Source organism: Rhizobacter sp. Root1221 (assembly GCF_001425785.1).
GTDB lineage: Bacteria > Pseudomonadota > Gammaproteobacteria > Burkholderiales > Burkholderiaceae_C > Rhizobacter.
Genome location: NZ_LMDI01000016.1, coordinates 1 through 57,671 on the forward strand (window position 1 = coordinate 1; position 57,671 = coordinate 57,671).

Consider the following 57,671-nt stretch of genomic DNA (forward strand, 5'->3'; position numbering starts at 1 on the left):
TTGAGTTGGCGCTCTGGGATTTATCCCAAACAGCGAGTGCTCGCAACAACTTACGTGACCTCGGTCCAATTTATTCCGGACAGTAGTGGGCGAAAGCCGGGACCCACTGAAGGCAGGCGCGCCACGGCCCCGGTGGGCCCCGACTTTCGTCGGGGTGACCCGAGATTTTCCCCGGACAGCAGTGGGCGTTCGCCGGGGTGACCTGCGCAGCTGTCAGCCCTTCGGCTCGAACCGAATGCTCGCCAGCGTCACGTGGTTGCCCCCGCGGCGCTGGGCTTCCAGCAGCGCGGCGTCGGCCGCCGACAGCAGTTCGTCCTGGCTGTGGGCGGTGTGCGGGAAACTTGCCACACCCATCGACACCGTGAACCCGAGATCGTGCCCGTTGAGCATGACGATCTGGGTGGCGCACTGGCGGCGCAGGCCTTCCATGCGCGAATGGGCCGTGGCCAGGCCCACGCCGGAGAGCAGCACCGCGAAGCGGTCTTCGCTCAGCCGGCAGGACGCATCCATGGCGCGGGTGTTGCTGCGGAGCAGCCGGCCCAGGGCCTCGAGCACACGCAAGCGGGCCTCGGAACCCAGCGCGAGTGCCTCCTCGCTGAGTGGGTCGAGTGCCACCGACACCATCGCGAACTCGCGGTGTTCGCGGGAAGACAGGTCCACCTCGCGGCGCAACTGGTCGTCGAAGTGACCACGCTGGTAGAGCCCCGTGGCGCGGTCGCGCAGCGACTGGTCCTGGGCCTCGCGGCGCTGGGCCTCGGCCGCCTGCTGCTGGGCCTCGAGCTGGGACAGCGCGAGTTGCAACTGGCTCTCTTGCTGCCGCTGCGACGTCAGGTCGAGCCACAACACCGCGAGGAACCGGGGCGTGCCGCCATCGCGGGCAGCCAGCGGCAAGCGGGTGACGCTGTACTCGCGCTTGACATCGCCGTCGTCGATGCGGTGCTCGCTCACCTGGGGCACGGTCTGCACCATGGCGGACTGGTCGGCGGTACGGAGCGCCGTCACGAGGTCGGGCGGTACCCAGTCGTCGTCGGTGAGGCCCACCAGCGGGCGGCCGGCCAGCGCGTCCATGCGGGCGTTGACATTCACATAGCGGCCGGAGGCCGCTTCCTTGATCGCGAACAGCGCATCGGCGCGCTCGATGAGCGTCAGCAGCACCACCCCCCAGGCTTCGGGTGCCAGGCCGAGGGCAAGCGCCAGCCCACCGGCGTGTTCGGCACGCGCAGACAGGGCCAGCTGATTGGAATCCGTCATTCGTTCTTTCGTCGATGCCCGCAGACCTGTCGGGACACGGGCCCAGGCCCGGTTGCCGCATTTGTCGGATGAATTGTCAGGGTGGCCATTAATGCACCGCCCGACCGATCTGGGAACCCCTACCTTTGATCATAGCGGCGAGGGGCGGGCGGCGGTCCGCCTCCTCCCCAAACCATGGGGGTGAAAAAGTCTCAACTCGTAGCATCGGTTGATGATGGGCCCAGGGTGCCCGCCCCAAAACCGGACAGCGTTGGCAACCCCGCCCCTTCTTGGAACCTCGGATGCCCCGAAGGCTGGCATGGCTTTCGCATCGGACATGGGACAACAACGATCGACGCCCGAGTTTGGGGCGCGAGACATCACCTGAGGATCACCGTGTCTGGTTTCAAAGCCTTCCTGAAGACGGGGCACAGCCCCACCCTGTTCGCTTCGTTCCTTTACTTCAGCTTCTCGTGCTGCATCTGGGTTCTGAACGGCGCCATGGCACCGTTCATCAGCGAGACCTACCAGCTGACACCGGGCCAGAAGGGCCTGATGCTCTCCATCCCGATCATCGCGGGCGCCCTGATGCGCTTCCCGCTCGGGGTGCTGGCCCAGTACATCGGCCGCAAGAACGCCACCCTCGTCGAGATGGGCCTGATCGCCGTCGCGATGCTGTTCGGCTTCTTCTACGTCAGCTCGTTCAACGACCTGCTGGCCATGGGCGTGCTGCTCGGCATCGCCGGGGCCAGCTTCGGCGTCGCGCTGTCACTGGGTTCAGGCTCGTTCCCGCCGCGCCACAAGGGCCTCGCGATGGGCCTGGTGGGTGCCGGCAACATCGGCACGGCGGTGTCCGTGCTGGTGGCCCCCCCTCTGGCACAGGCCTTCGGCTGGCAGGCGGTCTACGGCTTCGCCGCTGGCGCCATCGCGATCCCGATGGTTGTCATGATCATCTTCGCCCAGGAACCGCCCGACGTCGACACCCACGCCAGCTTCCGCGAACACATCGCGTGCCTGTTCGAAAAAGATGGCTGGGCGTTCAGCGTGATCTACGGCATCACCTTCGGCGGGTTCATCGGCCTCACCACCTTCTTGCCCACCTACTACTTCGACCAGTTCGGCGTCAGCAAGGTGGAAGCCGGTCAGTTGACGATGCTGGCCGCCTTCATGGGCGCCACCGTGCGCGTGTTCGGTGGCTGGATCTCCGACCGCCTGGGCGGCATCAACACGCTGACCGCCGTGCTGGTGACGGTGTGCGTGACCCTCGTGGCCTGCGGCTTCGCGGGCCATTCGCTCGCCCTCTCGACGCTGTTGTTCATGGTGTGTTTCGCCGCCCTCGGCGCGGGCAACGGCGCGCTGTTCCAGCTGGTGCCGCTGCGCTGGCCGCTGAGCACGGCCGTGGCGGGCTCGATGATCGGCGAGATCGGCGCGCTCGGCGGCGGCCTGGTGCCCAACGCCATGGGCCAGTCGAAGCAGCAGACCGGCACCTACCTGTGGGGCTTCCTGTTGTTCGCCGCACTCGCCTTCATCGTGCTGATCATGATGCGCCGCATGCAGCTGCGCTGGACGCGCACCTGGGCCGAAAAGGGCGGCCGCGCCCGCGCGCACTGACCCGCGCCCGGGGCGGCACCCGCCGCCCCGGCGGTGTTCAGTTCTTCGGCAGGAAGAGCAGCCAGTACATCAGCATCAGGTTGAAGAGCACCGACACGGCGAACGCCACCTGCCACAGCACCACCGGGTCACGCACTGCAATGGGGGTGCCGCCCTGCGCCAAAAGAGGGCGCGACGCCCCGCGTTCGAGCGCCAGCCCGAACTCCTCCGCCGTCTCGAAGCGCTGGCGCTTGTCCAGCGAGATCGCCTTCAGCACCACGTGATCGAGCCAGATGGGCACGTCCGGACGCAGCCGCGACGGTGGCTTCGGGTCGCGCCGGTAGCGCAGCTTCTGGTACGGCTCGATGTCACCGAACGGCAGGTTGCCTGTCAGCAACTGGTACAGCGAGACACCGAGCGCGAAGAGGTCGGTCTGCGGGTCGACGGGCTCGTCGTCCCACAGCTCCGGGTTCATGTAGCTCGGCGTGCCGCCGTGCAGGCTGCGGTGTTCCGCGGGCTCGTTGCCCGACACCGCCACCCCCAGGTCGAGCAGGCGCAGTTCGCCGTCGTCGCCCAGGTGCAGGTTGGCCGGCTTGATGTCGCGGTGGATCACGCCCAGCCGGTGCAGCCGGCCGATGGACCGGGCCGCACTCTGCGCCCACGACACCACCTCGGCCACGCCAAACCCGCCAGGGCCCCGCTTCGCCGCCAGTTGGTCGAGCGTCTGGCCCGTGTGCCAGTCGAACAGCAGGTAGAACGCCGTGGCATCCACCACGTCGTGCAGGCGCACGAACCCCGCCCCGGTGCCGGCCCGCTCGCCCACCCGCGCGCCGAGCCAGGCCTCGTGGGCCAGCATGGCCCGCTCCTGCGGGTCGCTCGCACGCGACGGGTGCAGCGTCTTCAGGGCCCGCAGCCCGCCGTCGGCCTTCGAGCGCACCTGATAGAGCAGGTGCACGTCGGTGTCGGCAATCAATGAGGTGACGGTCAGGCCGTCGAGCGTGTCCCCCACCTTCAGCCGGGGCGGCACCGGCAGCAGCCGGCTTTGCACCAGGGCATCTTCCAGCCGGGACCGCGCCAGCCCGCGCACCCGCAGCACGAGTGCGGTGACGTTGTCGCTCGCCCCACCCGCGAGGGCCGCGGCCACGATCGCCTCGCTGCCCTCGGCCGCCGTGCCGGTGGCCACGAGGGCCCGCAACCGCGCCGGGGGCAGCCGGCCGTGGGCACCGTCGGACAAGAGCACGAAGGTGTCGCCCAGCTGCAGTTCACCCTGGAGGTAGTCGACCCGCACCGCGTCGTCCTGCCCCATCGCACGGGTCAGCTGGCTGCGCAGGTCGGGGTGGTCGATGACGTGGTCCTGGGTGAGCTGCTGGCAGTCGTCACCGCGCACCAGATAGGCCCGTGTGTCACCCACGTGAGCCACCGTCCAGGTGTGCCCCCGCAGCGCCAGCGCCGTGAGCGTGCTCATGGCCGCACCGACGTGGCGCCGGTTGTGCGCCGCGAGCCACGCGTTCTGGGCCGCGATGATGCGGTCGAGCACCACGGTGGTGTCCCACGTGGGCGGTGCCCCGAAATAGTCCTGCACCAGCGTCATCACGCTGGTCTGGGCGGCCATGCGCCCCTCGCCGCCGGCCGACACCCCGTCGGCGATGGCGGCAATGAACCCGAGCGCCTCCTCGTGGGGCGCCGGCGGCACGGCGGCGCAGAAATCCTCGTTGCGGTCACGCGGGCCCGGATCGCTGCGGTAGCCGATGTCGATGTCGAAGCTCATGGGTGGGTGTCAAAGGCACTGTTTCGGTGCCGAGCGGGAAAGTGAACAGGGGCAAGCAAGATGTCTGCCCGTAAACAGTGCGCCAGGCACCAGATTGCGCCCCAAGCGTGCGCCACGAACTGGCATCGTGTTTGCTTCTGAGAGGTGACTGAGGACACCCGTCAGAGGAAGATCGGCATGAAAAAGATGAAGTTGGTGATGGTGGGCAACGGCATGGCCGGCGTTCGCACGCTGGAAGAACTGCTGAAGATCGCCCCCGATCTGTACGACATCACGGTGTTCGGCGCCGAACCTCACCCCAATTACAACCGCATCCTGCTGTCCCCGGTGCTCGCCGGCGAACAGACCCTCGACGAGATCGTGCTGAACCCCCTCAGCTGGTACGAAGAGAACCACATCACGCTGCACCTCGGCAAGAAGGTGGTCGACATCGACCGCCGCAAGCGCATCGTGCGCGCCGACGACGGCACCGAAGCCTCCTACGACCGCCTGCTGATCACCACCGGCTCCAACCCCTTCATCCTGCCCGTTCCCGGCAAGGACCTCGACGGTGTCATCGCCTACCGCGACATCGCCGACACCAACACGATGATCGAGGCCGCCACGAAGTACAAGCACGCCGTGGTCATCGGCGGCGGCCTGCTGGGCCTCGAGGCCGCCAACGGCCTGATGCTGCGTGGCATGCAGGTCACGGTGGTGCACGTGGCCCCCTGGCTGATGGAGCGCCAGCTCGACGAAACCTCCGGCGGCCTGCTGCGCAAGTCGCTCGAATCGCGCGGCCTCAAGTTCCTGATGGGCGCCAACACGCAGGCCCTGATCGGCGACCCCACCGGCCGCGTGATGGCCGTGCAGTTCAAGGACGGCACCGAGGTGCCGGCCGACCTGGTGGTGATGGCCGCCGGCATCCGCCCCAACACCGAACTCGCCGAGAAGATCGGGCTGCACTGCAACCGCGGCATCGTGGTCACCGACACGATGCAGACCATCACCGACCCGCGCATCTACTCGGTGGGCGAATGCGCGGCCCACCGCGGCATCGCCTACGGCCTCGTGGCCCCGCTGTTCGAACAGGGCAAGGTGTGCGCCACGCACCTCGCCGAGTTCGGCATCGGCCGCTACCTCGGCTCGCAGACGTCCACCAAGCTGAAGGTCACTGGCATCGACCTGTTCTCCGCCGGCAACTTCATGGGGGGCGAAGGCTGCGAAGAGATCCTGATGAGCGACCCGTACGGCGGCGTCTACAAGAAGCTCGTCATCAAGGATGACCAGCTCGTTGGCGCGTGCATGTACGGCGACACCGTGGACGGCAGCTGGTACTTCAAGCTGCTTCGGGAAGGCCGCAAGGTCAGCGACATCCGCGACAAGCTGATGTTCGGCGAATCCAACATCGGCGACACCGGCCACCAGGGCCAGAGCAAGGCCACCGCCATGGCCGACACCGACGAGGTGTGCGGCTGCAACGGTGTCACGAAGGGGGCCGTCTGCAAGGCCATCCAGGAGAAGGGCCTGTTCACGCTGGAGGACGTTCGCAAGCACACGAAGGCCAGCGCCTCGTGCGGCTCCTGCACGGGCCTCGTCGAGCAGCTGCTGATGTTCACCGCCGGCGGTGACTACTCGGCCACGCCGAAGAAGAAGGCCATGTGCGGCTGCACCGACCACAGCCACGAGGAAGTGCGCCAGGCCATCCGCGACCAGAAGCTGCTCACCATCGACGACGTGTACCAGTCCATGGCCTGGCGCACCCCGAACGGCTGCTCGAGCTGCCGCCCGGCCGTCAACTACTACCTGATCAGCACCTGGCCCAAGGAGGCCAAGGACGACCCGCAATCGCGCTACATCAACGAACGCAGCCACGCCAACATCCAGAAGGACGGCACGTACTCCGTCATCCCGCGCATGTGGGGCGGGGTCACCACGGCCGACGAACTGCGCCGCATCGCCGACGCCGCCGACAAGTACAAGGTGCCCACCATCAAGGTCACCGGCGGCCAGCGCATCGACCTGCTGGGCGTGAAGAAGGAAGACCTGGTCGACATCTGGCACGACATCGGCATGCCCAGCGGCCACGCCTACGCCAAGGCGCTGCGCACGGTGAAGACCTGCGTGGGGTCCGAATGGTGCCGCTTCGGCACCCAGGACAGCACCCAGCTCGGCATGGACCTGGAACGCGCGATGTGGAAGATGTACGCGCCGCACAAGGTCAAGTTCGCGGTGAGCGGCTGCCCGCGCAACTGCGCCGAGTCCGGCATCAAGGACGTCGGCATCATCGGTGTCGATTCCGGCTGGGAAATGTATGTGGCCGGCAACGGCGGCATCAAGACCGAAGTGGCCCACTTCCTCGTCAAGCTCAAGACGGCCGAAGAGGTCATGGAATACACCGGGGCGTTCTGCCAGCTCTACCGCGAGGAAGGCTGGTACCTCGAGCGCACCGTGCACTACGTGAACCGCGTGGGCCTCGACCACGTGAAGAAGAAGATCCTCGACGACGCCGAGGGGCGCAAGGCGCTGTGGGAACGCCTGCAGTTCTCGCTCGACGGCGAACCCGATCCCTGGTTCGAGTTCGACAAGGCGGCCGTGGACACGCGGCAGTTCGCGCCCGTGGCCGCCATCTCCTGACCCGCCCGGCGTCCGTCCGTTTACGATCCGCCGGCCGGCCCGCACCGCGGGCTGCCGGTTCAACACGTTGGAAGCACCATGAGTGACTGGAAGACCATCTGCAAGGTCGACGACATCCCCGTGCTGGGGTCGCGCCGCGTGGCGCGCCAGGGCCACACCGACGTCGCCGTGTTCCGCAACGCCGAGAACAAGGTGTTCGCCCTCCTCGACCGCTGTCCGCACAAGGGCGGTCCGCTGAGCCAGGGCATCGTGTTCGGCGAGTCCGTCGCCTGCCCGCTGCACAACTGGACCATCGGCCTCGCCGACGGCTGCGCCCGGGCCCCCGACGTGGGCTGCACGCAGGCGTTCACCGTCCACCTCGACGGCGACCAGGTGCAGCTTTCGCTGAACGAACTGCGCACCCTCGGCCTGGGTGCCCACCTCGACGCCCCCGCCAATGCGGGGGCCGCTTGACCTTTTCCGGACTTCCCGTTCCCATGCTCCCTTTCACTGAGGCCCTCGATGGCTGAGACCCGTTCCACCTGCCCGTACTGCGGCGTCGGTTGCGGCGTGATCATCGAGTCACAAGGCGCACAGATCACCGGTGTGCGCGGCGATCCGGACCACCCCGCCAACTTCGGGCGCCTGTGCACGAAGGGCAGCACGCTGCACCAGACGGCGGCCGCCCCCATCACACTGCAGGCCCGCCTGCTGCAGCCGTCGCACCGCGCGAACCGCGACGCGGCCCCCCGCGCCGTGTCGTGGGACACCGCGCTCGAACTGGCCTCGGGCCAATTCGCCCGGGTCGTCCGAGACCACGGCCCCGACGCCGTGGGCTTCTACGTGTCCGGCCAACTGCTGACGGAGGACTACTACGTCTTCAACAAGCTCGCGAAGGGCTTGATTGGCACCAACAACATCGACACCAACTCGCGCCTGTGCATGAGCAGCGCGGTAGCGGGCTACAAGGCCACGCTCGGCGCCGATGCCCCGCCCGCCTGCTACGACGACCTGAAGGACACCACCACGCTGTTCATCACGGGGTCGAACACCGCCTGGGCGCACCCCATCCTGTACCGCCGCATCGAAGATGCGCGCGCGGCCAACCCGGCCATGAAGGTCATCGTGGCCGACCCGCGGCGCACCGACACGGCCGGCGCCGCCGACCTGCACCTGCCCATCCTGCCCGGCACCGACGTGGCCCTGTACCACGGCATGCTGCACGTGATGCTGTGGGAAGGCCTGGCCGACATGGCCTACATCGCCGCCCACACCCACGGCTTCGAAGCGCTGCGCAACCGCGTGCGCGACTACGCGCCGAAGGACGCCGCCAAGCTGTGCGGCATCCGCGAGGAAGACCTGATCCAGGCCGCACGCTGGTTCGGCGCCGCGGGCGGCCGCACGCTGTCGATGTACTGCCAGGGCCTGAACCAGAGCAGCAGCGGCACCGCGAAGAATGCCGCGCTGATCAACCTGCACCTGGCCACCGGCCAGATCGGCAAACCCGGGGCCGGCCCGTTCTCGCTCACCGGCCAGCCCAATGCGATGGGCGGCCGCGAGGTGGGCGGCATGGCCAACCTGCTGAGCGCCCACCGCGACCTCGCCAACCCGGCGCACCGCGAAGAAGTGGCGCGCCTGTGGGGTGTGGACAGCGTGCCGGCCACCCCGGGCAAGACGGCCGTGGACATGTTCCAGGCCGCGGCCGACGGCCAGATCAAGGCCCTGTGGATCAGCTGCACGAACCCGGCGCAATCCATGCCTGACCAGACCGTCGTGCGCCGCGCGCTGGAACGGGCCGAGTTCGTCGTGGTGCAGGAAGCCTTCGGCACCACCACCACGTGCGACTACGCCGACCTGCTGCTGCCGGCCACCACCTGGGGCGAAAAGGACGGCACGGTCACCAACAGCGAACGGCGCATTTCGCGCGTGCGCCCCGCCATCTCGGCCCCAGGCGCCACGCGCCACGACTGGGCCACGGTGTGCGACTTCGCGCGCCGGCTCGAGGCACGCCTGCGTCCTGGCAAACCCACGCTGTTCCCGTACGACACGCCCGAGCAGATCTGGAACGAACACCGCGAGACCACCCGCGGCCGCGACCTCGACATCACCGGGCTCAGCTACGCCCTGATCGAGGCACGCCCCGAGCAGTGGCCCTTCCCGGAAGGCGCCACCACCGGCCGCGCCCGGCTGTACGAGGACGGGGTGTTCCCCACCGCCGACGGTCGAGCGAAGTTCCACGATGCCCCCTACGACAAGGTGGCCGAACCGCGCGATGCCCGCTACCCCTTCTCGCTCAACACCGGCCGCCTGCGCGACCAGTGGCACGGCATGAGCCGCACCGGCACGCTCGGCCGCCTCTTCGGGCACGTGCCGGAACCGTCCATCGAGATGAACGTGCAGGACATGACCCGCCTGCGCCTCGTCAATGGCGACCTGGTGCACGTCACCTCCCGCCGCGGCTCGCTCGTGGCCCCGGTCGTGGCCAGCGAACAGGTGGCCGTGACGCAGGCCTTCATGGCCATGCACTGGGGCGAGGAAGCGCTGTCCGGCAGCACCTCGAACGGCTCCGCGGTGCACGGCGTGAACACGCTGACCACCCCGGCGTACTGCCCTACGTCCAAGCAGCCCGAGCTGAAACACGCGGCGGTCAAGGTGCTGAAGGCCGAACTGCCCTGGCGCCTGCTCGGCATGGCCTGGCTGCCCGAGGACAAGGCCTTGCTGGCGCGCGAACACCTCAAGCCGCTGATGGGCGCGTTTTCGTTCGCGAGCTGCGTGCCCTTCGGGCGCGAGCGCACCGGCGTGCTGTTCCGCGCGGCCGCGTACGAGGCCCCGCCCGACGAACTGCTGCAGAAGATCGAGGGCATCCTCGGCCTGGGCGGCAAGGACGTGCTGCACTACGTCGACAAGCGGCGCGGCCAGCGCCGCACGATGCGCCTCGCCGAGGTCAACGACCAGACGCAGCTCGAAGGGTTCGTGCTGGGCGGAGACATCAGCGCCGAGGTGTGGGTCAAGCCGCTGCTGCAGGAGCAGCTGCCGGCGCAGGCCTACGGCCGCATGCTGCTCATCCCGGGTGCAAAAGCGCCCGTCGCGGTGCAGTCCCGCGGCCGCCAGGTGTGCACGTGTTTCAACGTCACCGAGCCCGACATCATGGCCACGCTGCAGACCTGCAACGGCACCGCCGACCAGCAGTTCGCGCAATTGCAGGGGGCGCTGAAGTGCGGCACGAACTGCGGTTCGTGCATTCCCGAGTTGAAGCGCATGGTCCAACATCAACTGACGGCAGCGTGAGATGTCATCCCGGCGAAGGCCCACTACTGTCCGGGGAAAATCAACCTGAATGGCAGCGTTGCCAGCAGGCATCGATGGTGCAGCCGATTCACCGATGGGTCGACTCAATCGCAGCGTTGTCATCCCGGCGATCAGCCGGGACCCACTGGACGCGTGGGCATGAGCGTGTGATGCAGATCGGGTGTTGCCTGTAGCGGGCCCAAACGGTCCACGCTGTCGAGAGAAGCGTTGAGGCGGGGGTATCAGGCCAGATGTGACCGGAACGTCGCCGCGCCCGGACGCAGTGGGTCCCGGCGTTCGCCGGGATGACCCGAGATTTTCCCCGGACAGCAATGGGCGAAGGCCGGGATCCCCACCGTCTCGCTGGACGACGACTTTCCCGTCCGCCGCTTGAGATCCCGGCCTGCGCCGGGATGACGGCGCAATTTCAGGCCGTCTTGCCCTGTTTCGGGTGATCGCGCTTCATCGCCGCCAAGGCCTGCATGAGACACGCCACCTGCTGCACCAACGGCGCAGGCGCCGGCTTCTCCCCACTGATCACCGACTGGATGTACAGCGCTGTGGTGGGTGCGTCGCAAGTGCGCGGCAGCACCGGCAGCTCGCGCAACACCCCGTCGTGGGCCGTCACGGACAGGTCGGCGCGGGGCTCGCCGCCGATGAACACGTCGAGCTTCGGCAGGCGGCGCGGGTCGGCGACGGGTTCGCCCTCGGTGCCGCGCATCAGCACCGCGTTGGCACCGATGTGCTGCAGGAACGCCGTGTGCATCTGCGCGTACTCGGGGTGCGTGTAGTTGACGATGCGCACGGCCGAGTGCGCCGGGAACGGGTCGAGCAGCTTGGCCACCGTGTGGGCGGAGTTGCGCAGACCGATCGTCCACCGGGCATCGAGCAGCCGCGTGAGCGGCGGGCACAGGCGGTCGGTGCGCATGTAGACGGGTTCGCGGCGCTGCCACGCCTGCGTGGCCTCTTCGGCAGTGGTGGCCTCGGTCAACCCGAGGTCGTGGAAGATGGTGGCGGTGGTGACCCGCGTGGGGTCCTCGGGCATGCCGTGCACGAGCACCGGAACACCCTCCTGCGCCAGCATCAGCGCGAGCAGCGGGGTCAGGTTGGGCAGCTTGCGGGCGCCGTTGTATGACGGCAAGACCACGGCCGCACCGGGGGCGTTCAGCCGCACGCAGCGCTCGGTGACCGCCTGCAGGAACCCGGCGAGCTCCTCGGTGGACTCGCCCTTGATGCGCATCGCGATCGCGAACGCACCCAGTTCGAGGTCGGTCACCTGGCCGTCGAGCACCTGGCTCATCAGGTCGTGCGCCTGGGCGTGTTGCAGGGGTCGTGCGCCTTCCTTGCCCCGGCCGATTTCCTTGATGTATGCGCTGATGCTCATGTCTGAAGTTCCTGGTCCCATTCAGCAAGAGCCGGGCCAGTGAACGCCCGCGTTCGCTGAAACCGTTGATTCTAGGGGGACGGCTTCCCGCGGATAATCACAGGCTTTGCCCCCGCAGGATTCCATTCGATGTTGCCCTACGACGCCGTCGTCATCGGCGCCGGCGCCGCCGGCCTGTTCTGTGCCGGCATCGCCGGCCAGCGCGGCGCCCGCGTGCTGCTGATCGACCATGCCCCCAAGGTGGCCGAGAAGATCCGCATCTCCGGCGGCGGCCGCTGCAACTTCACGAACCGCGACGCCGGGCCGGCCAACTTCCTGTCCGACAACCCGCACTTCTGCCGCTCCGCGCTGGCCCGGTACACCCCGCAGGACTTCATCGCCCTGGTGCAGCGCCACCGCATCGCATGGCACGAGAAGCACAAGGGCCAGCTCTTCTGCGACGAGTCCGCCGAGGACCTGATCGCGATGCTGCTGCGCGAGTGCGAGCAGGGGAACGTCACGCACTGGCAACCCTGCGCCGTGCAGGCGGTGCGCCAGGCCGGCACGGGCTTCGAGCTGGACACCGACCGCGGCCTGGTGCGCACCGCCCGCGTGGTGGTGGCCACCGGCGGCCTGCCGGTGCCAAAGATCGGTGCCACCGACTTCGGCCTGCGGCTCGCGCGCCAGTTCGGCCTGCGCACCACCGACACCCGCCCTGCCCTCGTGCCACTCACGTTCGATGCGGCCGCCTGGGCGCCGTTCGTGCCCCTGGCCGGGCTGTCGCTGCCGGTGGGCATCCGCAGCGGCGACGGCGAGTTCCTGGAAGACCTGCTGTTCACCCACCGCGGCCTGAGCGGCCCGGCCGTGTTGCAGGTCTCGAGCTTCTGGCACCCCGGCCAACCCATCGACGTGGACCTCGCCCCGGGCGCCGACCTCGGGGCCACGCTGAAGGCCGCCAAGGGCAGCTCGCGCCGCAAGGTCGCCAACGAGTTGCCCCAGCACCTGCCCGCGCGGCTGGCCGAGGCCTGGCTCACCCGCCACCCCGAGCTGGCCGAACGCCCCATCGCCGACACCCGGGACAAGGACCTGCTGCAGCTCGCCGCGAGCCTGCAGGCCTGGTCCCTCACGCCCAGTGGCACCGAGGGTTACAAGAAGGCCGAAGTGATGGCCGGTGGCGTGGACACCCGCGAACTCAGCTCGCAGACGATGGAAAGCCGCAAGGTGCCGGGCCTGTATTTCATCGGCGAGGTGGTGGACGTGACCGGCTGGCTCGGCGGCTACAACTTCCAGTGGGCCTGGGCCAGCGCCGCGGCCTGCGGCCGGGCGCTGGGCACCGCCCCGGACGCCTGATCGGCGGGATTTTCCCCGCCCCACCCCAAATTTGCCCGACAATGCCGGGTTGGCGCGTGGGCGCCCTCGTTTTCACGGTTTCGGGCTCTATTCACACCATGGCAACCATTCTTCAGCAACTGCCGTCCGGCCAGAAGGTCGGCATCGCGTTCTCCGGCGGTCTCGACACCAGCGCCGCGCTCCACTGGATGCGCAACAAGGGCGCCATTCCGTACGCCTACACGGCCAACCTCGGCCAGCCCGATGAGCCCGACTACGACGACATCCCGCGCCGCGCGATGCAGTACGGCGCCGAGAAGGCCCGCCTGATCGACTGCCGCACGCAGCTCGTGGCCGAAGGCATCGCCGCGCTGCAGGCCGGTGCGTTCCACATCTCCACCGCCGGCGTCACCTACTTCAACACCACGCCCATCGGCCGCGCCGTCACCGGCACCATGCTCGTGGCCGCCATGAAGGAAGACGACGTCAACATCTGGGGCGACGGCAGCACCTACAAGGGCAACGACATCGAGCGGTTCTACCGCTACGGCCTGCTCGCCAACCCGGGCCTCAAGATCTACAAGCCGTGGCTCGACCAGCAGTTCATCGACGAACTGGGCGGCCGCGCCGAGATGTCGGCGTTCATGACCCAGGCCGGCTTCGGCTACAAGATGTCGGCCGAAAAGGCCTACTCCACCGACTCCAACCTGCTCGGCGCCACGCACGAGGCGAAGGACCTGGAGCACCTGAACAGCGGCATGAAGATCGTCCAGCCCATCATGGGCGTGGCGTTCTGGCGCGACGACGTTGAAGTCAAGCGCGAGGAAGTCACCGTGCGCTTCGAGGAAGGCCTGCCGGTCGCGCTGAACGGCCAGACCTTCGCGAGCACGGTCGACCTGCTGCTCGAGGCCAACCGCATCGGCGGCCGCCACGGCCTCGGCATGAGCGACCAGATCGAGAACCGCATCATCGAGGCCAAGAGCCGCGGCATCTACGAGGCCCCGGGCCTCGCGCTGCTCTTCATCGCCTACGAGCGCCTGGTCACCGGCATCCACAACGAAGACACCATCGAGCAGTACCGCGACAACGGCCGCCGCCTCGGCCGCCTGCTGTACCAGGGCCGCTGGTTCGACCCGCAGGCCATCATGCTGCGCGAAACCGCCCAGCGCTGGGTGGCCCGCGCCATCACCGGCGAGGTGACGGTCGAGCTGCGCCGCGGCAACGACTATTCCATCCTGAACACCGTCTCGTCGAACCTGACCTACCAGCCGGAACGCCTGACGATGGAAAAGGGCGAGTCCACGTTCTCGCCGGCCGACCGCATCGGCCAGCTCACCATGCGCAACCTCGACATCACCGACACCCGGGAAAAGCTCGAGATCTACGCCAAGGTGGGCCTGCTCTCCCCGGGCACCGGCACCTCGATGCCCCGCCTGGGCGGCACGGAAAAATGAACGCGCTAGCCGTGAGCGGGCGCTGACCCCTTGCACCCGCCAAAGACGGTGGCTATAATCGCCGTCTTTGCTGGCAAACCCGCGTGTCGATTCGTCCAGGCCCCGAGGCTGGATTCCGGAACCTCCACCTTGAGTAACCGGGCGAACACCGAGCGCACTAACATCTGGATCTATGACTTCGATTCGCGTTAAAGAGAACGAGCCCTTCGACGTGGCCCTGCGCCGCTTCAAGCGCACGATTGAAAAGCTGGGCTTGCTGACCGACCTCCGCGCCCGCGAGTTCTACGAAAAGCCCACCGCCGAGCGCAAGCGCAAGAAGGCTGCCGCCGTGAAGCGCCACTTCAAGCGCATCCGCAGCATGCAGCTGCCGAAGCGCCTGTACTGAGCCCTCCCGCTCAGCACACCAAGCCCGCTCATCGCGGGCTTTGTTGTTTCTGACCCGCCCGTTTTCGACCCAGGAGCCGCCATGAGCACCTTGAAAGACAAGATCACCGACGACATGAAGACCGCCATGCGCGCGAAAGACTCGGCGCGCCTGCTGACCATCCGCGGCCTGCTCGCGGCGCTCAAGCAGAGGGAAGTCGACGAGCGCATCGAACTCGACGACGTGGCCGTCATCGCCATCGTCGACAAGCTCGTCAAGCAGCGCAAGGACTCCATCGCCCAGTTCACCACCGGTGGCCGCCAGGACCTGGTCGACAAGGAAACGGCCGAACTCGCCGTGCTCGAGACCTACCTGCCGCAGCGCATGAGCGCCGATGAGGTGGCTGCCGCCGTGGCCGGCATCGTGGCCGAGCTGGGCGCCAGCGGCCCTGGCGACATGGGCAAGGTGATGGCCGCCGTGAAGGCCCAGCTGGCAGGCAAGGCCGACATGGGCCAGGTGTCCGCCGCCGTGAAGGCCGCGCTGGCCCGCTGACCGCGAGGAGACCGCCATGAGCACCCCGACCGTCCACCGCCTGAGCGACACCGTGTGTGCCGCAGGCCAGCTCGACCCGGCCGCCATGGCCTGGGCCGCCGCCAACGGCTTCAAGAGTGTCATCAACAACCGGCCCGATTTCGAGCACGGCCCCGACCAGCCCACCAACGCGTCCATCGAAGCCGCGGCGCAGGCCGCGGGCCTGCAGTACGTGTTCCTGCCGGTCGCGGGCGGCTACCAGTCGCCGGAAGAGATCGCGCAATTCGCCGAGCTGCTCGAGTCGCTGCCGAAGCCCATCCTCGCTTTCTGCCGCAGCGGCGCGCGCGTGGGCAAGCTGTTCCAGGCCGCGTCCGCGCTCAAGGGCTGAACCGCCCGGCGTGAACCACGCCACGCCCCTCCCCGGGCACGGCGGCCCCTCCGCATAACTACCGTCGCGCACCGACGTGCGCGGCGCGTAGACTCGGCCACCCATTTCCCTCCACCCCGCAGGTGTTTCGCATGAAAGCCTTGCTAGCCCTCGCCCGAGCCATCGACTGGCTTACCCACAAGGTCGGCTGGATCGCTGCGGTCGCGGTCATCGCGTCCTGCTTCATCAGTGCCGGCAACGCGATCATCCGCTTCCTCTTCAGCAACAGCTCGAACGCCTGGCTCGAGATCCAGTGGTACCTGTTCGCCGTGTGCGTGATGCTCGGCGCGGCCCACGTGCTCAAGGTCAACGAGCATGTGCGCGTGGACGTGTTGTACGGGCGGCTGTCCGGCCACGGCAAGGTGTATGTCGACCTGTTCGGCCTCATCTTTTTCCTGATGCCCGTGATGGGCGTGATGCTCTGGCTCTCGTGGCCCTACTTCCACGGCATGTGGGTGTCGGGTGAGGTGTCCGGCAACGCCGGTGGCCTGATCCGCTGGCCCGCGGTGCTGATGCTGCCGGTGGGCTTCGCCCTCGTGCTGCTGCAGGGACTCGCCGAGATCATCAAGCGCGTGGCCTGGCTGCTGCACCTGTACGACATGGACATCCACTACGAGAGACCGCTGCAATGACCATGCAGAACTTCGCCCCGATGATGTTCGGGGGGCTGATCCTGATCATGCTGATCGGTTTCCCGGTGGCGTTTTCGCTGTCCGCGCTCGGGCTGCTGTGCGCCTTCATCGCCATCAACATGGGCTGGTTCCCGCCCGAGTTCATGTCGGCGCTGCCGCTGAACGTGTTCGGTATCCTGTCGAACGACCTGCTGCTCGCCATCCCGTTCTTCACGCTGATGGGCGCCGTGCTCGAGAAATGCGGCCTCGCGGAAGACATGCTCGACTCCATGGGCCAGCTGTTCGGCCCGGTGCGCGGCGGCCTCGGCTACTCGGTCATCATCGTGGGCTTCATCCTCGGCGCCATCACCGGCACGGTGGCAGGCCAGGTGATCGCCATGGCCATGATCTCGCTGCCGGTGATGATGCGCTACGGCTACAACATGCGCTACGCCACCGGCGTGCTGGCGGCCTCGGGCACCATCACGCAGATCGTGCCACCGTCGCTCGTGCTCGTGGTGCTGGCCGACCAGCTGGGCAAGTCGGTGGGCGACATGTACAAGGGCGCCTGGGGCCCGTCGATCCTGCAGGTGCTGATCTTCGCGCTGTACACCTTCTTCCTGAGCCGCATCAAGCCCCACCACGTGCCGGGCGTGCCGAAGGAAGCGCGCACGCTCAACGGCTGGGCGCTGTGGGCCAAGTGCCTTCGCGGCATCATCCCGTCGGCCATCCTGATCTTCGCCGTGCTGGGCAGCATGGGTGGCCTGCCCGGCATCGACACCGCGGTGGCCACGCCCACCGAAGCCGGGGCCATGGGCGCCGTGGGCGCGCTGATCCTCGCGGCCCTGCACCGCCGGCTCGACTGGGCGTTGATGAAGGAGGCCATGGCCGGCACCATGCGCATCACCGCGATGGTGGTGTTCATCCTGATCGGCTCGCGGGTGTTCTCCCTCGTGTTCCAGGGCGTCGACGGAGGCATCTGGATCGAACACATGCTGACGAACCTGCCGGGCGGCCAGACCGGCTTCCTGATCGTCGTCAACATCTTCATCTTCTTCCTCGCGTTTTTCCTCGACTTCTTCGAGATCGCCTTCATCATCCTGCCCATGCTCGGCCCCGTGGCCGACAAGATGGGCATCAACCTGATCTGGTTCGGCGTGCTGCTGTGCGTGAACATGCAGACGAGCTTCATGCACCCGCCGTTCGGCTTCGCGCTGTTCTACCTGCGCGGCATCTCCGACACGCTGTTCAAGAACGGGTCGCTGCCGAAGAAGGTGCTCTCGTCCGACATCTACATGGGCGCGATCCCGTGGGTGATGCTGCAGCTGGTGCTCGTGGTGATCGTGATCTTCGTACCGCAGACCGTCACGATGTTCCTCGACGAGGAGGTCAAGGTCGACCTCGACAAGGTGCAGATCGACGCGCCGGCCGACCAGGACCCGGCACCGTCCAACGAGAACATGGACGAGCTGTTCAAGACCGATCCGCCACCGGAACCCGCGAAGTGAACGACACCCCCGCGCCGCGCGCCGAGGGCGCGGCGTTCCCCTTGGTGGTGCGGTGCCTCGTCACCGCCCTCACCGCGTGGGTGTTCGCCGCGGGCTGGCAGGCCCTCGACGAACCGGTGATCGTCAACGCATCCCTCTCCGCCAAGGGCCTTGTGCTGGCGGGCCTCGCGGTACTGCTGGTCGTGACGTTCTGGGTCTGGCGCAGCCGCACCGAAGTCACGCCGGAGTTCATCCGCCAGACGTGGGTCTGGCCCAAGCGCGTGAAGTGGGCGGACGTGAGCCACGCCAAGATGATCTACGTGCCGTACCTGTCGTGGCTGGTGGCGCCGCGCCTCATCGTGCGCGCGGGCGCCGGCATGGTGACCGTGTTCCACGCCGCCGACCACGACCTGCTGGTGGCGTTCACGCACTACGCGCTGGCGCCGGAGCAGCGGCAGCGCTGATCGGCGCGGGGGGCCTGTCAGAGGTACCGGGCCCAGAGTTCGTTGCAGAACTTGCCCTGCGGGTCCACCACCGCCTTCAACGTGCGCAACGCCACGGCCTCCGGATAGGCCCGGTCGAACTGCGCGCGGGTGGCATGCAGCTGGTACGGCAGGTAGTAGCGGCCGTCGTGGGCCAGCACCAGGTCGATCAGCTCGCGGGTCCACTGCGCCACCACATCGCGCGCGGCCGCCCACGTGCGCTGCTTGTGGTACAGCACGAACGAGAACACCTCCTCGCGGGCCCACGGCAGCAGCGACAGCGTGTCGGCCGGCGAATGGCGCACCGACACGTTGACGGCCTCCACCCGCTGCTGCCGCAGCACCTCGCCCATGCCGCGCGCAAACGACTCGAAATGCCGGCGCGGCACGAAGTACTCCTGCAGCACGTAGGTGGACATGAGCCGCGTGCGCGGCTCGAGCTCGGCCACGTCGAGGCTGGCCTCGTGGTTGAGCCACTGCACCACGGGCTTGGCGAGCAGCATCGGGTGGATCACTGAGCGGCGCAGCTTCGGACCACCCGGCAGTTCGGTGACCGCCCACAGCACGTTCTGCTCCAGGCCGTAGCTGGCGCCGCGTGGCACGAGCCGGGCGGTTTCGGTGAGCGGCCGCCCGGTGCGCCGCCACGTGACGCTCACCGGGCGGTCGAACGCCGGGGGAAGCAGGTCGGCGTTGTGCAACACGCTGGCGGGGTCGCCGCGCACGGCCTGGTCGAAGTGGGCCGGGTAACCGGCCAGCGTGGTCTCGGCCACCACCCGTTCGATGGGCACGTTGTCGGCCAGGTCCAGTTCCACCTCGACGATCACCCCCACCGCACCGTAGCCGCCGATCGCCGCGCGGAACAACTCGGCCTGCTGCGTGCGGTCGGCCTCGACCACGGACCCGTCTGCCAGCACCAGCCGCAGCGCCCGCACGGTGTTGCCGACCGGCCCATGGTCCACGTAGCGGCCGTGGGCGTTGACCGACACAGAACCGCCCACCGTGAAGTTCGCATAACTCTGCATCGTGCGCACGGCCAGGCCCAGCGGGTCCAGCACGTCCTGCAGGTCGCGCCAGCGCATGCCGGCCTGCACACGCACCACCTTGTCTTCCGGACGGATCCACACCAGGCGGTTCAGGCGCCGCAGGTCGAGGTGCAGGCCGCCGGCCACGGCCACCTGGCCGCCCATGCTGAAACGCCCACCGCCCACCGCGATGCGCCCCGGCCAGCCGCGCACGGCGGCGGCCACGTCGTCCACATGCCCGGGGACGTCGATGCGGGCCACCTCGACGGTGTAGAGCCCGGTGACGTTCCCCACGCGGGCTTCGGCGGAGGCGAGCACCGGCATCGGCGCCGCGCCGAGCACGCCGGCGGCCGCGAGCGCCTGGACCAGCACCCGGCGGCGGGCCGGGCAGGACGGATCGGAGGGAGTCATGGGGCCGCAGTGTCCGGGGACGTACCACCCCTGTCCACCCCTCGAAGGGACGAGCGGCGCGACAATGGCGTCATGACCTCTTCCTTCCCCGCCGACACAGACACCCATGTCGCCACGCTGTCCAACGGCGTGCGCGTGCTGACGCTGCAGCTGCCCCACGTCGACAGCGTGCAGATCAGCGTGTTCGTGCGCACCGGCAGCCTGCACGAGAGCAAGTCGCTCAACGGCATCAGCCACGTGGTGGAACACATGGCGTTCAAGGGCACGCACGACCGCACGTGCCAGCAGATCAACCTCGATGCCGAACGGCTCGGCGCCGACGTCAACGCCCACACCGACAAGGACCACACGGCGTACCACATGCGCGGCCTCGCGCGGGACGCCGTCCGCTTCCTGCACATGCTGGCCGACATCGTGCGCCACAGCACCTTCCCCGAGGCCGAGCTGGAACGCGAGCGGCAGGTGATCCTGCACGAATACACCGAGGACGAGGACGACCCGCTGTCCACGGCCTACAAGCTCTTCGACAAGATGAGCTTCGGCAACCACCCGCTCGCACAGCCGGTGATCGGCACGCGGCGCAACATCGAACGCTTCACGCGGGCCGACCTGCTGGGCTACGTGCAGCGCCAGTACACCGCGGGCAACGTGATCGTGGGCATCGCCGGCAACGTGGACCCGGAGGCCCTGTTCCGCGAAGCCGAGACGGCGTTCGGCAGCATGCCCACCGGGCCCGCGCACACCGTGGCCGCGCCGGCCTACGTGGGCGGCGTGGCATCGAAGCGCCAGCCGGGGTTCAGCCAGACGCACCTGGTGCTCGGCTACCCCATCCCGTCGCTCCGCGAGGACCACCAGGCCGCGGTGGTGGCCGCGGCGCTGTTCGGCGAGGGCATGAGTTCGCCATTGATGGACGAGATCCGCGAGCGCCGGGGCCTGGTGTACTACGCCGCCTGTTCGGCCGATGTGTTCGACGTGAGCGGCCAGTGCGTGATCGAGGCGTCCACGTCGTCCACCCAGCTCGACGAATGTGTCACCGAGATCTCGCGCCTGCTGGCCCAGCACGCCGGCCGCATCGACCCGGTGGACCTGGAGCGCGCGCGCAACCAGATCACCGTGCGGCACCTGCGCACGCACGAACGCCCGGTGCGCCGCCTGGAGGCCGCGGTGCAGGACCTGTTCGTGTTCGGCCACGTGCGCCCGCGCGCGGAACTGGCCGCCGGCATCGCCGGGGTCACGGGCCCGCAGGTGCGCGAGGCGTTCGAGCGCATGCTGGCGTCGCGTGCGTCGGTGGCCGTGGCCGGCAAGGTGCCCACCGGCACGAACGACCGCATCACGGCGCGGCTGTCGGCTGGCGCCGCAGCCGGCTGAAGCCGGCGGACTCCCACTCGCGCGGCGACCATCAGCCCGGTGCCCTGCCGCTGGACCAGCGGCGCGGCCAGCGTGTTGCACAGCGCCGAACTGGCGCTTGTGTTCGACGGGGTGGCCGCGCCGTGAAAGCCCCCTCTTGCGCATATGGAGCGCCGGTTTCCTTCGTTCGATTCCACACGAACCGCACCTACGCTGAGGTCTCCATCACACCGGAGACCCCCGATGAGCGCCGTTTTCGATACCGCCCCAGCCGCGACCGCCACCACGCCCCTCGCCCTCCTGCCCGTGGCCGGGCGCATCGGCGCCGAGGTGCGCGGGGTGCAGTTGACGGGTGACCTCGACCCCGCCACTTTCCAGGCGATCCAGCGGGCGCTGGACCGCCACAAGGTGCTCTTCTTTCGCGGACAGCACCACCTGACCGACACCAGCCAGCAGGACTTCGCACGCCTGTGGGGTGAGGTGGTGCCCCACCCCACCGTGCCCTCGCGCGACGGCACCCACATCCTCGAACTCGACTCGCAGCATGGCGGGCGCGCCAACTCGTGGCACACCGACGTCACGTTCGACGTGGCCTACCCGAAGCTCTCCGTGTTGCGGTCGGTGGTCGTGCCCCAGCACGGCGGTGACACCGTGTGGGCCAACACCGCCACCGCGTACGACGACCTGCCGGCACCGCTGAGGGCACTGGCCGAGACGCTGTGGGCGGTGCACGGCAACGACTACGACTACGCGGCCACGCGCGTGAAGGCCCACGACGACAAAGGCCTGCGGCGCTACCGCGAGGTGTTCACGTCGCGCCTGATCCAGGCCGAACACCCGCTCGTGCGCGTGCACCCGCGCACCGGCGAGCGCACGCTTGTGGCCGGCCATTTCGTCAAGCGGTTCGTGGGCCACAGCTCGCTCGATTCGGCCAACCTGCTGTCGGTGTTCCAGCGCCACATCACGCGGCTCGAGAACACGGTGCGGTGGCGCTGGTCCGAGGGCGACGTGGCCATCTGGGACAACCAGGCCACCCAGCACTACGCCATCGACGACTACGGCGACCAGCACCGCGTGATGCGCCGGGTGACGGTGGCCGGTGATGCGCCGGTGGCCGTGGACGGCACCCCGAGCCGCGTGCACACCGCCTGACCGGCTGGCAGGCCGGCACCCGGCCACGACGGTGACGCGGGGGACAGCTTGCCATGGCGCGGGCCGGCCCATATACTGTATGCAACAACAGTACTCGGACACCCCCATGCTGACCGACTATCGCCAGACCTACCGCCCGCGCCCCCTGCTCAACCTGCCCCGTTGGGCGTGGAGTCTCTGGCACTGGCTCTGAACCTGCCTGCTTTCGGGTGCGCTCAGGCGTCGGCGTCCGCCAGGCGAATGAACGGCCCGATGCACGTCTCGAGCTCCTCGTCTTCGTTCTCGCACATCACGAACACGTGGCCCGCGGGGTGCAGCAGGATGTAGCGGGTCACTTCTTGCCCCGGCTCCGTGACACGGCCTGAACAATCCTTCTGCCCGTTGTCCCGCACGATGCGGTCCACCCATTTGTAGAAGCCGCTCGGCTCGGGCCGGTCCGACACCGTGAACTCCGATTCAGCCACCTCGTGGTGGCTGGTCACCAACGTGGTGCCATCGGCCTCGATGCGGTAGATTTCGGCGCACGAGCTGTTCGGGTAAGGCAGCCGCCACAGCCCGATCAGCGGGTGGTCGGGCCGCACGGCGGCGCCGTGCGCAGACACCACCGCACAGGCGGCAGCACAAACAAGAGCGATCACGCGTTTCATGGCGGAAGCTTTGAGCAGGCCACGCGAGGGCCTGATGTCAGCATAGCGGCGAATGCCGGATTGCGCATGCCCACCCCCCGGAAACCGGGGCGGCGCTCAGGACGTGGGCACCGTGATCTTCAGTTGCCGGGCCGACGGCTCGTGTGCAAACGCCGCACTGGCCGGACCAATCCACACCGGCACCACCAGCGTGCGCGCCACGCGCGGCAGGTGTTCCTGCAACCACTCCACCGCCGTCAACACCCCGCCGAGCGACGTGAGGTACACGCGATACAAGTGCGCCTTCAACGCGGATTGTTTCAAGGCATCGGCGCAGGTCTCGTTCACGAACCCGGCCCAGTTGGAACCATCGAGGATGTTCATGCACACCGACACCGACGGGGTCAGCGGCCGGGCGGTGTGCCACCAGCGGCTGGGCACGAACACCATGTCTCCCGGGCGCAGCACGGCCCGGTAGCGCGTGGCCTTGGCGAGCAGCGGGAACCGCTGCAGGTCGGGCTCGTTGAGGTTGTCGATCAGGGAGCGGTTGGGCAGCTTCGGGTTCGCGTACAGCAGCGGGCCGTCCTCCGGCGGGAACATCACGAACTCCTTGTCGCCGTACACCTCGGTAATGGCAGCATGGGCGTTCTCGCCGTCGAAATGCAGCACGGGGAACTTGCTGCCTACCCCGCCGATCAGCAGCTTCAGGTACCCGTCGGGGCGGCGCCATTGCGCCCGCATCAGCGGGCTCGCGTACCGCCGCGGAAACGCGTACACGTTCTGCGGAATCACGTCGGGCAACGCCTCCGGCAGGTTCTCGTGCAGGAACAGCCGGAACATGTACGGGCCCGGATGGGTGTCGTCCGAGGCCATCACGCCATCGACGAACTGATCGAACGGCATGGTGTCCTGGTAGCTGACCGCCACCGGTTTCGAGCCGAACCGCTCCTTGAAATAGGCTGGCGTCCACTTGCGCAGCGCGGGCCAATCCGTGACGGCACCGGTGACCACGACCGGCCGGTTCAGGCGCACGTAGTCATCGAGGAAGCGCCGGTACGGCAAGTCTGCCGCCCGCACGGTCTCCAGGGGTTGGCTGCAGCTTCCGCCGGCAGCCTTCGGCGCATCCACGTGGCAGACAGAACTCATGGGTCACCTCCGAACGCCGGGTGACCCTCCCCAAACTCTCAATGCGGGAGTCTGCGCCGCCCCCCGGTGCCCGGCCATGCCGCAAATGAGGGGGCTCGTCTGCCATGAACACGCTGACACTCGACCTGGGCCGCGCCCGGGCCACGTTCAACACGGGGTCCGACCTGACGCACCACGCTGGCGCGCAACCCATGGCCTACCGCCGTGGCCAGCCTCACGGTGATCACCCGCTCGTGGCAGTGCGTGGCGCCGACGGGGTGCTGCGGCAAGGCCTGCTCGACACCGGGTCCACGGCCATCGGCCTCGGCGCACTGACCGCCACCGACTGGACCGCCCTCACCGGCGATGCCCCGCTGGCCCGAACCCCGGGCGTGAGCACCTTCAGCGCGCACAGCTGGGGCCGGGACCTCACCTGCTACCGCACGGTGGCCGCCGGCAGCGTGCACATCGGCGCAGGCCAGCCCCAGGCCGTCCAGGTCACCCATTGCCCCGACCTGGGCTTCAAGCCGAACAACCCCTCATCGGCGTGATCGGCCTCCAGCCCTTCGGCAACGCCACATTGACCCTCGACTACGTGGCGGGCCGCTGGCTCGTCACTGAATGAGCCGAGGTGTGAGCGTGCGTTTCGGGGCATTGCATCGCTTCGCTCGCTCGCCGTGCGGCCTCATCCCCTTGATGGGATGAGCCCGCAGCCAAGAGGCGAGCAAAGCGAAGCCCCGAACCGCGAACGCCAGGCAACAGGCGAGCGAAGCGAAGCCGCAGATCAAGCTACCGCCGAGCCCGGGTCCCCCGGGCGCCCCCCTCGGGGGGGCAGGAGCGAAGCGACGTGGGGGGCTCAAAGCTTCACGGATTGCATGTAGCTGTCGAACCGCGCCTCACAGAACCGGAACCAGAGGTTCTGGTCACGCCGGAAGTTGGCGTAGTCGCCGTAGATCTTTTTCCAGTTCGGGTTGGTGTCGGACAGTTCCTGGTACACGTCCATGGACGCCTTGAACGCCGCATCCATGATGGGCTTCGGGAAGGCAATCAGCTTGGTCTTGTTCGCCACCAGCTGCTTCAGCGCGATCGGGTTGCGGGCGTCGTACTTCGCCTGCATGTCGGTATGCGCGTAGGCGGCGGCCGCTTCCACGATGGCCTTGTACTCGGGCGTGAGCGCCTCGTACGCCTTCTTGTTGACGAACACGTCCACCTGCGGGCCGCCTTCCCACCAGCCCGGGTACACGTAGTACGGGGCCACCTTGAAGAAGCCGAGCTTCTGGTCGTCGTACGGGCCCACCCACTCGGCCGCGTCGATCGTGCCCTTCTCGAGGGCTTGGTAGATCTCGCCGCCCGGCAGGTTCTGCGGCACGCCACCCAGGCGCTCGATGATCTTGCCGGCGAAACCGCCGATGCGGAACTTCAGGCCCTTCATGTCGGCCAGCGTCTTCAGTTCCTTGCGGAACCAGCCGCCCATCTGCGCGCCGGTGTTGCCGCAGGGGAAGTTGATGATGTTGTAGTTGCCGTAGAACTCGCGCATCAGCTTGAGGCCGTTGCCTTCCCACATCCACGCGCTCATCTGGCGGCTGTTCAGGCCGAACGGGATGGACGCACCGATCGCGAACGTGGGGTCCTTGCCGAAGAAGTAATACGGCACCGTGTGGGCGCATTCGACCGTGCCGTTCTGCACGCCATCGACCACACCGAACGGAGGCATCAGCTCGCCACCCGCGTGCACCGAGATCTGGAACTTGCCGCCGGTCATCTCGCCGACCTTCTTGGCGAACACTTCACCCCCGCCGTAGATGGTGTCGAGCGACTTCGGGAAGCTCGATGCCAGGCGCCAGCGGATGTTCGCCTGCGCGTGCACGATGGCAGGCGCGGCGCCTGCGGCCAGCACGCCGGCAATGCCGGTCTGGCGGATGAAGGAACGACGTTCCATGCGGAATCTCCTGAGGGAAAAGGGCAACTCGATCGGGTAGGTCGAGCGGATTCTAGAAGTGCGAAAACTGCGGGTTCCCCCGTGTTTACCCGTTCGTGCCAATGCGTACGACAGCGGGCCGCAGCCACCGCGCCACGAGGCTTTCAGCGCGCCTACGAACCGGCGATCTTCATGCGGTCGATCAGCACGGAACCGATGGTTTTCGTGCCCATCGTGTAGGCGTCGGCGCCCACCGCAACGATGCCCTTGAACATGTCGCGCAGGTTCCCCGCGATGGTGATCTCGTGCACCGGGTACGCGATGCGGCCGTTCTCGACCCAGAAGCCGGCCGCGCCGCGCGAGTAGTCGCCCGTCACGTAGTTCACGCCCTGCCCCATCAGTTCGATGACGAAGAGCCCGCGGCCGAGCCTGCGCAGCATGGCGTCGAGGTCGTCGCTCGCGCCGGTGAGCCGGCTGGCGAGGGTGAGGTTCTGCGAGCCGCCCGCGTGGCCGGTGGTGCGCATGCCGAGCTTGCGCGCCGAGTAGCTGGACAGGAAGTAGTTCTGCACCACGCCGGCCTTGACCACGTCGCGCACCTTCGTGATCACCCCTTCGTCGTCGAACGGGGCACTGCCCTTCGCGCGCGGGATGTGCGGATCCTCGTGGATGTCGATGTGGTCGGGCAGCACCTGCTTGCCGAGGCTGTCGAGCAGGAACGTGGACTTGCGGTACAGCGCGCCGCCGCTGGTGGCCTGCACGTAGGCACCGAGCAGCCCGGCCGCGAGCGTGCTCTCGAACAGCACCGGCACCTCGCAGGTCTTGATCTTGCGCGACTTCAGGCGCGACAGCGCCCGCTCGGCCGCGTACCGGCCCACGGCCTCGGGCGCGGCGAGGTCGCTGGCCGACCGCATGGAGCTGTACCAGGCGTCGCGCTGCATGTCGTCGCCGCCGCGGCCCGGCAGTGACGCGATGGGCGCCACCGACAACGAATGGCGGGAACTCGCGTACCCGCCGCGAAAGCCCCGCGTGTTGCCCGCGAAGAAGTGCGACTGCTGCGCCGAGACACCGGCACCTTCGGAATTGGTGATGCGCGGGTCCACCGTCAACGCGGCGCTTTCGCACCGCAACGCCAGTTCGACCGCGCCCGCGGCGTCGATCAGCCACGGGTGGAACAGGTGCAGTTCGCGCGCGGCCTGCTCGGGGGTGGCGATGTCCTCGGCGTCGGGCAGGCCGGCGGCCGGATCTTCAGCGGTGAAGCGGGCAATGTCGTAGGCGGCGCGCACCGTCTGCTCCAGCGCGGCGCGGGAGAAGTCGGACGTGCTGGCGTTGCCGCGCTGGCGGCCGATGTAGACCGTCACGCCGAGCGACTTGTCGCGATTGCGCTCGACGTTCTCGATCTCACCCTTGCGGACCGAGACCGACAGGCCGGCGCCTTCGGACACCTCGACCCCGGCATCGCTGGCACCCAGCGACTTGGCGTGGGCCAGGGCGTCGTCGACCAGTTGTTCGAACGTGGCGCGTTCGTACGAGAAACCGTGGACGGGGGAAGATGTGGTGGACATGCAGTCGGGGCGGGTCGCGTTCGGGAAGGGAAGAAGGCCGCGGCTATCATAACGGTGACATTCGCGGCGACAATGGGGGTGATTCACGCCCCAAGCCCATGCCCCTCCCCCACGACAACGCCCCCGACTACGACGACCCCGGATACGAACGGCCGAGCAAGACCCGGCTGAAGAAGGAGTCGCACGACCTGCAGACGCTCGGCGAGCAGCTCGCCGCGCTGTCCGACGGGCAACTGGCCGGCCTGGGCCTCGGCGAGCAGTTGCTCGACGCGGTCAACCAGTACAAGCGCACCAAGTCGCATGAAGGCCGCCGCCGCCAGATGCAGTACGTGGGCAAGCTGATGCGCCGCGTCGACGTGGAACCCATCCGCGAGGCCGTGGCCTCGCTGCAGATGGGCCATGCGCTCGACTCGCTCGCGCTGCACCAGGCCGAACGCTGGCGCGTCGAGCTGCTCGCCAGCGACGACGCCCTCACCGCCTGGACTGCCGAACACCCCGGTGCCGACATGCAGCAGCTGCGCAGCCTCATCCGCGCCGCCCGCAAAGATGCGGCCGCCGCACCGGAACAGCGCAACGGCCGCGCGTTCCGTGAACTGTTCCAGTACATCAAGGCCCAGGCCGCCTCCCACCATGACCCCGACGAGTGAGCCCGGAAGCACCTTCGAACCGGTCCGCATCGGGTTGCTGTCGGTCAGCGACCGCGCGTCGAGCGGCGTGTACGAAGACAAGGGCGTGCCGGCCCTGAAGGCCTGGCTTGCCCACGCGCTCGTCAACCCCGTGGAATGGGAAACCCGCGTCGTGCCCGACGACCAGCACACCATCAGCGCGGCGCTGTGCCAGCTGGTGGACGTGGCCGGCTGCCACCTCGTGCTCACCACCGGTGGCACGGGCCCCGCGCCGCGCGACGTGACCCCCGAGGCCACGCTGGCGGTGGCCCACAAGGAACTGCCCGGCTTCGGCGAGCAGATGCGCCAGATCAGCCTGAACTTCGTGCCCACGGCCATCCTGTCGCGGCAGACCGCGGTGGTGCGCGGCCAGGCCCTGATCATCAACCTGCCCGGCCAGCCGAAGTCCATCGCCGAAACGCTCGAGGGCCTGCCCCGCAACGAGCCGCCCGTGCCTGGCATCTTCGCCGCGGTGCCCTACTGCGTGGACCTGATCGGTGGGCCATACCTCGTCACTGACGACACCGTGTGCGCCGCATTCCGGCCCAAATCCGCTCAGCGACGCTGACTCACAACGGTTCCGTGATGGCGCGATGCCCCAGCCCTTGAAGGGGCCAGGGATCGCTGCGATGATGGCACGCAGGTCGGCTCTCGGCCTCGTCACTCACCGCACAGGAGGCGCTCGATGGCCCTGCCCGCCCAGGCCGCCAGAGTTCACCCATCCCTCGAGGCAGACCCTCGCGCGGTGCCAGTGAAAGCCTCTCCCGACGCCTTCCTCGACGCCCTCCAGGACACCCTCGTCGCGGCCTCGGCCACCGGGCCCTTGCTGCAGCACGTGTGTGACGCCGCCGTGTCACACGGGGGGTTCGTCTCCGCCTTTGTCGTCAGCCCCAATGCCAACGTGGGCTGGCTGGCCGTCGAGGCGGCCGCGGGGTTCGAGTCCACGCGGCTCGGCGAGATCCGCTTCCTCGCGAAGGAAATCTCCGGCGACCCGTGGGGCTGGGTGGCTCGCACGTGGCGCAGCGGCGCCGTCTCCGGCCCCCAGGAGGCATCGGCCTGGCCCGCGCTGAAACTGCGTGCCCCCGACGCCGCCGGCATCGCCATCGCGATCCGCCGCCACCACGCCCCCACGAGCGTGCTCGTGGTGTGGGCCGAACGCACGGCCGACTGGAGCGCCCCCCTGCTCACCGCGTTGCAGCGGGCCGGCGGCCTGCTGGGCCTGACGCTCGACAAGCTCCACCTCGAAGGCGAACGGGCCGCGTCGAGCCGCGAAGTGCACCGCGCCGAGGAGCGCTACCGCACGATCCTCGACACCATCGAGGACGCGTACTACGAGGTCGACGTGCGCGGCAAACCCGTGTACCACAACGCCGCATTCGCCCGCATGCTGGGCTACGAGCCGGGCGAGGCACTCGGCGCAGACAACCGCACCCGCCAGACGCCCGAGATGGCAGCGCGCGTGTACAAGTGCTTCAACGACGTCTACCTCACCGGTGTGTCGCGCCACAACGAGGAATGGGAGTACGTGCACAAGCTGGGGCACCGCGTGCAGGTGGAGGGGTCGGTGCAACTCGTGCGCGACGCCCACGGGCGCCCGGTGGGCTTCCGCGGCATCTTGCGCGACGTGACCGAACGCCGCCGCATCGAGGCCACGCTGCGCGACAGCGAGGCGCGCTTCCGCGCCCTCACGAGCATCTCGTCCGACTGGTACTGGGAGCAGGATGCCCAGCACCGCCTGGTGCGCATGGAAAACCGCCACGCGCACACCGACTCCTTCCAGCAGACCCTGCTCGGCAAACCCGTGTGGGAGAGCCGCGTGTTCCTGTATGGCGAGGCCAACTGGGACGCCCACCGGGCGCTGCTCGACGCCCACAAACCCTTCCGCGACGTGGTGATGCACGGCCAGTTGCCGAGCGGCAAGCCGTACTACATCAGCGTGAGCGGCGAACCCATCCTCGACGACGCCGGCACTTTCCAGGGCTACCGGGGAGTCACCCGGGAAATCACCGCGCAGAAGGTGGCCGAGGCGCACGTGCAGCACATGGCCATGCACGATGGCCTCACCGGGCTGCCCAACCGCGTGATGTTCGGCCACCTCCTCGCGCACACCATCCCCACGGCCAAGCGCTACGACCGCCAGTTCGCGGTGCTGTACCTCGACCTCGACCGCTTCAAGCTCATCAACGACACGCTCGGCCACGCCGCCGGCGACCAGTTGCTGAAGGAAGTGGCGCTGCGATTCCGCGACGCGCTGCGCGCGAGCGACGTGGTGGCCCGGCTGGGCGGCGACGAGTTCGTGGTGCTGCTGCAGGAGGTGAGTGGCGCCGAACAGGCAACCACGGTGGCGCGCAAGCTGCTGTCGGCCACCCTCAAGCCCTTCGTGCTGCTGGGCCATGAATGCCGTGTCACGGCGAGCATCGGCGCGGCGCTGTTCCCCAGCCACGGCACCGACGAACACACGCTGCTCAAGCACGCCGACGTGGCCATGTACCACGCGAAGGACCAGGGCAAGAACAACTTCCAGCTGTACCACGGCGAACTGACGACGGCGTCGCTCGAACGCCTCACGCTCGAGACCAACCTGCGCCATGCGGTCGATCGCAACGAGCTGTCGCTGCACTACCAGGCGAAGGTCGACCTGAAGGACGGGCGCATCAGCGGCGTGGAGGCGCTGCTGCGCTGGCACAACGAAGCGCTGGGCAGCGTCCCGCCGTCCACGTTCATCCCCGTCGCCGAGGAAACGGGCCTGATCGTGCCCATCGGCAAATGGGTGCTGCGCACCGCGTGCGCACAGGCAGTGGCCTGGCACCGCGCCGGCCTGCCCCCGGTGCCCATCGCGGTGAACGTGTCGGCCCGCCAGTTCAACGACGACGGGCTGCTGGGCGACCTGCAGGCCATCCTCGCCGAGACCGGACTCGCCCCCGGCATGCTCGAGCTCGAGCTCACCGAGGGCATGATCATCCAGAACGTCCCCCGTGCGGTGGCGCTGCTCTCGGCCATGAAGCAGCTCGGCGTGCGCCTGGCCATCGACGACTTCGGCACCGGCTACTCGTCGCTCGGCCAGCTGAAGAACTTCCCCATCGACACGCTCAAGGTGGACCGCTCCTTCGTGCGCGACCTCGCCACCAACCTCGACGACCAGGCCATCACCACCGCCATCATCGCGATGGGACGCACATTGAGCCTCACCGTCGTGGCCGAGGGGGTCGAAACCCCCGAACAGGTGGCATTCCTGCGCCAGCATGCGTGCAACGAGATGCAGGGCTACTACTTCAGCAAGCCGGTGGATGCCTTCGCGTTCGCGGCCCTGCTGGCCGCGCATTCGGTCCCCGAGGCCCGCTGAACATGCCGCTGCGCCGCGGTTTCTGCCGCGCGCTGGTGCTCTCCCTGTGCACCGCCGGTGCCGCCGCCGAACCACCGCCGCTCGACGACGCCACCGTGGTGGGCCACGTGCAGGCCGGCCGGTTCGAACCGCTCCGCGGGCTCGAATCGGCCGCGCAGGCGGGTGACGTGGTGGCCATGTCCTGGTGGGGCACCCTGGCCGATGCCTGCGCGTTCGATCCATGCGTGCCGCACCAGGCCGTGGACTGGTGGTGGCGCGCGGCCCGCGAAGGCAACCCGCGGGCCCGCCGCGCGCTGTACCAGCGCGCGGGCGATGCCGCGAGCCTCGCGGCCGTGATCCGGGCCACCGGCGAACCGCGGGGCGACGACGACACGCTCGCCTGGGCCATCACCGCCATGGGCCGGCCCGGCGGAGACCGCGACGGCCGGGCCGCTGCAGCCGTCAGCGCCATCGCGGCCACGCGGCCCACCTACCTCGCGATGATGCCGGCCGTGATGCGGGTGCACGGGCGCGCCACCCTCGCCGAAACCCGGGCGGCGGCCGAGGCCGGTTTCCCGGGCGGCTCGCAAGTGGCCGAAACGCTGCGGCGGGCGCTGCTGCTCGGCGGGGTCGATGCCACGCGCCAGCGGCAGATGGCAAACGACGGCGACCTGGTGCTGGCCGCGGTGCTGTGCGAGACCATCACGTTCGTCGAGGGGCTGGCCGAGATCCCGGCCGACCTGCTGCCCACGTGCGACCAGGCGTTGCAAGGCGGCCAGCTGGGCCTGGCGCCGGTGCTGCTGGAGCACCACGTGCGCCAGGGCGACTTCCCGCGCGCGGCGGGGTATGCCCGCCTGTGCGTTGCACTGCCCGTGCGGTGTGTCGGGCCCCTCGAGGAATTCACGCAGGTGTTCCCGGAAGCGGCGGCCCCATTCCGCCGGGACGTGGCGGTGATGGCCATCGCCGAGAACCGGGTACCGGCGAGCGACGAGCCCGACCTCGCGTTGCGCCGCCGTGCGCTGGCCCGGCGCGTGATGCTCGCCGAAGCCGTGCGCCACTGCGGCGAGCGGCCCTTCGACCGCACCACGGAACGGTTCCTCCCGGTGGCGGGCTGCCCCTGGGGAAAGCCCCTCCAGGCCGATCGCGGTTAGAGTGTCGGGTAGAACCGCACCGGCGGTGCCCGTTTTTCCTCCATGCCCGCCCCCAAGCCCGACACCTTCCCCCGCCCCCGTCACGCCGCGCGCGTGCCCTCCCACCTGACCGCCGAGCAGGTCCACCGCATCCGCCAGGCCTCGTACCACCTGCCCCAGGTGGTCAGCCCGTCCGATTTCATGGACGAGCACACCCCGGAATTCGAGGACAAGCTCGACAGCATGGGCCTCATCCAGCTGCAGGCAGCCGTGCCCGGCGCACGCCCCAGCCGCTGGATCGAACCCGCGATGATGGACGTGGCGCTCGCCCAGCTCGACGCGCTGGCCGCCCAGAAGGAGCAGTTGAAGGGCAAGGTCATCCGCGCCGTGATCCTCGAACGCACCGCCGTGCTCGAGACACTCGGCGTGCAGCGCCGCGGCACCGGCTGGGAGCGCAACGCGCGCCAGGTGCTCGCCGTGCCCACCCCGGGCTGGGACGTGCCCGTGCATTTCACCGTGCCGCAGGACGTGGCCCCGGTGTGGGCGTACTACCGCGATGGCGACAAGGCCGCGCTGATCGGCGCGCTCGGCGATCCGCCGGCCTACCAGGAGGCCGAAGGCCTCGTGTCGCACCTCGATGCCGTGGCCCGCAAGGCGGCTGAACACCGCCCCCGCCAGCTCGCCTCGCTGCTGCCCGGCCTGCTGGCCGAATGCGCGAAGGCGCAGCCGCTCGACGCCCTGATCGCCGGCACCTCCCGCGCACTGGTGCGCTGGGAGCACCGCGTGGCCGAGCTCGACACGCTCGACAGCCTCACCAACGAACTGGCCTTCCACGGCTATCCCGACACCTTCGCCAAGGCCCGCCGCCTGGGCCGGCGCGTGCGCCTGTTCGTGGGCCCGCCCAACAGCGGCAAGACCCACGCCGCGTTCGAGCGGCTCGCCCAGGCCGAATCGGGCGCCTACCTGGCCCCGCTGCGCCTGCTCGCGCTCGAAGGGCGCGACCGCCTGGTGGCCCGAGGTGTGCCCTGCTCGCTGCTGACCGGCGAGGAAAACGTCCCCATCGAGGGCGCCCGCGTGGTGTCGAGCACCATCGAGATGGTGGGCACGAACAAGCCCGTCGACGTGGCCGTGATCGACGAGGCCCAGATGATCTTCGACAGCTCGCGCGGCTGGGCCTGGACCCAGGCCATCGTCGCGGTGCCGGCGAAGGACGTGATCGTCATCTGCTCGGCCTACGCCGTGCCGGCCATCGAGAACCTGCTGGGCCTCTGCGGTGAAACGCCCGAGGTGGTGAAGTTCCAGCGCAAGCAGCACGTGCAGCTGATGCCCTCGCCGGTGCCGCTCGCGGCGCTGAAAAAGGGCGATGCGGTGGTGGCCTTCAGCCGCCGCGACGTCCTGACCATCCGCGACCGCATCGCCGCCACCAATGGCCTCTCGGTGTCGGTCATCTACGGCGCGCTGCCGCCCGAGGTGCGCCGCCGCGAAGCGGAGCGGTTCGCCTCCGGCGAGTCGCACGTGCTCGTGGCCACCGACGCCATCGGCATGGGCCTGAACCTGCCGATCCGCCGCGTGCTGTTCTCCACCATGAACAAGTTCGACGGCCAGGGCGACCGTGCGCTGACCGAATCCGAAGTGCACCAGATCGCGGGCCGCGCCGGCCGCTACGGCATGCACGAGGAAGGTTTCACCAGCGTGCTGCACGAGGCCGAGCCGTCGGCCATGAAAACGCTGCGCGAGTTGCTGCCGAAGGCCCCGCGTGCCCCCCGCCAGTTCAAGGCGCCGGTGGCCCCGAACGGCTGGCACATCGACACCATCTCCTCGCGCCTCGGCAAGACGAAGCTGCGCGAGGTGCTGGGCATCTTCATGGGCCAGCTGCAGCTCGACAACGCCCACTTCCAGGTGGCCGAACTCGAGCAGATGCTCGAACTGGCCGACCAGCTCGACCGCATCGCCCCGAAGCTGTCGCTGCGCGAGCGTTTCACCTACGCCCAGGCGCCGGTGGACACCCGCACCGACTCCCAGGTGCAGCAGTTCCTCGGCTGGGCCGAAAGCCACGCCAAGCAGGGCACCGCCGGCCAGCCGTGGTTCCTCGAGAGCGTGGACGAACACAGCCGCCTCGACCGCATGGAGCAGGCCCTGCGCTCCTGCACGCTGTGGCTGTGGCTCGACCTGCGGTTCCCCGGCGCCTTCGGGCACCTCGACCACGTGGTGGGGCTGCGCGAGCGGCTCAACGACGGCATCGAGCGGCAGCTGAAGGGCAAGAAGCCGTTGGCGTTCACGCGCGGCCCGCGGCGCTGACAGCTGTCCGGGATGAATATCCCGTCACCCCGTCGAACGACGGGGCCCACTCTTCGCTGCGAGTTGCGTTTTCTCGCTGCGCGAGGCCGCGCCGGGTCTCGGCCCGGCAGCCGAGTCCCTTCTTGTTCTGGTGAAAAAGAAGGAACCAAGAAAACACCTGCCAGGACGTCTCTCCACGCCCTGACTCCCGGGGTCTGCCTTCCCAGGCACCGCACCACCCGTGCCACTCGCGTCACCCTGGACGGGTCTCCGGCTTGATCATCGGGACGCCCAGGCGCTGCGCACGGAGGGTCCGGCGCGGCCTCGTCAGGGACAAAATCTCACCCGCAGCCAGCAGTGGGCCTCTAGACTGCCAAACCGGCCGCAGGGTGTCAGCGCATCAACTGATTCAACCGCTCCGCGTCGAACTCTTCCGTCGTCTGCGCATCGGCGGGCACGCAGCCCTGCTTGACCGTGGACAACTTCTCGATGGCCGCCCACAGCATCGCAATCTGGTGTGAATTGACAGCGGCGTTGTCGATGAGGCCCTTCATGGCCTGCGACAGCGGGTCGTCGTTCTGCGTGACGCCGTAGGCCGAGAACCCCATGCGGGCGGCCGCGGCCTCGCGCTGGGCCTCGTCTTCCTTGAGCAGCACGCGGGCCGGGTTGCCCACCGCGGTGGCGCCGGGGGGCACGGCCTTGAGCACCACGGCATTCGAGCCCACGCGGGCGCCGTCGCCCACGGTGAACCCGCCCAGCACCTGGGAATTGGCGCCCACGATGACCCCCCGGCCCAGCGTGGGGTGCCGCTTGGCGCCCTTCGACAGCGAGGTGCCGCCGAGGGTCACGCCCTGGTAGATGGTGCACTCGTCGCCGATCTCGGCGGTTTCACCCACCACCACGCCCATGCCGTGGTCGATGAACACCCGCCGCCCGATGCGCGCGCCCGGATGGATCTCGATGCCGGTGAAGAACCGCGCCATGTGCGAGATGAACCGCCCCGCCCAGCGGAACCCGTTGTGCCAGCACGCGTGCGCCCAGCGGTGCATCAGGATCGCATGCAGGCCGGGGTAACAGGTCAAGACTTCCCATGCGGAATGCGCGGCGGGGTCGCGCTCCAGGATGCAGGCGATGTCTTCACGAAGGCGCTGGAACATGAATCGATGGGTCTGGTGAGGACTCGGAGTGTACCGGCGGGTGCATTTCAGCGTGGCACAGGGGTCACGCCGACTTCTCCATGGCCCGGGCGATGCCCCGCAGGATGTGGATCTCCTCGGTGGTGAGCTGCGCCCGGTTGAACAGCTGGTTCAGCCGCGGCATCAGCTTGCGCGGCGCGGCAGGATCCAGGAACCCGATGCCGGTCAGCGCCCGCTGCCAGTGGTCCAGCAGGCCGGTGACGGCCGCCGCGTCCGCCAGTGCCGGGTCCACGGTGCGCGGCGCCACCGGGAAACCACCGAGCGCCTGGCGCCAGTCATACGCCAGCAACTGCACCGCCTGCGCGAGGTTGAGCGAGCCGTACTCGGGGTGCGTGGGGATGCTCAGGCACACGTGGCAGCGGTACACATCGTCGTTCGACATGCCGTAGCGCTCCGAGCCGAACACGAACCCCACCCGCTGGCCGCCGGCCGCGAGTTCGGGCATCAGGTCACGCGGGGTGCGGGTGGGCGGACCGAAATCGCGCGGGGTCATCGCGGTGGCACACGCGAACGTCACGCCGTCGAGGGCTTCGGTCAGCGTGGGCACGATGCGGGCGCGCACGAGGATGTCGGCGGCACCGCTGGCCATCGCCACCGTGTCCTCGTGCACCAGCACGTCGTCGAACCGGGGCGCCACGAGCACCAGGTCGGAAAAACCCATCACTTTCATCGCGCGGGCCGTGGCCCCCACGTTGCCCGGGTGGCTGGTGTTGACGAGGATGAAGCGGGTGGTGTCCATGGGGTCGTGTGCGCGAAATCGTCGTCGACAACGGCCTCGGCGACGGCCCGGTGCGAGACGCGGAGGGCCCTGCGAGGGTAAACTCGCATTATCCGCACGCGGCACGCCCGCGCTGCACGCTCTTTTTTCCCCGCCGATCCCCCTCCCCCATTGCAGGTGCACCCATGTCCCAATCGCTCCACCCGATGCTCAACGTCGCCATCAAGGCCGCGCGCGCTGCCGGGTCGCTGATCAACCGGGCCTCGCTCGACCTGGACCTGCTCAAGATCAGCACGAAGTCCCCGAACGACTTCGTCACGGAGGTGGATCAGAAGGCCGAAGAGGTCATCATCGAGACGCTGCTCGGGGCCTACCCGGGCCACGGCATCCTGGCCGAAGAATCAGGCCGCACCCACGGCGCCCCCGACAGCGAATTCGTCTGGATCATCGATCCGCTCGACGGCACCACCAACTTCATCCACGGCTTCCCGTACTACGCCGTGTCCATCGCCCTCGCGTACCGCGACCAGGTGCAGCAGGCCGTCGTGTACGACCCCACCCGCAACGACCTGTTCTATGCGTCCAAGGGCCGCGGCGCGTACCTCAACGACAAGCGCATCCGCGTCTCGAAGCGCACCCGCATGTCCGACTCGCTGATCGGCACGGGCTTTCCGTTCCGCAAGGGTGACAACTTCAAGCGCTACATGAAGATGTTCGAGGACATCATGGTGAGCTGCGCCGGCGTGCGCCGCCCGGGCGCGGCCGCCCTGGACCTCTGCTACGTGGCCGCCGGCTACTACGACGGCTTCTTCGAAACCGGCCTGAACCCGTGGGACATCGCCGCCGGGTCGCTGATGATCACCGAGGCCGGCGGCCTCATCGGCAACTTCACCGGCGAATCCGACTTCATGTACCAGCGCGAAGTGATGGCGGGCAACCCGCGCATCTACGCCCAGATGGTGAGCCTGCTGTCGAAGTACACCCGTGTGATCGCCGACGACGCGAAGCCCGGCATCGGCGCCGAACCCCTCGATGCGGCCGACCACGACGCCAAGTCCTTGCCCGACTGGAGCCCCGAGGCGGCGCTGGCCAAGGCCGAAGCCGAGGCGCAGACGCCCGAGGCCCGTGCAGCCGCCCTCAAGAAGCGCGCCGTGCGCATCCGCAAGGCGGACGTGACACCGACGGACGACAACGCCCGCTGACCCGGTCGGTTGTCCACGCGTACCGAAGCCGTGCCGGGTGCACGGCTTTTTTCATTGACGCCCGGTGCTGTCCACCGTGTGTCCACAGCGGGCCCCCAGCGAATACAGAGCTTGTCCACAGGGTTGGCCACAGCTGCGGCGCGGGGCGGGCACCCACGCTGTGTGGCCCAGACGCCGCAAGCCTTGTTGTTTTTATTGCAAGTCTCGACATAAACGCACACAAATCTTCACGTGTCACGTCTGTAGAGGGACCTCAAGGCACGGGCTCCGGTAGCATCCGCGTCGCCCGATCCGGGAGTCCCAAATCCGAACAACGGACCAGCTCATGAACAAGGTTTCGATCGCCACTGCCCTCCTTCTCGCCTTCGCTGCCGCGGGTGCCTCCGCCGCCCCGGGCGACGAAGAACTTCCCGGCCCCTACCTCGGCGCCGCCGTGGGGGCATCGCACTACAAGTTCAACTTCGACTGCGCCAGCGGCGTCGAGTCGTGCGACAAATCGCCGAACGGGTTCAAATTCTTCGGCGGCCTGCCGATGACCAAGTACCTCGCCCTCGAACTGCAGTACATCCAGTACGGCAAGGCAGAGGCCAGGGACGGCTCCACCACCCTCTCGGGTGAAGGCCGGCACTTCGGCCTCGGCGTGGCCGCGACGAAGAACTTCGGCACCCGCCTGACGGGCACCGCCCGCGGCGGCCTCGCCTCGAACAAGTTCAAGATCAGCGGTGGTTTCGGCGGTCAAAGCGACACCTTCTCCGAGAACAAGGTGTCGTACTACGTGGGTGGCTCGTTCGGCTTCCGCGTGACGCAGAACCTGACGGTCGAAGGCGGCCTGGACATGACGCGCTTCGAGTTCCTCGGCACGCACGCCACTGCACGGATGCTCAGCCTGGGCGTGCGCAACGCATTCTGAGCGTCGCTTCCCCGGAAAAAGCCGTGCCCTCGCACGGCTTTTTTTGTTTCTGGCGAGGCTCTGCTGAACGTGCGCCGCCGCGTGCAGGACAATACCGAGTTCGGTCCTGCGGGCTGCGGATGAGGTCGTGGCTTTGCGTGGTCACCGTCGCCTGCGCGGCCGGGCCGCCGTCCACGCGCTGCAGCGCATCGGCCACCAGACGCTCGGTGATGGTCTTGACGTGGCGGTAGCTGTGCAGACCGCCGTCGAGGGCCTGAGCTCAGGCGGCGTCCACCATCTGCCGCGGGTAGCGGTCGGCCAGGTGAACGATGCCCCACAGCTTGCGCTGACCAACCCGGCCCTCGATTGCAAACAGCAACTGGCACAGCCGCGCGGCCTGCGCCCCGATTGCATCGGCCTGCTTCAAGATGAAGCGCCTCTCGCGTGAGGGATTGAAGACGCGTTCGGCCTCGGGCAGCACCACGGTGCCGGGTCGCTCGGCACGGCTGTGCGTGCGCAGCAGCGCCTGGGTCTGCAGGTCGCGGATCTCCAGCCGGCGCGCGTACGGCCGAACCAGCACCTTCGAGCCAATAGTGGCCGGTCGTGCGGCGTAGCTGCAGTGCGCCACCCGAACACAGCCGTCGTCGCACACCGTGCGCTCCACGTCGGTGAAGTACTGCATGGGCATCACGGCCAGCGGCTGCAGGTGGGCGCGTTCCTCCTCGAACATGGCCTGCACCTGGCGGCGCTCGGACCCGTGGATGCGCGAGGCAGCCCACTTGCTCTCCCAATGCTCCAGGTAGGCGTTCTGCTCCTCGATGGACTCGAACCGCTTGCCCTTGAGCGCGGTAGCCGGCGTATGGCCGATGGCGTTCTCGACGGTCCCTTTGCGATTGGGGTCGCGCACCCGGGCAGGGTCGGCCACGACCTCGTAGTGGGCCAGCGTGGCGGCGTACACCGGGTTGAGCAGTGGCTCGTACAGGTCGGGCTTGAGCACGCCCTCCTTGAGGTTATCCAGGACCACGTAGCGGCACGAGCCGCCGAAGTAGCGCCAGGCCTGCTCGTGCAGCTCGGCCCAGATCTGCTGGCCCGATTGCCAGACCACGCGGAGGAAGCTGCGCCGGGAGTAGCGCAGCGTGGCCACGAACAAGCGGGGCTTGCGGTAGCGATCGGTACCGGGCACGCGCGTGGGCGCGCCTTCGCCGTAGTCGACCTGCATCTCCTCCGCCGGGCAGGAACGACAGGCGGTCGAACTGTTCGGGCCCACCACGCACCCGGGTGCGGACCACGAAGCGCTTGACCGAGTTGTAGCGCCCGGCAAAGCCATGCCCGTCGACCAGCTCCTGGTAGATGGCCATAGCGTTCCGGCCGAGCCTGAGCTGGGCCTCGATGAAGGCCCGGTGCGGCTCGCAGAACGAGCCCGCGGCTCCTGTTGAAGTCGGTGGCCGGGGTGGAGCAGTTTGCGTGGCCAGGTCGGCGACCGGGTCGGTGGCCACCCCGGGGCAGTTTGGAGGTTCCTCCCCGGCGTCAAAGCCCTGGGCCCAGGACCGCATGGTGTGGCGGGAGATGCCGGTGCGCCGCTCGATCTCTCGCTGGCTGTTGCCAGCCTTGAGCAGCGTCCAGATGGTGGTTTGCAAATGTGGCTTCAAGACGTTCACCTCGTTCAGTCCCCCTCGTGTCCAAGGGGGCGAAAGTTACGTCCCGCTCGTCAGGGCTGAGGCGCCTGACACACTGTTCTCAGTGCTTCAGTTCACCCCGGCCAGGTGGAGCGTGCTTGAAACTGGCGAGCGCGGCCACCGTCTCAGTCCTGACGTTGTAGGTTCGGCGCCCGTAGGTCACTTCCTTCGCGAAGAACGGCAGCAGCAGGCCGAAGCCCCGTCGCCCGCCACCCGCTGATTGCCGCTGCCCGATTCGGCCCTGCGAATGAACGGCGCCAACCCCGTTGGGAACACGTCATGGAGAACCTCGTCCCGCTCTCGCTCGACCCCGAAGACGGTGAGCATTCGGTCCATCCGAGTCACGGGCAGGTAGTTTGAACACATGCCGGCATCGTAGCGGACCGCGTAGACTGCTAGCCACACTTACCCGAAGAACAACCACCGTGCCAACTGTGAAAAATGCGACTGCGCGAGCCGAGGGAATTACCCATCCTACGGCCCCGCGACGCCTGCACCTCAAAGTCAAAGACTTTTCTTGCCTAGCAGAAGCAGACATCAGAATAAATCGCTTCACAGTCCTGATTGGGCCTCAGTCAAGCGGAAAAAGCCTCCTGTCGAAACTAATCTTCTTCTTCAATCAGGCATTTATATCGCTGAGAAACTCCGCCACTCTAAAAGGCGATGAAGATTCATTCAAACTGTACCTTCGCGACACATTCTCCGAATGGTTCCCAATATCCGCCTGGGGCAGCAAAAAGTTTACGATCGAGTTTTCGCACGCCGATCTGCAAATAAAAATAATAAGATCAACATACAACGATGCCATCAACGATAAGTTGAGGATAAGCCTATCCCCACTTGTTAAGAAGATACTTTCGGCACGCGATAAATTCCTGGCAGAAGACGATCAAGCAGCCAAGAAAAGCGTCGAGGGAGAATTCGACAATCAATCCTTCTCAACACCCGATAAATTGCGAGCAATGATGCGGGAGGCAATGAAGGAAAGCTATCTTGCTAGTCAGCTATTCGTCCCGGCGGGACGATCCTTCTTCACTAGCATGGGCACGACAGTTGCCGCTTTTCGACAGGCACGATTGCTGGACCCCGTTACTTTAGCTTTCGGAGAAGTAATGACGCGATACCGAGATCGCGGCGGCTTCGCAGTATCGATGGGCGCGGGTCCGAGACATTTCCAGGCGGTAGAAAAACTATTAGGCGGAGTTGTTCGATTCGGCCAAAGCGGTGACTTTCTCGTCACTCCAGACGGTCGTACCGTTCCCTTCTCATCTCTTTCTTCTGGCCAGCAAGAGTTACTACCCCTTCTGCTGACCCTGTCGCCTTTTCTGTCTCCGCTTCCGAGCAGCGTCGGCCGTAGATTTGTGTGTGTGGAGGAGCCGGAGGCACACCTATTTCCATCCGCGCAGAGTTCAGTTGTTGGGCTACTAGCTTCCGTTACTTCCGGCCTCCGGAACGACTTGCTGATAACGACTCATAGTCCATATGTACTCGCAAAAATAAACAATCTTATTGTCGCCGGCAAAATAATCCGGAACGCCACCAGCGAGCGTAGAGCCGCGCTCTCGAAAATCGTCGAACCGCGCCACTGGCTACAAAATATGAGCGTTTCGGCATACGCAATACAAGGCGACTCGACCGTCGACATCATCGACGCAGATGGCCTAATTGCTGCAGACTATTTAGACGAAGTCTCTGGCCATATTTCGGAAGAATTCAACAACCTCCTGGAACTGGGAGAAATGTGATGGCGTGGTGTAATTGCACTTCGGTAGAAACCGGATCTCGAATCAGCGTCTCCGATGCCAGATCAAAATGTAAGGCCATATTCGAGAACGCCGAAAACCTTCCCATAGAAAAGACTCAGTGGGACAAGTGCGTAAAAATACAGGAAACCGCCGCAGATTGGATCTTAACCTGTGGTGTTCGGGGACAAGTTATCGTAGAGCTCAAAGGAAAAAATGTTGAGCATGCTTGTGCGCAAGTAATGGCGAGTGCAGCGGACCTAAAGAGTATGGGCGCAATCCACGAACAGATAGGCGCAGTCATAGTATGCACCCAATATCCAGCTATTGACACGCGAGTCCAACGTGCGAAGATCGAATTCCGAAAGCAGTACGGCGGCCCGCTAAATGTATACAGCCGCTACCGAGAGTTGACGTATGAGGCCGCGGTTTCATCCAAAAAGACCAAGTAGATCCGGTGTTCGCTGCGCACGGCCGTTTCCGGTCCGTGCACTGGTTGCGCGGCGCCGTGTGCTCGGGTCGCGAGCCGTGTCGCAATTGCGGCGCATAGGGCTGTGCGCGGCAGATCGACGCGAGATACTCGGAGGCGACTCGACATGAGCAAGGTCAGTCGGCACCCCGCGGTGACGCGCACAACGCAGGACTCAACGGAATTTCCCGAGAAGCTTGCAGCTGGGATCGCGCGCAGGCAAGAGGGCATGTTCCTGCCTGATTGCTTCAGCGCCTGGGCGCGCTGCCTGATTCACAAATCGGCGCGATGCACATGAACTCAATCATTCACGCTCCGCCCCTCCTAGTCGATCAAGAACTGGCAGCCCAGGCTCTAGGCGTTAGCGAACGCACACTGGAGAATCTCGTAGCTGCTGGAGATCTTCCGCCCCCGCGAAAGATCAGCAAGCAGCGCGTTGGTTGGCTCTGGCGCGGGCTAATGAATTTTGCTGAGACTCGCCCGGTCAGCGACCTGCCACCTGGCCCTGGCCGGCGACGCCAGCACCCCGAGCAGAATGGCGGTTGAGGACGAAGGCGCGAGCGAGTACTCAAGGACTATGCGTGGCGATTATCACTTGATAAGCTCTGAGGCAAACTCCGCGAGGCGAGCGCACCTGGCATGTAGAAATGGGAAATAGTTGTCGTGGAATTCTTCCGGATGACAGAATGCCGTTCCCAACGTCGCCGCCCGCGTTGCTGGAACGCCGAGGTCTTGGACATACACCGACGGACGCTTCTTGCCGATACTCTTGTTTTCTGCAGCACTAAGAAAACAAAAATTCCCTAAGACATTTATTTGTCCGTCGGGCACCCCAAGGTCCCTGAGGAAGGCGCGAGGATAGATGTGATGAAACTCCGAACGGTTGTAGCGTTGAAGCACCTTATCCAGGTCAATGATTTTTCCGGAAAGAAGACTTTTGGGGTCATTGTTTGCCAGAAGCAAGACAAACGTTTTTGTGGCTGCTGCCCCGACGCGGAATGAATTGGCGTAGAAGAATTCCGCCTCAACTTTGACGTCTATTGCATCGAGCAAATTATCTTCACGCCGCTTTAGCAGCGACATATGCTCAATATCAACTATCGTCGTCTTGCGGGTTTGGCTAGTGTATTTTCCTGAAAAGCACGTACGCCAAAACCATCGCTTCAAAGTCTGGAGAGTGGCACCATCGTAGACAATTTCTTTTCCATCTGGCGCTGCGAAAAAGACTGCCAGAGGAACGAGCATCGAGGGGTAGGGAAGGAGCTTTAAGTGAACAACTTTAAGCTCGGTCCGAAGAAAATCAATAGCACCACGAATTCCGTTCTCGACCGTTGAGAACTGGGCTCGCACGTCCGCGCCGTTCAATGCCAACAACTTTTCTGCACCAGGTTCGCCAGTCAGGATGCCCGCGACACAACTCAAAACTAGATCGGCATCGTCACCGATTCCTTCGAATCCAAAATCAGATAACTCCTCGCGCAGCTCCTTGAACTTATCCAGCAGATCGAACTCGTCGCTCCAAGTCCACGCCGAAAGGAGTTGGAGCGTATCCAGCGCCACGCCCAGGTGGTTGATTCGCTCGAAAACGATTGCCACAATGGATCGATCCTCGCTTTTTAAGAGCTGAACGGGAATCTGTACCTCTTTAAATTTCTCCTGCAGCTTGTCTACTACGGCGATCTGCTCGGCTTTAAGGTGTTCTGTTTTTACTCGATATCGAACCGAGTCAAAGAGAACATTCATAGGAAAATATCGATTCTTGTCTACCGGCTCGCCATCTGGAATGGCAATGAAATAGCTATCCTGAGGGTTGCCCGTAGCATTAAGATCGAAATACAGGTCCGCCCAATCAGGATTTTCGCCCGCATTCAAATCAGTTTGAAAGACGGTAAATATGGACGTAAGGCGTTGTTGCCCGTCCAAGACATAGTCAATCGGATAGTCCGCCTGGGGGTCAGGCAAGGTAAACGTACCCAACTTCCTTTCCGTCAACAACTGATGTTTGGTCCGCCAAAAAAGGAGCGAACCAAATGGATAGCCCTTGTAGATACTATCCAACAAGTAGGCCACTCGATCCATCTCCCAGACGAATCCTCGTTGAAATGCAGGGATTCGAATCTCCCCGCTAACGACGGAATCAAGAATCTTGCGAATGGGATAGTGTTGGTATTCCATGTAGGACGCTCCAATGCAACGGGCAATGTACTCTGGAAGTGGCCTTCTGAACCCAAGCCGATGCTCAGACTCCCAAATTCTGACAAACACTCCACAGTTAGCCCGATTAGCGCCTCCGCATCCAATAGTCGACAATCCTTCCGGCGGCGGGTGATTAAATGAGCTAAGTGCGCTGTTCATGAGCACCCGCCAGCCGCGCTGGCGGCCAAGCCTTCAAGATGCTGCGACAGCCGGGTGATCCAGACACGGCGCTCGGCGTCATACTGGTGCCTGCTATATGTACCTTGGTCATCCGGCAACAAGTGCCCGATGACAACCTACGCCAAGTCCCCCGGGCACCCTAAGGCGGCCAGCCTCGTGCGACTGGTCCGCCGCAAGTCGTGCGGCGCAAAATGCAGCACCGGAAGACGGGCGCGCACCCATTCAGGCCGAAGTTCGCACCCGGCAGCGTGCATCCGCGTGGCAACGCCCAGAGCCTTCTGGTCAATATGCCCTGACTTTCTTCGACTGGGGAAAAGATGGCCGCTCGGGTGGACAGCCAGCCTTCTACGGACGATAGCCTCCGCACGGCCTTCCAGGCACTCGCAGATCCGTCAACAGGGGCAGGCGCCGCATCTTCAGTTTTGCCTTTGGAACGGTCCACCACATCCCATCAGTCTCCTCTGTAACCTCCACGGCCTCGATCACAACGATTTCCGCGCCGCGGCAGCAGGTCCACAGTAGAGCGTGAGTGCGTCTGCGGCGTCGCGGGAGAAGTTCGACAGCCATGGGATCAAGAGCGCCAGCTCAGGCTCATTGAGCACGCGTTTAGCCACGCCGAAATGTTCACCCTTTACCTTCTTGCCCTTGCTCTTGAGCTTGCCTCGCAGCACGAGACGCCACCAGTTCGGGACATCCGGCGCTGGGCGACCAGCATCCAGAGCGCGATCCCAGACTGCTCCGAGAAGCTGCCGCAACCGCCTAGCCTGAACCGGGTGGCCCCGCTTTGCGTCGATCAGATCGAAGGCGTCCGCCCGAGTGATGCTCGCGGCCGCCCGGGCTGCGATCGCAGTGGTGTCGAGGTTGAGAGTACGCTCAGCCTCGGCATAGGTTCTCGGCGCGACGTTGCTGCGGTTCGCCTCGAGAAAATCCGCGCACGCACGACTGACGATGTACTGCCCAACCTTCGCCGCCGTAGAGACAGCACGCTTGGCGGCAGCAGGGTCGCCGCCAACGTCTCGCTGGGCCTTCACCTTTTCCCACGCTGCCAGCGCCGCCGGCAATCCCATGGCTGGCCAGCGCCCGAGCTTGATCTGTCGCATCAAGCCTTCGACCGGAGACTTATACCGGTACTTCCAGGTCCGGGTTGACGCAGTAGCGACCAGGCGAAGGCCCGGCGCCCCGTCTACCGTAAGATGCTCCCCCTCCCCCAGCGCCTTGGCCGCTCGTGCATCAAACATGAAAAGTTACGCCTCCCGAAAACTTACGCCGAAACCTACGCAATGTGAACGCGTGGGGGTACGTTCGGATGCGTGAACTAGCACAGGCTCCCAGGGGAGTTTCAGAGGTAGAGCTACCTGACCTCTCGACTCACACGCCCATGATGCAGCAGTACCTGCGCATCAAGCACGGCTTCCCCGAGACGCTGGTGTTCTACCGGATGGGCGACTTCTACGAGTTGTTCTTCGACGACGCCCGCAAGGCCAACCGGTTGCTCGACATCACGCTGACCACCCGCGGCCAGAGCGGCGGCGAACCGGTGACGATGGCCGGCGTGCCGGTGCATGCGGTGGAGAACTACCTCGCCAAGCTGATCAAGATGGGCGAGGCCGTCGCCATCGCCGAACAGGTGGGCGACGTGGCCACGGCCAAGGGACCGGTGGAACGCAAGGTGGTGCGCGTGGTGACGCCAGGCACCGTGACCGACACCGAGCTGCTCGCCGACAAACGCGACGCGCTGCTGCTCGCGGTGGCGCAGCGCACGCACAAGGGCGTGACCACCTACGGCCTCGCGTGGCTCGGTCTGTCGAATGGCCAGCTGGGCCTCACCGAATGCAATGAACGCGAACTGCCCGGCTGGCTGTCGCGCCTGAACGCGGCCGAAGCGCTGGTGGACCGCGACGCGGTGCCCGCCGCGCTGGCCCAGTCGCGCCTCGCCATCACCCACCGCCCCACATGGCAGTTCGACGCGGCGCTCGGCGAACGCAAGCTGTGCGAGCAACTGCGCGTGGCCACGCTGGCCGGCTTCAGCGCACACGAGCTGGGCACGGCCCATGCGGCCGCGTCGGCCCTGCTGAGCTATGCCGAACACACGCAGGGCCAGGCCCTCGCCCACGTGCGCACGCTCACGGTGGAACGCGCAAGCCACCTGGTGGACCTGCCCCCCACCACCCACCGCAACCTGGAACTGGTGCAGACGCTGCGCGGCGACGACTCACCCACGCTGCTGTCGCTGATCGACACGTGCCGCACCGGCATGGGCAGCCGGGCGCTGCGCCACTGGCTCACGCACCCGCTGCGCGAACGCACCGTGGCGATGCAACGGCACGATGCGCTCGACGTGCTGATGCGCCACGTGCTGGCACCACTGCGCGACACGCTGCGTGGCATCAGCGACGTGGAACGCATCACCGCCCGCGTGGCGCTGCGCCAGGTGCGCCCGCGCGAGATGGCCGGCCTGCGCGCCACGCTGCAGGCGCTGCCGCAACTGCGCGACATCGTGCCGGTGGGCAACGCCGTGCTGCTCGACATGCTGTCGGAAGCGCTGTCGCCGTCGCCCGCCATCGAGGCGCTGCTGCGCACGGCCATTGCAGAGGAGCCGTCGGTCCAGCTGCGTGACGGCGGCGTGATCGCCCCGGGTTTCGATGCCGACCTCGACGAGTTGCGCGCCATCAGTCTCAACTGCGACGATTTCCTGCTGGCGCTGGAAACGCGCGAGCGCACGCGCACCGGCATCCCGAACCTGCGCGTGCAATTCAACAAGGTGCACGGCTTCTACATCGAGGTCACGCAAGGCCAGGCATCGAAGGTGCCGGCCGACTACCAGCGCCGCCAGACGCTCAAGAACGCCGAACGGTTCATCACGCCGGAACTGAAGGCGTTCGAGGACAAGGCGCTGTCCGCACAGGACCGCTCGCTCGCCCGCGAGAAGATGCTCTACGAGCAGGTGATCGATGGCCTGCAGTCGCACATCGAGGCCTTGTCGGGCCTGGCCCGCGCGCTCGCGTCGATCGACGCGCTGGCCGCGCTGGCCGAACGGGCCACCACGCTCAACTGGTGCCGTCCGCAGTTCGTGCGCGAGCCCTGCATCGCGATCGACGGTGGCCGCCACCCGGTGGTGGAGGCCCGGCTGCAGGAGACCGGCGGCGGCAACTTCATGGCCAACGACTGCCGGCTCGACGCCACGCGCAAGATGCTCGTGATCACCGGCCCGAACATGGGCGGCAAGAGCACCTTCATGCGCCAGGTGGCGCTGATCGCGCTGCTGGCTGCCATGGGCTCGTTCGTGCCCGCCACGGCCTGCCGCCTCGGCCCCATCGACGCCATCCACACCCGCATCGGCGCGGCCGACGACCTGGCCAACGCGCAGTCCACGTTCATGCTCGAGATGACGGAGGCCGCCGCCATCGTGCACGGTGCCACCGAACACTCGCTCGTGCTGATGGACGAGATCGGCCGCGGCACGTCCACGTTCGACGGCCTCGCGCTCGCGGGCGCCATCGCCAGCCACCTGCACGACCGCAACAAGGCCTTCACGCTGTTCGCCACGCACTACTTCGAGCTGACCGAGTTCCCGCTGAAACACCAGCAGGCGGTGAACGTGCACGTGTCGGCGGCCGAGAACGGCGACGACATCGTGTTCCTGCACGACATCCAGCCCGGCCCCGCGAGCCGCAGCTACGGCGTGCAGGTGGCACGCCTGGCCGGCATGCCGTCCACGCTGGTGCGGCAGGCCCGCCACACGCTGTCGGCGCTGGAGACCAGCAAGGAGGCCGCCAGCGCCCAGGTGGACCTGTTCGCCGCGCCCGCGGCCGTCCCGGAGTCCGAGCCGTCGGAGGTGGATCGTGCCCTCTCCGGCATCAACCCCGATATGCTGTCACCCAAGGAGGCGCTCGACGCCCTCTACCGACTCAAGAACCTTCAGAAGCAAGAAGCCACGTCATGACCTATTGCATCGGCGTCAAACTGGACGCGGGCCTCGTGTTCCTGTCCGACTCCCGCACGAACGCGGGCGTGGACCAGATCAGCACGTTCCGCAAGATGATGATCTACGAGAAGCCGGGCGACCGCTTCATGGTGCTGCTGTCGGCCGGCAACCTGTCCATCTCGCAGTCCGTGCGCGAGATCCTGCAGGTGGAGAAGCTCGACAACGGCGTCGAGCCGCCCATCACCATCTGGAACGCCACCAGCATGTTCGACGTGGCCCGTGTCCTGGGCAGCGCCATCCGCCGCATCTACGACCAGGATGCCCGCGCGCTGCACCACTCGGGGGTGGAGTTCAATGCCTCGCTGATCCTCGGCGGCCAGATAGGCGACGAGCCGATGCGCCTCTTCCTCGTGTACTCGGCCGGCAATTTCATCGAGGCCACGCGCGAGACCTGCTATTTCCAGATCGGCGAATCGAAGTACGGCAAGCCCGTGCTCGACCGCATGATCACGCCGCAGACGCCGCTCGACGAAGCCGCCAAGTGCGCGCTGGTGTCCATGGACTCCACGCTCAAGTCCAACCTGTCGGTGGGGTTGCCGCTCGACCTGCTGGTGTACAAGGCCAATGCGCTGCAGACCGAGCAGATCGTCTGCATCGACGAACACAACCCGTATTTCGCGATGATCCGCGGCGCCTGGGGCCAGAAACTGCGCCAGGTGTTCGAATCCCTCGACGACCCGCAATGGGGGTCCGACGCGGCCACGTACCCGCTGCGGGCACCGTCGCGCTTCGAACCCATGGGCAAGATCCACAGCCCGGGGGAGAAGATCCTCTGATGGCGGAGCAGGCGCCTCTCCCGCCCATCGTCTTCTCGCACGCGAACAGCTTCCCGGCGGGCACCTACCGCCTGCTGTTCGACCTGTGGCGAGCCGCCGGGCACGAGGTGTACGCGGTCGACAAGTTCGGGCACGACCCGAAGTACCCGGTCAGCAACCAGTGGCCCCGCCTGCGCGACCAGCTGATCCACTTCGCCGAACACGAGGTGGGCCGCCCCGCCTATTTCGTGGGCCATTCGCTCGGCGGCTTCCTGAGCGTGCTGGCCGCCGCGCGGCAGCCCGGCCTGGCCAAAGGTGTCGTGCTGCTCGATTCGCCGCTGATCGGCGGCCTCGTGGGCGCGATGGTGCGGTTTGCCAAATCCACCGGTTTTGGCGCAAGGTTCTCGCCCGGCCACGTCTCGCAACGCCGGCGCCACCACTGGCCCAGCGCCGAGGCAGCCTACAGCCACTTCCACGCCAAGGCCGCATTCGCCCGCTGGAACCCCGAGGTGCTGCTGGACTACATCGCCTGCGGCATCGTGCCGTCGGAGCCACCCATGGAACGCGGCCACACGCTCGCGTTCCTGCGCGACGTGGAAACCAGCATCTACAACACGCTGCCCCACGACATCCCGCAGTTCCTGCGCAAGCACCCGCTGCAGTGCCCGCTCGCCTTCGTGGGAGGCACCCGATCCACCGAGGTGCGCCAGGTGGGCATGGCCATCACCGAGCGTGTGGCGGCGGGCCGCATCTCGTGGATCGACGGCACGCACCTGTACCCGTTCGAGCAGCCGCACCAGACGGCCGCCGAGGTGTTGCGGTGGTTGTCCGTGTTCCGGGGCGAGACCCCGGCGCCCGTCGTGCCCTGAGCGGCTGACCAAGCCTATAATCGCGCTTTACCACCAGGGCACTCGTGGAAACGATGCCAAAAGCAATGACCAAGTTCGTCTTTGTTACCGGCGGTGTGGTGTCCTCGCTGGGCAAGGGCATCGCGGCTGCATCCCTCGCGGCGATCCTCGAATCCCGCGGCCTCAAGGTCACCCTCCTCAAGCTGGATCCCTACCTCAACGTGGATCCGGGCACGATGTCGCCCTTCCAGCACGGCGAGGTGTTCGTCACCGACGACGGTGCGGAGACCGACCTCGACCTGGGCCACTACGAGCGCTTCATCACCACCCGGATGAAGAAGGCCAACAACTTCACCACCGGCCAGATCTACAAGAGCGTGCTCGAGAAGGAGCGCCGCGGTGACTACCTCGGCAAGACCGTCCAGGTCATCCCGCACGTCACCAACGAGATCCAGGACTTCGTCAAGCGCGGCGCCGGTGTCGGCGGCGACAACGGCGTCGACGTGGCCATCGTGGAAGTGGGCGGCACCGTGGGTGACATCGAAAGCCTGCCGTTCCTCGAGGCAGCGCGCCAGATGAGCCTGCGCCTGGGCCCCAACAACACCGCGTTCGTCCACCTCACCTACGTGCCGTGGATCGCCGCGGCCGGCGAGCTGAAGACCAAGCCCACCCAGCACACCGCGCAGAAGCTGCGCGAGATCGGCATCCAGGCCGACGTGCTGCTGTGCCGCGCCGACCGTCCCATCCCCGATGAAGAGCGCGGCAAGATCTCGCTGTTCACCAACGTGCCCGAGTGGGGCGTGATCTCCATGTGGGACGTGGACACCATCTACAAGGTGCCGCGCATGCTGCACGAGCAGGGCCTCGACGGCCTGATCTGCGACAAGCTGCGCATCAACACCCCGCCGGCCAACCTCAAGCGCTGGGATGCCCTCGTGGCCGAGGTCGAGAACCCGAAACGCCGCGTCAGCATCGCCATGTGCGGCAAGTACACCGACCTGTCCGACTCGTACAAGTCGCTGAACGAGGCGTTGCGCCACGCCGGCATCCACAACCACGCCAAGGTCGACATCGAGTACGTCGACTCCGAGACGCTCACCCCCGACACCGTGGGCCAGCTGTCGCGCTTCGACGCCATCCTGGTGCCGGGCGGGTTCGGCAAGCGGGGCGTGGAGGGCAAGATCCTCGCGGCCAAGTTCGCCCGTGAACACAAGCTGCCGTACCTGGGCATCTGCCTCGGCATGCAGGTGGCCACCATCGAATACGCCCGCCACATGGCCGGCCTCGACGGCGCCAACAGCACCGAGTTCGAAGCCGACGCCAAGCACCCGGTGATCGCCCTGATCGACGAATGGCAGGACGCCGACGGTTCCATCCAGAAGCGCAACGCCCAGTCCGACCTGGGTGGCACCATGCGCCTCGGTGCCCAGAGCTCCGACGTCAAGCTGGGCACCCTCGCCCACGAGATCTACGGCGACGTGGTCACCGAACGGCACCGCCACCGCTACGAGGCCAACGTCAACTACCTCGACCGCCTGGGCGAAGCCGGCCTCGTGATCTCCGCGCTCACGCAGCGCGAGAAGCTCACCGAGATCGTCGAGCTGCCGCGCACGGTGCACCCGTGGTACATGGGCGTCCAGTTCCACCCGGAATTCAAGTCCACCCCGTGGGACGGCCACCCGCTGTTCAAGTCCTACATCGAGGCCGCCCTCGCCCACCAGACCGCGCGCCAGTCCGGCTCGCCGGCCAAGGTGGCGGCCTGATGTTCCTTCACCTTTCACTGAACGAGGTCCCGGCATGAAGCTTTGCGGATTCGACATCGGCATCGACAAGCCGTTTTTCCTGCTCGCCGGCCCCTGCGTCGTCGAGTCCGAACAACTCCAGATGGACGTGGCCGGCACGCTGAAGGAAATCACCAGCGCGCTGGGCATTCCGTTCATCTTCAAGAGCAGCTACGACAAGGCCAACCGCTCGTCGGGCAGCACCTTCCGCGGCCCCGGCATGGAAAAGGGCCTGGAGATCCTGGCGAAGGTGAAGCGCGAGCTGAACGTGCCCCTCATCACCGACGTGCACTCGGAAGCCGAAGTGCCCGCCGTGGCCTCGGTGGTGGACGTGCTGCAGACCCCGGCCTTCCTGTGCCGCCAGACCGATTTCATCCGTGCCGTGGCCCAGAGCGGCAAGCCGGTGAACATCAAGAAGGGCCAGTTCCTGGCCCCCGGCGACATGAAAAACGTGATCCAGAAGGCCCGCGACGCCGCGCGCGAGAAGGGCCTGCCCGAAGACAACTTCCTCGCCTGCGAACGCGGCGTGAGCTTCGGCTACAACAACCTCGTGAGCGACATGCGGTCGCTCGCGATCATGCGCGATACCGGCGCGCCGGTGGTGTTCGACGCCACCCACTCCGTGCAGTTGCCGGGCGGCCAGGGCACCAGCTCTGGCGGCCAGCGCGAATTCGTGCCGGTGTTGTCGCGCGCCGCCGTCGCCGTGGGCATCTCGGGCCTGTTCATGGAAACGCACCCCGACCCTGCCAAGGCCATGAGCGACGGCCCCAATGCTGTGCCGCTGAAGCACATGCGTGCGTTGCTCGAACAACTCGTGGCGCTCGATCGCGTGATCAAGCAGCAGCCGTTGCTCGAGAACGATTTTTCCTGCTGATTCACGCCGGCGACCCTGGCAGTATCGGCGTCCGCCCGTTTGAAAAACTAAACCAAACCAAAGGAACCTGGAATGAGTGCGATTGTTGACATTGTCGGTCGGGAGATCCTCGACAGCCGCGGCAACCCCACCGTCGAATGCGACGTGCTGCTCGAGTCGGGCGTGATGGGCCGTGCGGCCGTGCCGTCGGGCGCGTCCACCGGTTCGCGCGAAGCCATCGAGCTGCGCGACGGCGACAAGAGCCGCTACCTCGGCAAGGGCGTGCTGCGCGCCGTCGAACACGTCAACACCGAGATCAGCGAAGCCGTGCTGGGCCTCGACGCCTCGGAACAGGCCTTCCTCGACCGCACGCTGATCGACCTCGACGGCACCGAGAACAAGAGCCGCCTGGGCGCCAATGCCACGCTGGCCGTGTCGATGGCCGTGGCCCGTGCCGCGGCGGAAGAAAGCGGCCTGCCGCTGTACCGCTACTTCGGCGGTTCGGGCGCCATGCAGCTGCCAGTGCCGATGATGAACGTCATCAACGGCGGCGCACACGCCAACAACAACCTCGATCTGCAAGAGCTGATGATCATCCCCGTGGGCGCCCCGAGCTTCCGCGAAGCGATGCGTTACGGCGCCGAGGTGTTCCACGCGCTCAAGAAGATCATCCACGACAAGGGCATGAGCACCGCCGTGGGCGACGAAGGCGGCTTTGCCCCCAGCATCGCCAGCCACGAAGCGGCCATCCAGCTGATCCTCGAGGCCATCGACAAGGCCGGCTACACCGCCGGTGACCAGATCGCCATCGGCCTCGACTGCGCGGCCAGCGAGTTCTACAAGGACGGCAAGTACGTGCTGGGCGGCGAAGGCCTGACGCTGTCGGCCCCCGAGTGGACCGACATCCTCGCCACCTGGGTCGACAAGTACCCCATCATCAGCATCGAAGACGGCATGCACGAAGGCGACTGGGACGGGTGGAAGCACCTGACCGAACGCCTCGGCAACAAGGTCCAGCTCGTGGGCGACGACCTGTTCGTCACCAACACGAAGATCCTGCGTGAAGGCATCGAGAAGCGCATCGCCAACTCGATCCTGATCAAGATCAACCAGATCGGCACGCTGACCGAAACCTTCGCGGCCATCGAACTGGCCAAGCGTTCGAACTACACGGCCGTGATCAGCCACCGTTCGGGCGAAACCGAAGACTCGACCATCGCGGACATCGCCGTCGGCACCAACGCCGGCCAGATCAAGACCGGTTCGATGAGCCGTTCGGACCGCATGGCCAAGTACAACCAGCTGCTGCGCATCGAGGAAGACCTGGGCGACGTCGCCACCTACCCCGGCCGCTCGGCGTTCTACAACCTGCGCTGATCCCGCGACCGCGAAAGCTCCACCCTCGTGCGCCTCGTCACCCTGGCACTGCTGGCCTTGCTGGCCCTCGTGCATGCCGAACTCTGGTTCGGCAAGGGTGGTGTGCCTCGGGTGATGGAGCTGCAGGCGAAGTTGTCCGCCCAGGCGGCGGACAACGACGCCGCATCGGCCCGCAACGAGCAGCTCGGCGCCGAGGTGCGCGACTTCAAGGAAGGCCTGGAAATGGTCGAGGAGAAGGCGCGCTTCGAGCTGGGCATGATCAAGCCCGACGAAATCTACGTGCAGGTCAACACGCCCAAGCGCTGACCCGCCCCCTCACCTTCCGCTGACCCGATGGACACCTTGCTGCAAGCGCTGCAGCCGCTGTTCGCAACCGCCTTGACCCTCTGGGGCGCGCCCGTCAGCTGGCTCGAACTGGTCGGCTGTGTGCTGGCCGTCGTGATGGTCGTGTTCAACATGCGGGTGAACCCCATCGCCTGGCCGCTGGCCATCGTCAGTTCGCTCCTCTTTTTCGCCCTCTTCTGGAACAGCCGCCTCTACGGCGAGGCCGGGCTGCAGATCGTCTTCGCCGTGATGGCCGGCTGGGGCTGGTGGCAATGGCTGCAGGGCCACCAGGAGAACGGTGCCACGCTCCGGGTGCGCCACCTGCGCCCGTCGAGCCGCGTGAAGGCGCTGGTGGCGCTGGCGCTCGCTTGGCCCGCCACCGCGCTTTTCCTGCGCACCTACACCAACACCGACGTGCCCTGGTGGGACGCCTTCCCCACCGCCGCGAGCCTCGTGGGCCAGTGGCTGCTGGGCCGCAAATACGTGGAGAACTGGCCCACCTGGGTGGCCGTCAACGTCGTCAGCGTGGGCCTGTTCGCCTACAAGGGCCTGTGGTTCACCACCGCGCTGTACCTGCTGTTCGTCGCCATGTCCTTCTCGGGCTGGCGCGCGTGGCAGCGGCTCGCGCAGCCCCGCTGAGCCCGCCATGGCGCTGACCGTCGCGCTGCTCGGGGCCGAGAGCACGGGCAAGACCACCCTGGCCCACGACCTAGCCCGTGCGCTCGCCGCCGATGGCCAACGCGTGGCCGTCGTGCACGAGTACCTGCGCGAGTTCTGCGACACCCTCGGGCGCACCCCGCGCGCCGAGGAGCAGATGGGCATCGCCGAGGAACAGACGCGGCGCATCGCCGCCGCCGCGGTGAACCACGACGTCGTGATCGCCGACACCACCGCGCTGATGATCGCCGTCTACAGCGACCTGCTGTTCAACGACCTGTCGCTGTACCCCATGGCCGTCGATGCCCTGCGCGGTTGCGGCCTCGTGCTGGTCACCGCACTCGACCTGCCGTGGCAGGCGGACGGCCTGCAGCGCGACGGCCCGCACGTGCGCGAGCCGGTGAACCGGCTGCTGCGAGCCGCACTGGTGCAAGGCACCATCGACCACGCCATCGTCTCCGGCACCGGTGACCAGCGCCTTGTTTCGGCGCTGGTGGCCGTACGCCACGCGCTGGCCACGCCGGACGCCGAACGCGAGGCCAGGGTCAACCCGCGTTGGACCTGGGCGTGCGACCGGTGCAGTGATGGGGATTGCGAACGGCACATCCGGTTGCCGCGCTGAAGGGCTGGCGGGCCTTCGTCCATCCCATCCACCCAGTCTTGATATCTCGGGGCAGAACTTCACCCGGACGCGCATCTTGAGTGCGAGCAGGCCACGCCCGTTCTTGCAACGAGACGGACTGCCGCAACCCATCAGGGTACGGGGAAAACACCAAGTGCGCCAAGGCACGCGCGGCCAACGCCCGTGACGAAAGCACGCCCGAGACCGCACAGTCAGAGCTACGCTACAGCTCGAACACCTGGGAGAAAAAGATGAAACGACTGTTCATGCTGATCGGCGTCGCTTTGGCGCTCGTCAGTGGTTTTGCCATCGGACATGGCGGCGGGCTCGATTCAAGCGGCTGCCACCACGACAACAAGAACGGCGGCTACCACTGCCACCGTTGAGCGACGCCGCCATTCGCGTCCGGTCGTGAACGCCTTCGCCGTCAGCGGCTTCTGGAACGGTCTCACCCACCCGATCCTGGGCGTCGACCATCTGATTGCCATGGTTGCGGTGGGCGTCGTCAGTGCAAAACTCGGCCGACGAGCACTTTGGGCCGTACCGTCCGCATTTGTCATAGCCATGGCCGCAGGCGGTATCGCGGGGCTGAGCGGTTTCGTGCTGACTCAAGCAGAGCAATGGATTGCGGCCTCGCTGATCGCTCTGGGGGGAGTGGTCGCACTGAACCGAGCCGCACTCGCCCGACACTCGACTCTCGTCTCCACAGCCTCCCTCGCTTTCGTGATGATCTTCGGTGCTGCCCACGGCAACGCGCATGGGCTCGAAATCCCGGAAACCGCAGGGCCTATCGGCTTCGCCGCAGGCTTTCTTTCGGGCACATCGCTGCTGCACCTCGCAGGCGTGGGAATCGGGATGTTGTCCGAGCGGTGGATCGCGGTGTCGGTCCCGGTACGGATCGCCGGTGTGTTTGCAGTGGCATTGGGTGGCGGGTTGTCAGTGCGGTAGCGTGACAACGCGTCGCCTCTCAGCCGCCAGCACGGCCAACGGCTATAGTCGCGCCCTCCCACCGTCTCGTCCCACCGATCGCCATGAGCCTCGCCGACCTGCGTGCGGCGCTGGACGCCGAGCTCGCGGCCACGCCCGAGTACTACGACTTCAAGGTCCTTCGCAGCGAGCGCGACG

At 66.9% G+C, this 57,671-nt stretch carries 47 protein-coding genes and 1 pseudogene (1 of these 48 running past the window's edge); 35 read left to right on the forward strand and 13 right to left on the reverse strand.

Features of this window, described 5'->3' with window-relative positions:
- Window positions 1-213: 213 nt before the first annotated feature.
- On the reverse strand, window positions 214-1,251 hold the full coding sequence (locus ASC87_RS13465) for a diguanylate cyclase (RefSeq protein ID WP_082568616.1): 1,038 nt from the start codon (window positions 1,249-1,251) through the stop codon (window positions 214-216).
- A gap of 375 nt (window positions 1,252-1,626) precedes the next feature.
- Between ASC87_RS13465 and ASC87_RS13470 the strand changes: the two genes are divergently transcribed.
- Window positions 1,627-2,841 (forward strand): nitrate/nitrite transporter, encoded by a 1,215-nt coding sequence (locus ASC87_RS13470; RefSeq protein WP_056662407.1) that lies wholly within the window; start codon window positions 1,627-1,629, stop codon window positions 2,839-2,841.
- Window positions 2,842-2,878: 37 nt separating this feature from the next.
- Here ASC87_RS13470 and ASC87_RS13475 read toward each other — a convergent pair whose 3' ends face one another.
- Window positions 2,879-4,588, reverse strand: coding sequence for a bifunctional protein-serine/threonine kinase/phosphatase (locus tag ASC87_RS13475; protein WP_056662409.1), 1,710 nt, complete (start codon window positions 4,586-4,588; stop codon window positions 2,879-2,881).
- Between the two features lie 177 nt (window positions 4,589-4,765).
- Between ASC87_RS13475 and nirB the strand changes: the two genes are divergently transcribed.
- The 3 genes from nirB to ASC87_RS13490 all read left to right on the forward strand — a co-directional run bounded on the left by nirB (window position 4,766) and on the right by ASC87_RS13490 (window position 10,471).
- Window positions 4,766-7,204 (forward strand): nitrite reductase large subunit NirB, encoded by a 2,439-nt coding sequence (nirB, locus tag ASC87_RS13480; protein WP_056662413.1) that lies wholly within the window; start codon window positions 4,766-4,768, stop codon window positions 7,202-7,204.
- Window positions 7,205-7,282: 78 nt separating this feature from the next.
- Window positions 7,283-7,657 (forward strand): nitrite reductase small subunit NirD, encoded by a 375-nt coding sequence (gene nirD / locus ASC87_RS13485; protein WP_056662417.1) that lies wholly within the window; start codon window positions 7,283-7,285, stop codon window positions 7,655-7,657.
- A gap of 48 nt (window positions 7,658-7,705) precedes the next feature.
- Window positions 7,706-10,471: a nitrate reductase gene (locus ASC87_RS13490; RefSeq protein WP_056662419.1), complete on the forward strand. Its 2,766-nt coding sequence runs from the start codon at window positions 7,706-7,708 to the stop codon at window positions 10,469-10,471.
- Between the two features lie 427 nt (window positions 10,472-10,898).
- On the opposite strand, the gene ybiB is transcribed toward ASC87_RS13490, so the two are convergent.
- A complete protein-coding gene (ybiB, locus tag ASC87_RS13495) occupies window positions 10,899-11,855 on the reverse strand; it encodes a DNA-binding protein YbiB (protein WP_056662421.1) in 957 nt (318 codons plus the stop codon).
- Window positions 11,856-11,984: 129 nt separating this feature from the next.
- Between ybiB and ASC87_RS13500 the strand changes: the two genes are divergently transcribed.
- The 8 genes from ASC87_RS13500 (at window position 11,985) to ASC87_RS13535 (ending at window position 18,501) form a co-directional block, all read left to right on the forward strand.
- The gene (locus ASC87_RS13500) at window positions 11,985-13,184 is read left to right on the forward strand and encodes an NAD(P)/FAD-dependent oxidoreductase (protein ID WP_056662425.1); all 1,200 of its coding nucleotides are present in this window, start codon (window positions 11,985-11,987) and stop codon (window positions 13,182-13,184) included.
- A gap of 98 nt (window positions 13,185-13,282) precedes the next feature.
- Window positions 13,283-14,617: an argininosuccinate synthase gene (argG, locus tag ASC87_RS13505; RefSeq protein WP_056662428.1), complete on the forward strand. Its 1,335-nt coding sequence runs from the start codon at window positions 13,283-13,285 to the stop codon at window positions 14,615-14,617.
- A 172-nt stretch (window positions 14,618-14,789) separates the two neighbouring features.
- Window positions 14,790-15,002 carry a 30S ribosomal protein S21 gene (gene rpsU / locus ASC87_RS13510; RefSeq protein WP_047503026.1) on the forward strand — a complete coding sequence of 71 codons (213 nt, stop codon included), beginning with the start codon at window positions 14,790-14,792 and terminating at the stop codon, window positions 15,000-15,002.
- Between the two features lie 81 nt (window positions 15,003-15,083).
- Entirely contained in the window at window positions 15,084-15,533 is a 450-nt protein-coding gene (locus ASC87_RS13515) for a GatB/YqeY domain-containing protein (RefSeq protein WP_056662431.1), read from the forward strand.
- A gap of 16 nt (window positions 15,534-15,549) precedes the next feature.
- Window positions 15,550-15,900: a TIGR01244 family sulfur transferase gene (locus ASC87_RS13520; protein WP_056662434.1), complete on the forward strand. Its 351-nt coding sequence runs from the start codon at window positions 15,550-15,552 to the stop codon at window positions 15,898-15,900.
- Window positions 15,901-16,031: 131 nt separating this feature from the next.
- Window positions 16,032-16,571 (forward strand): TRAP transporter small permease subunit, encoded by a 540-nt coding sequence (locus ASC87_RS13525; RefSeq protein WP_056662436.1) that lies wholly within the window; start codon window positions 16,032-16,034, stop codon window positions 16,569-16,571.
- Complete coding sequence (locus tag ASC87_RS13530; RefSeq protein ID WP_056662440.1) at window positions 16,568-18,058, forward strand: TRAP transporter large permease subunit; 1,491 nt, start codon at window positions 16,568-16,570, stop codon at window positions 18,056-18,058. Before ASC87_RS13525 ends, ASC87_RS13530 begins: the two co-directional genes overlap by 4 nt.
- Window positions 18,055-18,501 (forward strand): hypothetical protein, encoded by a 447-nt coding sequence (locus tag ASC87_RS13535; RefSeq protein ID WP_056662443.1) that lies wholly within the window; start codon window positions 18,055-18,057, stop codon window positions 18,499-18,501. Before ASC87_RS13530 ends, ASC87_RS13535 begins: the two co-directional genes overlap by 4 nt.
- Before the next feature lie 17 nt (window positions 18,502-18,518).
- On the opposite strand, the gene ASC87_RS13540 is transcribed toward ASC87_RS13535, so the two are convergent.
- Window positions 18,519-19,952, reverse strand: a complete 1,434-nt coding sequence (locus tag ASC87_RS13540) for an FAD-binding oxidoreductase (RefSeq protein ID WP_164492003.1) — start codon at window positions 19,950-19,952, stop codon at window positions 18,519-18,521.
- 72 nt (window positions 19,953-20,024) lie between these two features.
- Between ASC87_RS13540 and ASC87_RS13545 the strand changes: the two genes are divergently transcribed.
- Window positions 20,025-21,320: a pitrilysin family protein gene (locus ASC87_RS13545; RefSeq protein ID WP_056662446.1), complete on the forward strand. Its 1,296-nt coding sequence runs from the start codon at window positions 20,025-20,027 to the stop codon at window positions 21,318-21,320.
- A 222-nt stretch (window positions 21,321-21,542) separates the two neighbouring features.
- Complete coding sequence (locus tag ASC87_RS13550) at window positions 21,543-22,451, forward strand: TauD/TfdA family dioxygenase (protein ID WP_056662450.1); 909 nt, start codon at window positions 21,543-21,545, stop codon at window positions 22,449-22,451.
- A gap of 215 nt (window positions 22,452-22,666) precedes the next feature.
- On the opposite strand, the gene ASC87_RS13555 is transcribed toward ASC87_RS13550, so the two are convergent.
- On the reverse strand, window positions 22,667-23,098 hold the full coding sequence (locus ASC87_RS13555) for a hypothetical protein (RefSeq protein WP_056662454.1): 432 nt from the start codon (window positions 23,096-23,098) through the stop codon (window positions 22,667-22,669).
- A gap of 96 nt (window positions 23,099-23,194) precedes the next feature.
- The gene (locus tag ASC87_RS13560) at window positions 23,195-24,223 is read right to left on the reverse strand and encodes a cupin-like domain-containing protein (protein WP_056662457.1); all 1,029 of its coding nucleotides are present in this window, start codon (window positions 24,221-24,223) and stop codon (window positions 23,195-23,197) included.
- Between the two features lie 104 nt (window positions 24,224-24,327).
- Here ASC87_RS13560 and ASC87_RS13565 point away from each other — a divergent pair, with 104 nt between their 5' ends.
- On the forward strand, window positions 24,328-24,753 hold the full coding sequence (locus ASC87_RS13565) for a hypothetical protein (protein ID WP_056662460.1): 426 nt from the start codon (window positions 24,328-24,330) through the stop codon (window positions 24,751-24,753).
- Window positions 24,754-25,058: 305 nt separating this feature from the next.
- On the opposite strand, the gene ASC87_RS13570 is transcribed toward ASC87_RS13565, so the two are convergent.
- Window positions 25,059-26,141 carry a TRAP transporter substrate-binding protein gene (locus ASC87_RS13570; protein ID WP_056662463.1) on the reverse strand — a complete coding sequence of 361 codons (1,083 nt, stop codon included), beginning with the start codon at window positions 26,139-26,141 and terminating at the stop codon, window positions 25,059-25,061.
- Between the two features lie 152 nt (window positions 26,142-26,293).
- Window positions 26,294-27,682: a metalloprotease PmbA gene (gene pmbA, locus ASC87_RS13575; protein WP_056662466.1), complete on the reverse strand. Its 1,389-nt coding sequence runs from the start codon at window positions 27,680-27,682 to the stop codon at window positions 26,294-26,296.
- Window positions 27,683-27,780: 98 nt separating this feature from the next.
- Between pmbA and yjgA the strand changes: the two genes are divergently transcribed.
- The 5 genes from yjgA (at window position 27,781) to ASC87_RS13600 (ending at window position 35,097) form a co-directional block, all read left to right on the forward strand.
- A complete protein-coding gene (gene yjgA / locus ASC87_RS13580) occupies window positions 27,781-28,329 on the forward strand; it encodes a ribosome biogenesis factor YjgA (RefSeq protein WP_056662469.1) in 549 nt (182 codons plus the stop codon).
- Window positions 28,313-28,915, forward strand: coding sequence for a molybdopterin adenylyltransferase (mog, locus tag ASC87_RS13585; RefSeq protein WP_056662473.1), 603 nt, complete (start codon window positions 28,313-28,315; stop codon window positions 28,913-28,915). The genes yjgA and mog overlap by 17 nt, the downstream gene beginning before the upstream one ends.
- Window positions 28,916-29,098: 183 nt before the next feature.
- Window positions 29,099-31,690 carry an EAL domain-containing protein gene (locus ASC87_RS13590; RefSeq protein WP_056662476.1) on the forward strand — a complete coding sequence of 864 codons (2,592 nt, stop codon included), beginning with the start codon at window positions 29,099-29,101 and terminating at the stop codon, window positions 31,688-31,690.
- Between the two features lie 2 nt (window positions 31,691-31,692).
- The gene (locus ASC87_RS13595; protein ID WP_056662479.1) at window positions 31,693-32,820 is read left to right on the forward strand and encodes a hypothetical protein; all 1,128 of its coding nucleotides are present in this window, start codon (window positions 31,693-31,695) and stop codon (window positions 32,818-32,820) included.
- A 42-nt stretch (window positions 32,821-32,862) separates the two neighbouring features.
- Window positions 32,863-35,097 carry a helicase-related protein gene (locus ASC87_RS13600; protein ID WP_056662482.1) on the forward strand — a complete coding sequence of 745 codons (2,235 nt, stop codon included), beginning with the start codon at window positions 32,863-32,865 and terminating at the stop codon, window positions 35,095-35,097.
- A gap of 371 nt (window positions 35,098-35,468) precedes the next feature.
- On the opposite strand, the gene cysE is transcribed toward ASC87_RS13600, so the two are convergent.
- Window positions 35,469-36,233: a serine O-acetyltransferase gene (gene cysE, locus ASC87_RS13605; RefSeq protein ID WP_056662484.1), complete on the reverse strand. Its 765-nt coding sequence runs from the start codon at window positions 36,231-36,233 to the stop codon at window positions 35,469-35,471.
- Window positions 36,234-36,297: 64 nt separating this feature from the next.
- Window positions 36,298-37,011, reverse strand: coding sequence for an RNA methyltransferase (locus ASC87_RS13610; RefSeq protein ID WP_056662486.1), 714 nt, complete (start codon window positions 37,009-37,011; stop codon window positions 36,298-36,300).
- A 164-nt stretch (window positions 37,012-37,175) separates the two neighbouring features.
- On the opposite strand from ASC87_RS13610, the gene ASC87_RS13615 reads away from it, so the two are divergent.
- Window positions 37,176-38,192, forward strand: a complete 1,017-nt coding sequence (locus ASC87_RS13615; RefSeq protein ID WP_056662488.1) for an inositol monophosphatase family protein — start codon at window positions 37,176-37,178, stop codon at window positions 38,190-38,192.
- A gap of 325 nt (window positions 38,193-38,517) precedes the next feature.
- A complete protein-coding gene (locus ASC87_RS13620; RefSeq protein ID WP_056662492.1) occupies window positions 38,518-39,102 on the forward strand; it encodes an outer membrane protein in 585 nt (194 codons plus the stop codon).
- Here the strand turns inward: ASC87_RS13620 and istA are convergent.
- A pseudogene (istA, locus tag ASC87_RS13625) lies at window positions 39,074-40,739 on the reverse strand (IS21 family transposase). The gene ASC87_RS13620 and the pseudogene istA overlap by 29 nt on opposite strands.
- Before the next feature lie 443 nt (window positions 40,740-41,182).
- Here istA and ASC87_RS30740 point away from each other — a divergent pair.
- Window positions 41,183-42,502 carry an ATP-binding protein gene (locus ASC87_RS30740; RefSeq protein ID WP_162255159.1) on the forward strand — a complete coding sequence of 440 codons (1,320 nt, stop codon included), beginning with the start codon at window positions 41,183-41,185 and terminating at the stop codon, window positions 42,500-42,502.
- Window positions 42,503-43,559: 1,057 nt separating this feature from the next.
- On the opposite strand, the gene ASC87_RS13630 is transcribed toward ASC87_RS30740, so the two are convergent.
- Together ASC87_RS13630 and ASC87_RS33780 are read right to left on the reverse strand one after the other, a co-directional pair.
- On the reverse strand, window positions 43,560-45,143 hold the full coding sequence (locus tag ASC87_RS13630) for a DUF262 domain-containing protein (RefSeq protein WP_056662495.1): 1,584 nt from the start codon (window positions 45,141-45,143) through the stop codon (window positions 43,560-43,562).
- A gap of 683 nt (window positions 45,144-45,826) precedes the next feature.
- On the reverse strand, window positions 45,827-46,582 hold the full coding sequence (locus ASC87_RS33780) for an Arm DNA-binding domain-containing protein (protein ID WP_369820762.1): 756 nt from the start codon (window positions 46,580-46,582) through the stop codon (window positions 45,827-45,829).
- A 140-nt stretch (window positions 46,583-46,722) separates the two neighbouring features.
- On the opposite strand from ASC87_RS33780, the gene mutS reads away from it, so the two are divergent.
- The 12 genes from mutS to ASC87_RS13690 all read left to right on the forward strand — a co-directional run.
- On the forward strand, window positions 46,723-49,287 hold the full coding sequence (mutS, locus tag ASC87_RS13640; RefSeq protein ID WP_157604031.1) for a DNA mismatch repair protein MutS: 2,565 nt from the start codon (window positions 46,723-46,725) through the stop codon (window positions 49,285-49,287).
- Window positions 49,284-50,105 carry a proteasome-type protease gene (locus ASC87_RS13645; protein ID WP_056662500.1) on the forward strand — a complete coding sequence of 274 codons (822 nt, stop codon included), beginning with the start codon at window positions 49,284-49,286 and terminating at the stop codon, window positions 50,103-50,105. The genes mutS and ASC87_RS13645 overlap by 4 nt, the downstream gene beginning before the upstream one ends.
- Window positions 50,105-50,953, forward strand: a complete 849-nt coding sequence (locus ASC87_RS13650; RefSeq protein ID WP_056662503.1) for an alpha/beta fold hydrolase — start codon at window positions 50,105-50,107, stop codon at window positions 50,951-50,953. Before ASC87_RS13645 ends, ASC87_RS13650 begins: the two co-directional genes overlap by 1 nt.
- Window positions 50,954-51,018: 65 nt before the next feature.
- Window positions 51,019-52,695, forward strand: coding sequence for a CTP synthase (locus tag ASC87_RS13655; RefSeq protein ID WP_056662506.1), 1,677 nt, complete (start codon window positions 51,019-51,021; stop codon window positions 52,693-52,695).
- Window positions 52,696-52,729: 34 nt separating this feature from the next.
- A complete protein-coding gene (gene kdsA, locus ASC87_RS13660) occupies window positions 52,730-53,587 on the forward strand; it encodes a 3-deoxy-8-phosphooctulonate synthase (protein ID WP_056662510.1) in 858 nt (285 codons plus the stop codon).
- Between the two features lie 72 nt (window positions 53,588-53,659).
- Window positions 53,660-54,943: a phosphopyruvate hydratase gene (eno, locus tag ASC87_RS13665; protein WP_056662515.1), complete on the forward strand. Its 1,284-nt coding sequence runs from the start codon at window positions 53,660-53,662 to the stop codon at window positions 54,941-54,943.
- 27 nt (window positions 54,944-54,970) lie between these two features.
- On the forward strand, window positions 54,971-55,249 hold the full coding sequence (gene ftsB, locus ASC87_RS13670) for a cell division protein FtsB (protein ID WP_056662518.1): 279 nt from the start codon (window positions 54,971-54,973) through the stop codon (window positions 55,247-55,249).
- Between the two features lie 27 nt (window positions 55,250-55,276).
- A complete protein-coding gene (gene pnuC, locus ASC87_RS13675; protein ID WP_056662521.1) occupies window positions 55,277-55,906 on the forward strand; it encodes a nicotinamide riboside transporter PnuC in 630 nt (209 codons plus the stop codon).
- A 7-nt stretch (window positions 55,907-55,913) separates the two neighbouring features.
- A complete protein-coding gene (locus ASC87_RS13680; protein WP_056662524.1) occupies window positions 55,914-56,546 on the forward strand; it encodes an AAA family ATPase in 633 nt (210 codons plus the stop codon).
- Window positions 56,547-56,797: 251 nt separating this feature from the next.
- The gene (locus tag ASC87_RS31855) at window positions 56,798-56,932 is read left to right on the forward strand and encodes a YHYH domain-containing protein (RefSeq protein WP_157604032.1); all 135 of its coding nucleotides are present in this window, start codon (window positions 56,798-56,800) and stop codon (window positions 56,930-56,932) included.
- A 25-nt stretch (window positions 56,933-56,957) separates the two neighbouring features.
- Window positions 56,958-57,494 carry a HupE/UreJ family protein gene (locus ASC87_RS13685; RefSeq protein ID WP_056662528.1) on the forward strand — a complete coding sequence of 179 codons (537 nt, stop codon included), beginning with the start codon at window positions 56,958-56,960 and terminating at the stop codon, window positions 57,492-57,494.
- Window positions 57,495-57,577: 83 nt separating this feature from the next.
- Window positions 57,578-57,671, forward strand: the beginning of a protein-coding gene (locus ASC87_RS13690; protein ID WP_056662532.1) for a DEAD/DEAH box helicase. The gene runs 1,916 nt beyond the window's last position; the window shows 94 of its 2,010 coding nt (coding positions 1-94); the start codon lies at window positions 57,578-57,580; its stop codon lies beyond the right edge, outside the window.

Coding starts and splice junctions, on each gene's coding strand:
- ASC87_RS13645 (WP_056662500.1), top strand. CDS start 49,284: ATGACCTATTGCATCGGCGTCAAACTGGACGCGGGCCTCGTGTTCCTG.
- ASC87_RS13595 (WP_056662479.1), top strand. CDS start 31,693: ATGCCGCTGCGCCGCGGTTTCTGCCGCGCGCTGGTGCTCTCCCTGTGC.
- ASC87_RS13610 (WP_056662486.1), bottom strand. CDS start 37,011: ATGGACACCACCCGCTTCATCCTCGTCAACACCAGCCACCCGGGCAAC.
- kdsA (WP_056662510.1), top strand. CDS start 52,730: ATGAAGCTTTGCGGATTCGACATCGGCATCGACAAGCCGTTTTTCCTG.
- ASC87_RS13630 (WP_056662495.1), bottom strand. CDS start 45,143: ATGGAATACCAACACTATCCCATTCGCAAGATTCTTGATTCCGTCGTT.
- ASC87_RS13520 (WP_056662434.1), top strand. CDS start 15,550: ATGAGCACCCCGACCGTCCACCGCCTGAGCGACACCGTGTGTGCCGCA.
- ASC87_RS13550 (WP_056662450.1), top strand. CDS start 21,543: ATGAGCGCCGTTTTCGATACCGCCCCAGCCGCGACCGCCACCACGCCC.
- ASC87_RS13545 (WP_056662446.1), top strand. CDS start 20,025: ATGACCTCTTCCTTCCCCGCCGACACAGACACCCATGTCGCCACGCTG.
- pmbA (WP_056662466.1), bottom strand. CDS start 27,682: ATGTCCACCACATCTTCCCCCGTCCACGGTTTCTCGTACGAACGCGCC.
- ASC87_RS13565 (WP_056662460.1), top strand. CDS start 24,328: ATGAACACGCTGACACTCGACCTGGGCCGCGCCCGGGCCACGTTCAAC.
- yjgA (WP_056662469.1), top strand. CDS start 27,781: ATGCCCCTCCCCCACGACAACGCCCCCGACTACGACGACCCCGGATAC.
- ASC87_RS13525 (WP_056662436.1), top strand. CDS start 16,032: ATGAAAGCCTTGCTAGCCCTCGCCCGAGCCATCGACTGGCTTACCCAC.
- ASC87_RS13530 (WP_056662440.1), top strand. CDS start 16,568: ATGACCATGCAGAACTTCGCCCCGATGATGTTCGGGGGGCTGATCCTG.
- ASC87_RS33780 (WP_369820762.1), bottom strand. CDS start 46,582: ATGTTTGATGCACGAGCGGCCAAGGCGCTGGGGGAGGGGGAGCATCTT.
- argG (WP_056662428.1), top strand. CDS start 13,283: ATGGCAACCATTCTTCAGCAACTGCCGTCCGGCCAGAAGGTCGGCATC.
- ASC87_RS13655 (WP_056662506.1), top strand. CDS start 51,019: ATGACCAAGTTCGTCTTTGTTACCGGCGGTGTGGTGTCCTCGCTGGGC.
- ASC87_RS13540 (WP_164492003.1), bottom strand. CDS start 19,952: ATGACTCCCTCCGATCCGTCCTGCCCGGCCCGCCGCCGGGTGCTGGTC.
- cysE (WP_056662484.1), bottom strand. CDS start 36,233: ATGTTCCAGCGCCTTCGTGAAGACATCGCCTGCATCCTGGAGCGCGAC.
- ASC87_RS13650 (WP_056662503.1), top strand. CDS start 50,105: ATGGCGGAGCAGGCGCCTCTCCCGCCCATCGTCTTCTCGCACGCGAAC.
- rpsU (WP_047503026.1), top strand. CDS start 14,790: ATGACTTCGATTCGCGTTAAAGAGAACGAGCCCTTCGACGTGGCCCTG.
- ASC87_RS13600 (WP_056662482.1), top strand. CDS start 32,863: ATGCCCGCCCCCAAGCCCGACACCTTCCCCCGCCCCCGTCACGCCGCG.
- nirD (WP_056662417.1), top strand. CDS start 7,283: ATGAGTGACTGGAAGACCATCTGCAAGGTCGACGACATCCCCGTGCTG.
- mutS (WP_157604031.1), top strand. CDS start 46,723: ATGATGCAGCAGTACCTGCGCATCAAGCACGGCTTCCCCGAGACGCTG.
- ASC87_RS13490 (WP_056662419.1), top strand. CDS start 7,706: ATGGCTGAGACCCGTTCCACCTGCCCGTACTGCGGCGTCGGTTGCGGC.
- ASC87_RS13560 (WP_056662457.1), bottom strand. CDS start 24,223: ATGAGTTCTGTCTGCCACGTGGATGCGCCGAAGGCTGCCGGCGGAAGC.
- ASC87_RS13475 (WP_056662409.1), bottom strand. CDS start 4,588: ATGAGCTTCGACATCGACATCGGCTACCGCAGCGATCCGGGCCCGCGT.
- ASC87_RS13500 (WP_056662425.1), top strand. CDS start 11,985: ATGTTGCCCTACGACGCCGTCGTCATCGGCGCCGGCGCCGCCGGCCTG.
- ASC87_RS13555 (WP_056662454.1), bottom strand. CDS start 23,098: ATGAAACGCGTGATCGCTCTTGTTTGTGCTGCCGCCTGTGCGGTGGTG.
- nirB (WP_056662413.1), top strand. CDS start 4,766: ATGAAAAAGATGAAGTTGGTGATGGTGGGCAACGGCATGGCCGGCGTT.
- ASC87_RS31855 (WP_157604032.1), top strand. CDS start 56,798: ATGAAACGACTGTTCATGCTGATCGGCGTCGCTTTGGCGCTCGTCAGT.
- ASC87_RS13620 (WP_056662492.1), top strand. CDS start 38,518: ATGAACAAGGTTTCGATCGCCACTGCCCTCCTTCTCGCCTTCGCTGCC.
- eno (WP_056662515.1), top strand. CDS start 53,660: ATGAGTGCGATTGTTGACATTGTCGGTCGGGAGATCCTCGACAGCCGC.
- pnuC (WP_056662521.1), top strand. CDS start 55,277: ATGGACACCTTGCTGCAAGCGCTGCAGCCGCTGTTCGCAACCGCCTTG.
- ASC87_RS13570 (WP_056662463.1), bottom strand. CDS start 26,141: ATGGAACGTCGTTCCTTCATCCGCCAGACCGGCATTGCCGGCGTGCTG.
- ASC87_RS13680 (WP_056662524.1), top strand. CDS start 55,914: ATGGCGCTGACCGTCGCGCTGCTCGGGGCCGAGAGCACGGGCAAGACC.
- mog (WP_056662473.1), top strand. CDS start 28,313: ATGACCCCGACGAGTGAGCCCGGAAGCACCTTCGAACCGGTCCGCATC.
- ASC87_RS13615 (WP_056662488.1), top strand. CDS start 37,176: ATGTCCCAATCGCTCCACCCGATGCTCAACGTCGCCATCAAGGCCGCG.
- ybiB (WP_056662421.1), bottom strand. CDS start 11,855: ATGAGCATCAGCGCATACATCAAGGAAATCGGCCGGGGCAAGGAAGGC.
- ASC87_RS13465 (WP_082568616.1), bottom strand. CDS start 1,251: ATGACGGATTCCAATCAGCTGGCCCTGTCTGCGCGTGCCGAACACGCC.
- ASC87_RS13515 (WP_056662431.1), top strand. CDS start 15,084: ATGAGCACCTTGAAAGACAAGATCACCGACGACATGAAGACCGCCATG.